Genomic DNA, 51,999 nt, shown 5'->3' with positions numbered 1-51,999 from the left:
GTTGTGCCCAGCAGAAAGCCCCCGGTGGCCGGGGGCTTTCCTGATCTCTATTTTAAGTATAGCGGATTGGGGAAACTCGACCGCCAATCCAGGAGAAAAAGCGGGTTCTCTGCCTGTGGCGAAGGATGACAACTGGAGTGGTGGCGTTTCTCGGGGGAAGAGGAAAAATGCAGGGATCTCTCCACTCCGGCGGCAAAAAACGCCGCCTCCGGTCGAGATGACGTGCTTTGGAGTGGGTGGAGGATAAGCGGAATCAGTGGCGGGGCGTGCCGCTTTTGTGCTCCCAGGGGCGGGGGTTGACGGGGTCGTCCTGCCATTTCTGACGGCGGCCGACGAGGAACATCGCCAGGCCAAAGACGAGCATGAGAATGCCCCAGACGAGGTTGATGTTCACGTCCATCGATTTGGCGTAGATGCCGCTGTGGCGCGTGACGATGCCCCAGAAGGTGATGAGGCCTCCGGTGATGAGGAAGATGAGGCCGAGCGGGATGCGGATGTCGAGACCCATGTTTGCTCCTTATTGAGACGGCGCGTTGGTTGCTACATACGCATAAGAAACCGCAGGTCCTTCGACTACGGCGGCAAAAGCGCCGCCTCCGCTCAGGATGACAATTTCTTTTCTTCAGGTGCTTACTACGTTCTTTGACTTCAGTGCTTACTACGGTTCTTTGACTTCAGGTGCTTACTACAGTTCTTTGACTTTGGTGCTTACTACGGTTCTTTGACTTTGGTGCTTACTACGGTTCTTTGACTTCAGTGCTTACTACGGTTCTTTGACTTTGGTACTTACTACAGCTCTTTGACTTCAGGTGCTTACTACAGCTCTTTGACGTTGCGTAGCAATTAACCTACGCGAAGACGAGGTTGAGGGCGATGAGGATGGCCAGCACGGCAATCGCCAGCGTCGCGGGTTTCTGATACCAGCGCAGGTGCGACTCGACTGGTTTGGGTGTGAGCGAGTAGACGAGGCCGACCAGCTCCGGCTCCGGGCGTGGCTTCGTGGCCACGCTGACGACGATGGTCACGACGAAGTTGACGGCGAAGGCGAAGATGGCGGTCCAGAAGTTCTGCGCCATGTCGCTGGGGTAGCGGTGGACGATGTGGATCCAGCCGCCGTGGATGCCGGCGGCGGCGGCAACGGGCAGGGTGAGTCCATGATGAACCAGCGCGGCCAGCGTGCCCGCAACCAGGCCGGTGAAGGCTCCGTGTCCGGTGGTGCGCTTCCAGAACATGCCCAGCAGGAAGGTGGCGAACAGCGGCGCGTTGACGATGGAGAAGATCAGTTGCAGCGCGTCCATGATGTTGTTGAAGTTGGTGACGGCGTAGGCCGCGCCGATGGATAAGACGATGCCTCCGATCGTGGACATGCGTCCCATCCAGAGGTAGTGCTCGTCGCTGGCTTTTTTGTTGATGTAGGCCTGGTAGATGTCGTAGGTCCAGACGGTGTTGAAGGCGGTGACGTTGCCCGCCATGCCGGACATGAAGCTGGCCAAGAGCGCGGTGAGCCCGAGGCCGAGCATTCCCGTGGGGAAGAAGGTGAGCAGCATCATCGGGATGGCGAGGTCGTAGTTATAGACCGGGATGCCGTTGGAATCGACGACGGGCTTGCCGTTGAGCGGGTCGACCTTCTGCGGGATGATGCCGTGCGGATGCGCTTCGTCGAGCGGGAGCGCGTGGCCGTTGGGCGCGGTGGTGGAGAAGGCCGCCGAGTGCGTGACGCCCATGTGCGAGGTGACGCTGACGGCGATGAGGCCGGGCAGGATCACAAGGAACGGGAAGAACATCTTCGGGATGGACGCGATGAGCGGGACGCGGCGGGCCGAAACCTCGGAGTCAGCCGCCATGGCGCGCTGGATGACGAGGAAGTCTGTACACCAGTAACCGAAGCTCAGGACGAAGCCGAGTCCCATGGCGAGGCCGACCCACTCGACGCCGAGCGTGTTGGTAGAGGCGTGGCCCATGCCCTGCCAGGAGTGCGTCATCGCCGCGGGCAGCGTGCGCTTGATTCCCTCCCATCCGCCGACGTTCTTCAAGCCGATCCAGACCAGCGGTGCAAAGCCGGCGACGATGAGGAAGAACTGGAGCACCTCGTTATAGATCGCGCTGGTGAGGCCGCCGAGAAAGATATAGCCGAGCACGATGAGCGCAGAGACCAGGATGGAAACATGGAAGATGTACTGGTCCGGGATGATGCCGTGGAAGAGGCCCAGCGTCTGGATGAGCAGCGCCATCGCGTACATGGAGATGCCGGAGCTGATGACGGTCATGATGGCGAAGGAGAAGGCGTTGAGGGCGCGGGTCTTCTCGTCGAAGCGCAGGCGCAGGAACTCGGGCACGGAGCGGGCCTTGGAGCCGTAGTAGAACGGCATCATGAAGATGCCGACGAAGACCATCGCGGGGATGGCGCCGATCCAATAGAACTGGCTGGTGACGATGCCGTACTTCGCGCCCGAGGCGCCCATGCCGATGACCTCCTGCGCGCCGAGGTTGGCCGAGATGAAGGCCAGGCCGCAGACCCAGGCCGGGATGGAGCGGCCGGCGAGGAAGAAGTCGTTGGAGGTGCGCATGTACCGCTTGAGGGCAAAGCCGATGCCCAGAACGAAGACGAAGTAGACCAGCATGATGAGCCAGTCGATGATGGACAGATTCACGGTAAGCCTTTAGCCAAAGCGCAAAATGGGTTTGCTTTACAAGGAATGTAAACGGTTTACAGGCCTTCGTCCAGTTTCGGGGTGAGCGTTAGACCTATCAAAAGTTCAATACGTAAATCGACATGCTTCGATTGGGATAGAGACGCCAGTTTAAGTGCGGATACAGTGAAAGATTTTGCATATCCACTGGGTACCCTGAGCCGGTAATGATGCATCGTAGGATACAACGTCCGTAGGCTTACGCTGGTGTGAGCCGGTTGGACGTCCGAGATGAGTCGCAGAGTTTAAACCCTTGTTTCACTTTTTCTCCCTTGGAGCGGTACTTGTATGCAGTCCACCATTCTTCTTATCGATGACAACGCAGTGCAGGCTGCCATCAGGCAGACGATTCTGAAGCGGGCAGGGTATGTTGTCATTGCTGTGCTGGATCCCAAACGGGCCCTGGAACAGATTCGCACTGAGGGCGCGGCAGTCATAGAGCTGGTCATTACCGACCACCTGATGCCGGGCATGAACGGCGCGGCCTTTGTGAAGGCCCTGCGGACCACGCATCCCGCCCTGCCGGTGCTGGTCATCAGCGGGCTCGACGAGGCTGAGGCCGAGTACGACGGGCTGGGCGTCACGTTCCGCCAGAAGCCGCTGCCGCCGGACCATCTGCTGGCCAGTGTGCATCGGTTGATGCGAACGCACTGATGCTGTGCGCGTGTCCGGTAAACGGATAGTTCTCTGCTCTGTTCGATTGCCCATTCTCTCTTCAGCCTGAGAGAATGGGTGACATGCCATCACATCCGATGCCGGAGTTCGGCTGGTTTTCGCTACTGCTTGCCCTGGGCCTGAGTTGCTACACGTTTGTGTTCGGGTCGGTGGCGTTGTGGCGGACGCGGCGACGGGTGGGCGTCGCGGTCGACGACGGCTCCGGGCGGCTGGGCGAGACGGCGCGGCGAGCGGGCATTGCGAGCTTCATCGTGCTGAGCTGCGCGGCGTTTGCGCTGGTGTGGGCCGCGTTCACGAATGATTATTCCGTCTCGTACATCCTGCACCATACGAATCGCGCACTGAATCCGGCGTACAAGTTTGCGGCGCTGTGGTCGGGGCAGGAAGGCTCGCTGCTGCTGTGGGCGTGGCTGCTTTCGATGTACGGCTTTGTGCTGCGCGTCAGGCACAAGGTGGACGTGCGGCTTTCGGCGTTCGCTTCGACAATTCTTGCGGGCATACAGATTTTCTTCCTGCTGCTGCTGAACTTTGCCGCGCCGCCGTTTTCGATCCAGCCGGGGCCGGTGGCGGCGGACGGCTTCGGGCTGAATCCGCTGTTGCAGTATCCCGAGATGGTGATGCATCCGCCGCTGCTGTATCTGGGATACGTCGGCTTCTCGGTGCCGTTTGCGTTTGCGCTGGGAGCGCTGATGATGCGGTATCCGGGCGAGAAGTGGATCCACATTACGCGCCGGTGGACGATGGTGACGTGGCTGTTTCTGACCTGCGGCATCTTCATGGGCGCGCACTGGGCCTATAGCGTGCTGGGCTGGGGCGGCTACTGGGGTTGGGACCCGGTCGAGAACGCGAGCCTGATGCCGTGGCTGACGGGCACGGCGTTTCTGCACTCTGTGATGATGCAGGAAAAACGCGGGATGATGAAGAACTGGAACGTCTGGCTCATCTTCTCGACGTTCATGCTGACGATTCTGGGGACGCTGTTGACACGCTCGGGCATCGTCAGCTCAGTGCATGCATTTGCACAGTCAGACATTGGCAACTGGTTTTATGGGTTCATCATTGTCATCTTTGCCGTCTGTCTGTTTACGTTCTTCAAGAACCGCGACCATCTGAAGTCGGAGAACAGGCTGGAGTCGCTGGTGAGCCGCGAGTCGAGCTTTCTGTTCAACAACCTGATCCTGCTGGTGGCCTGCTTTACGGTGCTGTGGGGCACGCTGTTTCCGATCCTGTCTGAATATGTGCAAGGTTCAAAGGTCACGATGGGCGCGCCGTTTTATAACCGCGTCAACATTCCCATCGGCGTGTTTCTGCTGTTCCTGACGGGGATTGGGCCAATGCTGGCGTGGCGTTCGACGTCGCTGCGGTCGATGCGGCGGAGCTTCGTGCTGCCTGTGGTTGCGATGGTGGTGGCGCTGGTGACGATGCTCTCCGTCGGGCTACGGCCGTGGAACGCGGGCGACGATGCGCGCGCGACGTGGTTCTCGCTGATTACCTTCACGCTCGCGGCAGGCGTGATTACGGCGATTGCAGCGGAGTTTCTGCGCGGGGCCGCAGTGGTCAGGACGCAGACTGGAAAAAATCTTGCGGCTTCAACCGTGTTGCTGGTGCGGCGAAACACGCGGCGCTATGGCGGGTATCTGGTCCACTTCGGGATTGTGGTGCTGTTTATCGGCATCGCGGGCGGTGCGTTCAATCAGTCGAGCGAGCAGGAGATGGGCTACCGCGACCAGATGACGCTGGGGCCGTTCCGGCTGGTCTGCCAGAGCTTCACGCAGGACAGCAATCCGAACTACGACACGGAGTATGCGCTGCTCGATGTCTACAAATACGGCAAGAAGATTACGCAGCTTGCGCCGGAGCGACGGTTTTACAAGGCGAGCCAGACCTCTTCGACCATCGTCGCGCTGCACTCGACGCTCGAGAGCGATCTGTATGTGATCTACGAAGGGCGCAACCCCGACACCGACAAGCCCATCATCAAGGTCTTCATCAATCCGCTGATGAACTGGATCTGGATTGGCGTTTTGATTGTGGTGCTCGGGACGCTGCTGGCACTGGTGCCGAACATGGCGCGTAGCGCGGCGAGGGCGCGCGCAGAGCTGGAGCCGCCGGTGGCCGAGGTGCATCATGTTTAGGCTACCCCAGGAATTGAAACCCCGTTCCGTTTCGGATGGAGAGAGTGCCAAGGCGGAAGCCCTGGCCTACCCAGAGGCAAAACGGCATTGGATAGCACGTTGGACTGCGGCGACGATGGTCTGTCTGCTTGCCGTGGTGATGCTGGGCGCGACGCCCGGCTCGCGCTTCGACAAGCTGGGACACGAGATGATGTGCGCCTGCGGCTGCGGGCAGATTCTGCTGGAGTGCAACCATGTCGGCTGCCCCGACTCTGACCGGATGATCGGCGAGCTGCGGCAGCAGATTTCCGGCGGAGGCACCGACGCCGCGGTGCTGAACTGGTTCGTCGCAAAGTATGGCCCTCCGATTCTGGCCGCGCCGATTCGCGGCGGCTTCGACAACGTGGCGTGGATTACGCCGATGGCTGTGTTTCTGTTTGCGATTGTCGGGACGGGATTTCTGGTCGTGATCTGGAAGCGGCGGACGCGCGGGGCGGCCGTTACTGTCGCGGGCGCTCTCGACGCTGCGACAGCGGATGCAATGCGCGAGCGGATTCGCCGCGAGACGGAGTATTGAGATGGGCATGATTGCCGGAGTTGCGCTGACGATTGCGATCTTCATCTATATGTTCTGGCCGGAGCGGAACCCGTTCGTACAGGCGGACAAGACGCGCGCCGACTACCTGCGCGAGCGCAAGGACGCCATCTACGAGAACCTGCGCGATTTGAACTTCGAGTATCGCGCCGGGAAGTTCACCGAGCAGGATTATCAGGAGCAGCGGACGGGGCTGGAAGATGAAGCGGCGCGGGTGATCGCCGAGTTGGAGTCGCTGGAGCGGCGGGGCGAGTTCGGGCGGCGATCGCGAGCCTGAATTTGAGTGCCTGATGTGAAGGCTCGTGCAACTTAGAGCAAAATGCGGGGGGGCTTCCCCTTCGACAAGCTCAGGGTCAGAATGACCGGCCTAAATAGGGCGTCGTTTGACGTAAACTTAAGGCGTGACCCTTTCCACTTTCAGACTTCGCAGTATTGTTGTGGCGGCCGCGCTGTGTGTGGCCCTCTCCGGTTTCGCGCTTGCCGATTCGATCACCGGCACCGTGACGAACAAGACGACCAATAAGCCCGCCGCGGGCGATGACGTGGTGCTGATCCGTCTCTCGCAGGGGATGCAGGAGACGACGCGCACCAAGACCGATGGGCATGGCCGCTTCACGCTCGACGTGCCCGACCCGCAGGGCGTACACCTGGTGCGCGTGACGCACGACAAGGCGACGTACTTTCGCCCTGCGCCTCCGGGCACGCAGTCGGTTGCGATTGATGTCTTCGACGCGGCGGCGAAGGTGGCAGGCGTGGCCAGTGAAGCCGACGTGATGCGCATCCAGACCGACGAGAGCGGCAAGTCGCTGAACATCGTCGAGAATTTTTTCGTGAAGAACGACTCGAACCCGCCGCGCACTCAGTTCAGCGACAAATCGTTTGAGTTTTACCTGCCGCAGGGAGCAGTGGTGGAGGGCTCGGCGGCGCTGGCTCCGGGAAGTATGCCGGTGAAGGCTTCGCCTGTGCCGGTAGCGGGCGAGCCGAACCACTATGCGTTCATCTTCCCGCTGCGTCCGGGCGAGACGCGCTTTCAGGTGACGTACCGGATTCCCTACACGGGCAGCTTCAAGTTTTCGCCGCGCGTGATGATGCCCACCGACACGCTCGCCGTGATGATGCCGAAGAGCATGTCGTTCACGGCGGGGCCTTCGGCTCCCTACGCAGCCGTGACCGAGGAGACGACGGCGCAGACTTACGTGGCGCGCAGCGTGGTGCCTTCGCAGACGCTCGACTTCACCGTCGGCGGCAGCGGACAGTTGCCACGCGACGAGCAGCAGGCAGCCCGTTCGGGCGGCGCGGCGCAGCCCGGCGAGAGCGCGGCGGCTGCCGACACGCGACCCGGCGGCGGGCTGGGCACACCGCTCGACCCCGAGGGCAAGGACGATCCGTGGGGCAAATATAAGTGGTGGATTCTGGGCTTCCTGGGCCTTGCAATGGCCGTGGGCGCGGGCGTGATGCTGAAGAATGGGCCTCAGCCTGCGGTTGCGGCTCCGGCGGTGGCTGTGCTGGCCGGACCCGACGCCCTGCTCGCCGCGATGAAGGAAGAGCTGTTCGCGCTCGAACGCGACCGACTACAGGGACGTTTGAGCGACGCAGAGTATGCCGAGCAGAAGGGCGCGCTCGAAACGGTGCTCCGGCGGGCGCTGGCGCGAAGCGAAGGAATCGTGGGGGCTTCGGCTGCGTCTAATGTTGGGAGCAATGATGTCTTAGGCGGCTGACCATGAATACGTTCAAATCGACACTGCTGCTGGTCATCCTGACGCTTTTCCTGATCTTCGTTGGAGATTGGGTCGGCGGCAGGAATGGAATGGTGCTGGCGTTTGCGCTGTCGGTGGTCTTCAACTTCGGAACGTATTTCTACTCCGACAAGCTGGCGCTGCGCATGTACAACGCGCAGCCGGCGACGCGCGAGCAGTTGCCGCGCGCCTACGCCGCCGTGGAGCGGCTGACAGCGAAGCAGGGCTTGCCGATGCCGAAGATCTACGTGCTGCCGACCGAGTCGCCGAATGCGTTTGCGACGGGGCGGAATCCGCAACACGCCTCCGTCGCCGTCACGCACGGAATTCTGGAGTTGTTGAACGATGAGGAGCTGGAGGGCGTGCTCGCGCACGAGCTTGGGCATGTGCGCAACCGCGACATCCTGACCAGCTCGATTGCGGCCACGCTGGCCGGTGCGATTACGCTGATTGCGCGCATGGGCTACTGGGCGGCGCTGTTCGGCGGCTATGGCGGAGGCGACAGCCGCGACCGCGACCGTGGCGGCGGCGGGCTGGGCGCGCTGTTCATGATCATCCTTGCGCCGCTGGCGGCGTCGCTGATTCAACTGGCCATCTCGCGGTCGCGTGAGTACGAGGCCGATGCAACGGGCGCGCATGTGACGGGCAATCCGTATGCGCTGGCCAGCGCACTACAGAAGCTCGACAACTACTCACGGCGAATTCCGATGCAGGCTTCGCCGACGACGGCGCACCTGTTCATCGTCGCACCGCTGCTGGGTAGCGGCGGCTTTGCGAATCTGTTCTCGACGCATCCTCCCATCAAGGAGAGAATCCGGCGGCTGATTGGAAGGGACTTCGCCTAGCGATGCCAACCTGGATGCAAACCTTCATACGGGCGGTGCGGCTGCTGGTGATGGTGGCGTGGGTCGGCGGCCTTCTCTTCTTTGCGTTTGTGGTCGCGCCTGTAGCTTTTTACAAACTTGCGAGCGCGCACGAGGCCGGCCTTGTCGTCGGCGGAACGCTGCGCGTGCTGCACTGGATTGGCCTGATCGGCGGCGGACTCTTCTGCATCGGAACCGTGTGGCTATGGTTCTGGGCCGAGGTTCCGGCAAGGGTCGGGTTCGTCATCGAGCTTGCCCTGGCGTGCGTCATGCTGGTCGTGACGGCTTATTCGCAGTTCAGCATCCTGCCGCGCATGGACCGTGACCAGACGCTGGCGGGCGGCGTGATCGAGACTGCGCCGCTCGACAACCCTGGGCGCAGGGACTTCGAGCGGCTGCATCCCGTGTCCGAGCGGCTGGAGGGGCTGGTGCTCTTGTGCGGTGTCGGCGTCATCCTGGTGCTGGCGCGCGAGTCGCAGTGGCCCGAGACGGGTAAAATCAAAACTATATGAAAACAGGAATCATCGGTCTGCCTCAGGTGGGCAAGACTTCCCTCTTTAAGATTTTGACGAAGGCGCATATTGAAGATCGCGGGTACTCGAACCCGCGCGAGGCGCATCTTGGCATCGCCAAAGTGCCGGATGACCGGCTGGACAAGCTCGCAGTGCAGGCGAAGACGCGCAAGACCGTCTACGCAAGCGTCGAGTACGCGGACCTGGCGGCGATTGGCGAAGAGGCGCTGAAGGAGACGGCCTTCCTCACAAGCCTGCGCAACGTGGACGCGATCATCCACGTGCTGCGCGCGTTTGAGAACGATACCATTCCGCATGTAGGGCCGATCGATCCGCTGCGCGACATCGGCAATGTCGAGATCGACATGATCGTCTCCGACCTGACGCAGATTGAGAAGCGCATCGAGCGTGTGCAGAAGGACATGAAGAAGGCAAAGACTCCGGAGACCGAGAAGGAGCTTGCGCTGCTGCTTCGCTGCAAGGCGCAGACCGAGGCAGAGAAGCCTCTGCGCGAGATGGAGCTGACCGCCGACGAGAAGAAGATGGTGCGCGGCTTCATGTTCCTCTCGCAGAAGCCGATTCTCTACGTCCTGAACATCTCGGAGAGCACGAGGCTCGGCGCAGACCTGGATGCTGCCGTTGCGAAGTACGGGCTGACGGAGATTGCTTCGCGGCCCAACTCTGCCGCGACCGCAATCTGCGGCAAAGTGGAAGCGGAGCTGGCCGAGATGGACGACGCCGACGCCGCCGAATTTCTGGAAGGCTACGGCCTGACCGAGAGCGGCTTGCGGCGGCTGATCCGCAAGAGCTTCGAGCTGCTGGGGCTGGCGACGTTCTTCACGGTCGGCGAAGTCGAGTGCCGCGCGTGGACGATTCCGGTGAACTGCCGCGCGCAAGAGGCGGCGGGCGCGATCCACTCGGACCTCGAAAAGCACTTCATCCGCGCAGAGACGATTCACTGGGACACGCTGCTGGCGGCAGGTTCTGAAGCAGCGGCGCGCGCGCAGGGCACGCTGCGGCTCGAAGGCAAAGACTATCTCGTCAAGGACGGCGATGTGCTGAACATTCGCCATAGCGGGTAGCCGCATGTCTTCGCTCTGGCTGAGCGTCGTGCTTGGACTCGTCGCGGGACTGGCGGATTACCTGGGCGGTTTTCTGCTGGTCCGGCGCTCGCCTTCGGCGCGTGCGCTGCGCTACTTCGTCGCACTGGGCGCGGGTTTCATGCTGTCGGCTGCCGTCGTCGAGATGGTGCCCGAGGGCATGCGCGTCAATCCGCACTGGGCGCCGCTGCTGATCCTCGTCGGCTACTGCGGCGTGCATCTGCTGGAGCACACGCTGGTGCCGCACTTCCACTTCGGCGAAGAGACGCACCGTCACGAGTTCATCTCGGCGAAGACGAGCTACTCGGTGCTGCTGGGTCTGGCCACGCATACGTTCTTCGACGGCGTGGCCATCGGCTCTGGCTTTGTGCTCTCGTCGTGGCTGGGATGGGTGCTCTTCTTCGCCGTGTTCCTGCACAAGTTTCCCGAGGGCTTCACCATGGCGAGCGTGATGCTCGCAGGCGGACGCAGTAAGGCCGCCGCGCTGAACTCCGCGCTGTTTCTGGGCGCGATGACGGTAATGGGTGTGCTCGCCATCAGCCTGAAACCAGGCTGGGTGCGGCTGGGACTGCCGCTTTCGGCGGGCGTCACCCTCTACGTTGCGGCAACGGACCTCGTGCCGGAGGTCAACCGCGAGCCGGGGATTCGCATGGCGCTGGTCTTCTTCATCGGCGTGGCCGTGTTCTTTTTGCTCAGGCTCGCCGCGCCGTTTTAGCTCTTCGCGCTCAACTCGTTTTCTGCACGACGAGCGTGACGGTAGCGGAGTGCGCAACTGTCGTACCCGATGGCGTAGTCGCGGTGCCGGTGACGGTGATGGTGTAGGGCGTTGCCGAAGATGTGCCGAGCCCGGCGGTGTTGATGCGGTCGCCGCAGCCAGTGCACGGCAAGAGCGCAGCCACAAGAAAGATTGCAGCGAAGATTGCCGTCAGCTTGCGACGTCCGCGAAGAGTGAAGCCAATCGGAAGCAGCAGCAGGGCCAGCGCGAACGGAGACGCGGTGCGTCGGCTTGCAGTCGTGCCTGCGGTGGAGACGGTGAGGGTGAAGACGCTGCTCGACGCTCCCGGCGGAAGATATGCGGGGCTGAACGAAGCCTTCGCCATCGGCGGCAGCCCCGCGGCCGAAAGCATGATGGGACCCGAAAGCGGAGTTCCCTGCCATTGAACCCCGAAGCTGAAGCTGGCCGAGTTGCCCTGAGCCACAGTCTGGCTTGCCGCCCCGTTGGCGGCAATGGCGAAGTCTCCGACAACGGGGCTGCCGATGCCGATGGTTGCGGGCGCGGACGCAGCCGAGGTGAAGTTGCCATCGCCGCTGTAAACAGCAGTGACGCTGTGCGAACCTGCGCCGAGCGCGGCGGTCGTGAAGGCGACCTGGCCCGTGGCGGGAACCTGAATCGTGTCGAGCTGCGTCGTACCGTCAAACAGGGTGATGGTTCCGCTGGGCTGGCCCGCGCCAGCCGCAAGCGTCGCCGTGATGGTGACAGGCTGGCCCGTCACAACATTCGCAGCAGAGATCGAGACTGCGACCGTGGCCGCGGCCTTGGAGATCAAGAGCGTGAATGTGGCCGTCTGCGGCGCGTGCGTCGCGTCTCCCGCATAGCTGGCCGTGATGCTGTGCGTGCCCGCGTCGAGCGCGGCAGCGGAGAGCGTCGCTGTGTTGGCTGCAAGTGGCGCTGTTCCCAGCGTCGAGGCCACGCCGTTGAACGTATCGACGAAGGTGACGCTGCCCGTGGCTGCGGTTCCGGAGTTGAGGCTGACCGCGATGTGGCCTGAGCCGTAGGTCGAGGCCGCCGGTGCGGAGAGCGTGAGCGCATCGACCGTCTGCACCGTGCCCAGACCGGCAATGGTGTGGATGATCGCCGGATTCGCGGAGCTGAGTTGTCGAACGCGCTGGTTGGCCGTGTCCGCCAGCGTGACGAAGCCCGCTGGCGAAGTAGCGACGGCGCGCGGCGAGTCGAGCGAGGCCGTAGTCGCTGGGGCATTGTCTCCGCTGAAGTCCTGCCTACCCGTGCCCGCGACGGCCGTGATCTGGCCGGTGGCCGCATCGATTCTGCGAATGCGCTGATTGCGCGTGTCCACGATGTAGACATTGCCTGCGGCGTCGAGCGTAATGCCGTGCGGCAGGGCCAGCTTCGCGCCGGTAGCTGCGGCGTTGTCTCCGCTGTAGCCGAACGCACCGCTTCCGGCAATGGTCGTGATGATCCCGGTGGCCGCGTCGATCCTGCGGATGCGATCGTTGTGCGTGTCGGCAAGATACACATTGCCCGCCGTGTCTACGGCGAGTCCGGCAGGCGAGTCGAGTGCGGCAGCGGTGGCTGCCGCGCCATCTCCGCTGTAGCCTTCGACTCCGTTGCCCGCGGCTGTGGTGATGATGCCGGTGGCGACGCTGATCTTGCGGATGCGATGATTCGCTGTGTCGGCAACGTAAAGATTGCCCGCGGTATCCAGCGCGATGGCCGTCGGCAGGTCGAGCCGTGCGCTGACTGCCGGGCCGCCGTCTCCGCTATAACCCGCGACGCCCGCGCCTGCGACGGTGGTGATGATGCCGGTTGTGGCAGCAATTTTGCGAATGCGCTGGTTGTGCGTGTCGGCAACATAGAGATCGCCTGCGGCGTCTACAGCGAGTCCCTGCGGCGAGTCGAGTTCAGCGGCGGTCGCGGAGCCGCCATCTCCGCCGAACCCCTGCGTGCCGGTCCCCGCAATGGTGGTGATGTCGCCTGCACTGTCTACTTTGCGAATGTCATGCTTGCCTGCCTCGGCAATGTACAGGTTGCCCTGCGCATCATACGCAATGGCCGAAGGCAGCACGAGCGGAACCGAGGTGGCGGGGGTCTGCGCGCGGGCGCAGAGTGCAAACAGCAGCGCGAACGCTATTCCCGAAAGATGGCGTGGGAGAAGGCGGGTGGGTGTATTACTCAGCAGACCCATGAGGTTGGTTGCAGTTTAACTCGCGGAGGGGAGACGTTCCAAGCAGGAAGGATTAAGAACATAAGCCCAGCACCGCTCAGTTGTGCCGTCTTCCCGCCTTACGTTGACAAGCTTGCGGAGGAAAATGCTGCTTTTCGGGTCATCGGCAAAATATTCTTCGTAATGATCGAGCCGTTCCAGCAACTTCGGATCGGACGGAATAGAAAAGATGTGCCCTGAAACCTCGCCGGCACCCCGCTCCAGCACCACACCGGGATACTCTCCGAAATCCAGCCTCTTGCCCCTGATCGTGCCCTTTCCTTCCAGGCGAAACCGGCGCACGTCATCGCGAACCTCGGGAGGGGCTGCGCTGGGATGGAGCGTGCCGTAAACAAAGAGCTTATGCACCATGCGGATTTTTCCTCCGTGACACAAACGTCCTTAACGTCTCAAAGCTCTTACTCTTGTCATTAATATAATCGCTGAGACTTGGGTGCTTTTGAAAGCAATCGAGATAGTAGCCCAGAAGCGCCTCCGCGTCTTTCTCTTCCAATTCCCTGGTCTTGACAAAATAAGCCACCAACTCAAAGGCATTCAGCAGTTGAAGTAATTTTGCATCTTCCTTCTGTACAAGGCCCTTGATGGTGTTGTCGGAGTCATCCAGATGATTGAGGGCAGACCTGTATGTCTCATCGACAAAGAAATCCTTGTGCAGGTCATAGAGAAACTTCGCTCTGCTCAGGCTCCGAGCCTTTTTCAGATTCCATAAGGTAGCCCCGGCCGTAAAAAGACTGCCCACGACTGCCCCACCGGCCGAAGCGAGGAGAGAACTCATTGCTGGCGTCATCTTCAAGAGAATACACGACGAGAGCGTCACCAAATGATCAGATGCATTGGCGGCAGTTCAGCCCCTACCCACTAAACCGTTGCCCGAGGCGCGCAGCGCTTCGATCATGGCGCGCACGTCGCCGGGCTCGACAATGAAGCGCGCGGCGGGGCCGTCTTCGTCCGACTCTTCGATGGCCCAGTTGCGGTACTGGCCGTTCGCTCCCGGCTGGACGCGGCGCAACGAGCCGTGAAAGTGGCTCGCTCCGGTCGAGTGCGCAAGCCGGGCCGCGTCCGCCAGACGCAGGCCGCCGCCGACGGCGATTTCGATGCGCCCCGCAGCCTGCGTGACCAGATGCGCGAGCGTCGCGGCCCCGGCAACGACATCCGGCTCGCCGCCCGAGGTCAGCACACGATGGCATCCGCTGGCGATGATGTCTTCCAGCGCCTGATCGAGCGAGGCGGTGTAGTCAAAGGCGCGATGGAAGGTCATCTCCAGCGGCGCGGCCAGAGCAACCATCTCGCGGGTACGCTCGATGTCGACGCGGCCGTCCGCCTGCAACATTCCGAGCACGAAGCCCTTCGCCCCAAGCCGCCGCGCATGGACGAGGTCATTGCGCATCAACTGAAACTCGTCGGCGGAGTACACGAAGTCGCCGCCGCGAGGGCGCAGCAGCACGTGCACAGGCAGGCCGCTGCGCTGGACCGCGACCTCAATCAGCGCGTGGCTCGGGGTCAGGCCGCCTTCGCTCAGCGCCGAGCAGAGTTCGATGCGATGCGCGCCGCCCTCGCGCGCCGCCAGACACGCCTGAATACTCTCTGCGCAAAGCTCGAAGACAATGCTGCCCATGAAGACCACCCGCCTGGGGCGCGGCACACTGCAAACCGCCCCCGGCACCCTTGCAATCTGAAAATCTGCGTCGAGACGCACTTCTGGTATACACGAAAACGCGCAGGAATTGAAGAAATAATCTTCAATTAATCATTAAATTGACGATATAGACGCAATTTCGCGCTCTCTCTTGCAGTTACAGATCAAGCGACGGCGGGTACGAAGCCGGATCGGCCCCCAGAGTAAGGTTCGGCTCTGGCCCCATCTCGAAGACCAGGCTGCCGCCCTGAGCCACCTCGCTGTGATCGAACCAGACGCGATCCTGCCGTTTGCCGTTCAGCGTGAACGACTGGATGTACTGGTGCTCAGGATGAGTACGGTGAACTTCGATCTTGAGTTCCCTGCCCTTGCCAAGATTCATCACCGCGCGGTCGAAGAGCGGCGAGCCGAGGCAGTAGTGTCCGCTGGCCGCGCCCACCGGATAGAAGCCGAGCGAGGAGAGGATGTACCAGGCCGACATCTGGCCCACGTCTTCGTTGCCCTGGATGCCGTCGGGCGTGGGCGCGTACATGGTTTCGAGCAGGCTGCGCACGCGGGCCTGCGTCTTATGCGGCGCGCCCGCATACACGTACATGTAGGCGATGTGGTGCGAGGGCTCGTTGCCGTGCGCATACTGGCCCACCAGTCCGGCGATGTCGGGCGGCGCATCGGGCGGCAGGTCAGAGGGCGCGTTGAAGAGGCCGTCGAGCTTGGCGACGAACGGCTCGTTGCCGCCGAAGAGCGCGATCAGCCCGGCGACATCGTGCTGCACGGCGAAGGTGGTCTGCCACGGGTTCGACTCCGTGTAGTCGCGCCATTCTTTCGAGTGGCCCATCTCGATGGGCGTGAAGGGTGTGGTCCACGTGCCGTCGGCAAGCTTGGGACGCATAAAGCCAACGGAAGGATCGAAGTAGTTGCGGTAGCCGGTCGAGCGCTTGACGAGCATCGCCGCGTCGTCGTTCTTGCCCAGCTTCTTCGAGACATGCGCGATGGCCCAGTCGTCGTAGCAGTACTCAAACGCCTTCGACACCGACTCGCCTTCCTTATCGGCGGGAATGTAGCCGAGCTTGCGATACCAACCCAGTCCGCGCCAGTCGTCCACCATGGCGCGCTTCATCATGGGCTTGTAGGCGCGCTCCCAGTCGATGCCGGGAAAGTTCTTCACGCACGCCTCGGCGATGACGGCGGCGGAGTGGTAGCCGGTCATGGTGCCGGTCTCGCGGCCGTACAGCGGCCAGATGGGCATTCCCTCGGGGCTTTCCTCTGCCATGCGGATGAGCGTGTTGACGAACTGCGGCACGCGCTCCTGCTCGATGAACGTGTAGGCCGGGTGCGCAGCGCGATAGGTATCCCACAGCGAGAAGGTGGTGTAGTTCTCTTCGCCCGGCTTGAGCGTGTGAATCTCGTTGTCCATGCCGCGATAGCGTCCGTCCACGTCGTCGAAGCGCGTGGGGCCGAGCGACATGTGGTACAGCGACGAATAGAACGTGCGCTTGTGTGTCTCGTTCGCGGTCTCGATCTGGATCTTCGAGATCTGCCTGCGCCACGCAATCTTCGCCGCGCGGCGCGCCTTGTCGAAGTCCCACGCAGGCACCTCGGCGGCGACGTTCTTCTGTGCATTCTCCGCACTCACGGCGGAGATGCCGGTCTTCACATGGATGACCTCGTTGGCGCGTGTCTTAAAGTAGAGCACCGCCTTCAGATTTTTTCCGGTCAGGTCCGTACCCGCTGCGGGCGCGGCAACCTCTGCGTCGTCTTTGTAGAAGACGATGCGCTCGGGCTTCTTCGACACCTTCATCGAGAAGTAAGCGTGACGATTCGGCCCCCACGCGGAGGTAATGTGTCCGCCCGCAAGCGTATCGGGCGCGGTCTGGCGCAGATCTGCTGAAGTGACCGGGCCGTCGCCGCCGCCGTAGCCATGCTTCAAGTCGAGGATGAGATATGCCTGATCGCTCGCCGGAAACGTGTAGCGATGAATGCCCGCGCGGTCGGTCGTCGTCATCTCGGCGCGAATCTTGTAGTCCTTCAGGATGACGGAGTAGTAGCCGGGCTCCATCTTCTCGTCGGCGTGGTCGAAGCGCGAGCGGTAGCCTTCGTCGGGGTTCTCGCGCGTGCCGGGCCTGGTGTGAGCCTTGCCGGTGCCCGCCATGACGAGAAAGTCGAGCAGGTCGCCACAGCCGGTGCCGCTCAGGTGCGTGTGGCTGAAGCCCATGATCGACGTGTCGGAGTAGTGATAACCCGAGCACCAGTCCCAGCCGTCGTTGAACGTGTCAGGGCTCAACTGCACCGCGCCGAAGGGCATCGACGCGCCGGGAAAGCAGTGTCCGTGGCCGCCGGTCGCTGTGCGCTGCTCGACCCACTGGAGCGGGTCTTCCTGTGCCGTGCTCTTCTTCGCGATGCCCGCCTTGGCGGACGTGGAAAGGCTGCTGACAAAACATGCGGCTGAGGCAGACTGCAAGAAATTCCTGCGCGAGATCACTAGGCGGACTCCGTGACGCTGAATATGATAGCGGTACCATACCGCAGTTTCAGTATTCTGCCAGAACCGCACGACAATCGGCAAACGGCCAGAGCCGAACGCGAAAATATATCTGATTTGAAGTGGTGCAAGTTCACAGACGCGAGACTACTCTCGCCTTGTTGAGGGACACGGCTTGAGCCGTGCCGCAACCGTTGCACCTTCAACTCGGCCCGAGCCGCTGAGGTATGCTTTTCTTCTCCGCCGCCGCTCGAATGCTGAACGTTCTGCGAAGCAATGAAGACAAGGACACCCAACCAACATGGATGAGACAACACTGAGCACAGCATGGCGAAGGCGCGAGTTTTTACAGGTCGCTGGTCTAACCGCACTCGGCACAGGATTATTCAACGCGACTCCATCTCTCTCCGCCGACGACCCCCCGCACATTCCATGGGACATGTCGAAAGGCCGCCCATCGCCTGCCGACCGCAAGTTCACCAGCCGCGCCGTCGAGCAATACATCACCGAAACGCAGAAGCGTATCGCCGATCCCGCGCTCGCCTCGCTGTTCAGCAACTGCTTTCCGAACACGCTCGACACCACGGTTGAGCCCGGCACCTACGACGGCAAGCCCGACACGGCGGTCGTCACCGGCGACATCGCCGCCATGTGGCTGCGCGACTCCTCCGCGCAGGTGTGGCCGTATCTTCCGCTGGCCACGAAAGACCCCGCGCTCCAACGACTGATCGAAGGCGTCATCCGCCGCCAGGCGCGCTGCATCCTCATCGACCCTTACGCGAACGCCTTCATGGTAGACCTCAACGCGACGCCGCTGCCATGGAGCCGCAGCGACAAGACCGAGATGAAGCGAGGCGTAGGCGAACGCAAGTGGGAGATCGATTCGCTCTGCTACCCCATTCGCCTGGCGCATGGATACTGGAAGCAGACCGGCGACACCGCACCCTTCGACGCCCAATGGCAGAGCGCGATGCATCTCGTGGTCGCAACCTTTCGCACCCAGCAGCGCAAACGCGGCGATGGGTCATATCACTTCCAGCGCGACTCGGATGTTTCGACCGAGACGCTGCCCGCCGCGGGCTATGGCAATCCCGTGCGCCCCGTGGGGCTCATCGCGTCGGGCTTTCGGCCATCGGACGATGCGTGCATCTTCCCTTTCCTCGTGCCGTCGAACCTGTTCGCGGTCACATCGCTCCGCCAGCTTGCGGCGATGGCCCACGCCATCCTCCACGACGATGCACTTGCAAACGAAGCCACCGCGCTTGCGAACGAGGTGGAACATGCGCTTGCCAAATACGCTGTTGCCGTTACTCCCGAAGGCACCATCTGGGCCTACGAAGTGGATGGCTACGGCAGCCGGCTTCTGATGGACGACGCCAACGTGCCCAGTCTGCTCAGCCTGCCGTATCTCGAAAGCTCTCCACTTGCGTCGCTCTATGCGCGCACACGCGCCTTCTGCTGGAGCGAGCGCAATCCGTGGTTCTTTCGCGGAACGGCGGGCGAAGGCATCGGCGGCCCGCACGTGGGCAAGGACATGATCTGGCCCATGTCGCAGATGATCTACGCACTGACCAGCACCAGCCCGGACGAGATTCGCCACTCACTTGCGATGCTGAAGACTTCAGCCGCGGGCTCCGGCTTCATGCACGAGAGCTACTCCAAAGACGATCCCAGGCAGTTCACGCGGCCGTGGTTTGCCTGGGCCAACACCCTCTTCGGCGAGCTGATCGGAAAGATTTCGCAAACGCATCCCGATCTGCTTTGAGACGCGGCGGCATCGCTGAAAACATCAAGCGCAAAAATGTTCCGGGCAAATACTGCTCCGGCGACAACTCCAGCGCTCCCCTCGCCATCAGAACAGAGAGCAACACACTTCGGGACACGGCCCCCGGATGGCCCTTTGAAATGAATGACTCGACCCGATTGAGGCACATTGCTGGCATTGGCTTTACGACTTTGAACGGCACAATATACTTTGCCATGGCCATCTCCTGAGTCCTTTCTCGAAGCAGGAAGGCTGTGCCCAATTCGAATTCATCTCATCAATCCGAGCGACAACTCGTTCGGCACTGCGGTCATTACTCCGAGATGGCTGTTCGTGATTGCAGCCGCAACGCCCCGTGACCTGGGCAACCCGATTGTGGTCGATGAATGCCTGGAGAAGGTCTTGCCCGCCAGCATTGCGCCGGGAGACATCGTCGGCATCGGCATCCACACCGGCAACGCATTTCGCGGATACGAAGTGGGCCGCATGGCTCGCCAGCGCGGCGCGTGGGTCGTCTATGGCGGCATCCACGCAACGCTCTATCCAGACGAGGTCTTCGAGCACGGACAGGCACACTCCGTCGTCACCGGCGACGGCGATCTCGCGTGGGGCAGGGCCGTCGCAGGCTGCATGGCGGGCGCGCCGGAAAAGATCTATGCGGGCGGACATCTGGAAGGCGCGGACTTTCTGCCCGCGCGTTGGGACCTGATGCCGCGCGATCGCTACATGTGGGCCTCGGTCCAAACCACGCGCGGCTGCCCGAAGCACTGTTCGTTTTGCAGCGTGTGGCGTACCGATGGGCAGCGTCCCAGGCAGCGCCCCTACCAAACCGTCATCGACGAGATCGTCGCGCTCAGGCGCATGGGCTTCCGCTTCATCGCGCTCGCCGACGACAACTTCTATCCCGTCTCGTTCACCGATTTACGACTTGCGCGCGAGCAGAACAATCAAGCCAGACTGGATGATCTTAACCGCATTCGCTCCGACCGTTTCCTGCTGATGGAAGAACTCGCCCGGCTCCCCGGCGATCTCGCATTCTTCACGCAGATCACGATGGAGGCAGCCGAAGACGGAGAGTATCTGGACGCGATGCAGAGGGCCCACATCAAGGGCGCGCTCGTCGGCGTCGAATCCGTGACGCCCGAAGGATTGAAGGCCGTCTTCAAGGATTTCAACTACTCCGGCGACGCGCTGGCGAAGCGGTTGCAAACCTTCAAGGAACATCACGTGCATGTGCTCGGCTCGTTTATCTTCGGCCTTCCGACCGACACGCCCGCGTCGTTTGATGCGACGGCGGAGCTGGCCCTCAAGGCAGGCATCAGCTTTGCGCAGTTCGTCATGCTCAATCCGCTGCCCGGCACCGTGGACTTCGCACGCTGGGAGAAGGAGCAGGCCGAGCATCCGACCATCATCGGCGGCGTGCCCATCACGCGCTACTGGCTCATTCCCAGTGCCATGCGCCCCAAGCTGTTCATCCCGCATCCCACGATGAGCTTCGAAGAAATTCGCGTGCTCACGCAGACGGTCTGGGACCGCTTCTACAGTTGGAGCGCCATCTGGCGCAGAGCCGACTGCACGCCGGACCTGCGCGCACGGCTCGCCTTCACCTTCATCTCGCGGCTCTATCGGCAGATGTACGCCAGCACCGGTCTCGCCACCGACAGCGCGCGAAAAAAGAAGTCAGAGAAATGGGCGCGGTGGACGGCGCGACTGTGCCGCCGCCTCTTTCATGCCAAGCCCATGCCGCAGCTACAGTCGCCGGTGTGGAACGTCGGATTTGTATCAGGCAATCCGCGACTCGCTTCCATCAAAACAAGCCGCGCGGACGACTCAGGTCCGTTGACCGTCCTCCGTTAGCCGAGGGAATCTGCGTCTCGCATCGGCCCGCACTTTTGTTGTCATTCGCGAAGGGAATCTGCGTCTCCATCGGGCCGCACCTTTTGTTGTCATTCCCGAAGGGAATCTGCGTTTCCATCGGGCCGGACCGGCCTACAGTTTCAGGGAATACCCTAAGGCGCGAGCGCGAGCGTCTGCGCCCCCGAATGCAGCGGCGTGATCTTCCCGTGCCAGTTGAGCGTGCCCGAGACGCCTGCAGGCAGCGTAATCTCCGCACTCCACTGGTTCCCTTCCTTGTTGTAACTTGCCTCGACGAGACCGTGCGGCGTCGGCATCGTAGACGAAACCTGGTGCAGTGGGCCAGGGTGCGGCGTGATGGCCACGCTGGCGAAGCCCGGCGAGCCCGGCTCGATGCCCGCGACGATTGTCATCAGATCGAGCGTCGGATGCGCGCTCCATGCGTGCGAGTCCGAGCGCGTCGGCTCCGGCGTCTCGGCCCACGTGGAAAGACCAAGCGCGAGCATGTCGCGCCACGGCTTCAGCTCCTGCACGTACAAATCTCCCAGCCCTGCATGGACCATCGCCCGCGCGACATAGAAGCGGAAGTAGTAGCTCGCCTTCGACATCGGCGTCGTCGATGGCGAGGCCGCGCCGTTCGCATCGACGCCCAGCACCTTCTCCATCACCGCCTGCTGCCGTTCGCGCGGAATCACATCGAGCCACACCGCCAGCGAGTTGGCCTGCTGGCTGAAGTGGTCCTTCGCTGGCGTGTCCGCAAGCAATCCCGCCTCGGGACTCCAGTTCAGCAGCATCAGCGCCTTTGCCGCGCGGCCGGCCTTTTCGCGGTACTCGTCCCCGCGAAACTTCTCGCCAAGCGCATCCTCCATCGCCGCCGCATCGTGGAGCGCCTCGATATATTGCAGCGTCAGCGCGGACGAACCGCCATCGGCCTGCTGCGGAGGCACGCCGCCCTTGAAGTCCGGCGGGCTCCAATCGACAAACGGCCACCACTCAATGTGTCCCAGCAGTCCATCCGGCCGCTGCCGCGCTGCAAACCAGTCGAGTACGCCGCGCGTCCCCGGCAACAGCGACGCGACAAACGCGGGATCGTCGCGGTACTGCCAATAGTCGCGCAGCATCCCCACCCACATCAGCGAGAACGGCGGAATCATCTGCGTCAGATGCGACGGATAGCGGCTCTGCGTCAGCCCCTCCGGCAGACGCGAATCATAAAAAGCCGCAAGCGCCTGCCGCGCCAGCCGGTCGTCACCCGTGACGCCATACGAGATCAGCGCCTGAATGCGCGTGTCGCCGACGTACTGCAACTGCTCCCAGTAAGGCGTATCCATATACGTCTCATGCGAGCAGAGCTGCGCCGTGCGCCAGCCTGTCTGCCATATCTTTTCGAGTTCAGGATCGTCGCTCGAAAACCGCGCCACCGCCTTGAACGGATACGCACTATAAAAACCGCGCAGCCGCTCGATGGTCAGCGGCTGGTCGCCCGTCGTCACCTCGACCTGCAGATACCGCCACGTGCGCCACCACAGTGTTCGATACGCACGCGCGTGCCCGTCGCTGAAGACAACATCGCGCACACCCGCAATGTGGCGTCCCGCAACCTCGTTGCGATTGCCCTTGTGCCCCTCCGCATCGTAGAGCGCCTCCGCGTAGGTCATCGACACCGTCGCGCCCGCCCCGCCGTCGAGCTCAATCTCCGGATACGCCGTCGTCAACACGTCGTGGTCCAGCAGAATGACCACGTCGGCGTGAGCGGGAATCGTCACCGCCGCATCCAGCGACTTCGCCAGCGACGCATCCGCCCCCGTCACGCGCACCACATGCCCCGCCGACTCGGGCGTGTACTGCATCGGCGGCAGTTCGTCCTTGACCAGCATCCACGGCGTCGGGCTGTCCTGCGCACCGCGCGGCGCCGCGTGTCCAATGGGGCGCGCAGGCTTCCATTGGCCGGGAGCGTTGGCCTCGTCCCATCCCCACAGCATCTTTGTGCCGTCCATCACCTCGGGCGGCCCGGCTGCGTAATATCCCAGCGCACGCAGCGAGCCAAGCGCGCGCCCGCCGTCGTGGCTCGTCTGCCATGTCCTGTCCGTATCGATGGCCGCATTCGCCGCGTCTTCAGCCGAAAGCAGAAACGCCGTCCGCGCACTCATCTGCGCGACCGCCGCGCCCGCGCCATAGTTCCACACAATCGCCGCAATGGTGTTCTCGCCCGGGTGCAGATACCCTGCGAGATCGTAGACCTCGTACCTCCAATGATGCACATCGGCCAGCGCAGGCCCCGCGCCCACGCGCCGCCCGTTCACATGCAGCTCGAAGCGCGTGTCGGCGCTGACATCGACGACGAACTCGCCCGGCACATGGTCCAGCGTCAGCGTCTTGCGGAAGTAGGCCACATCGAAGTCGCGCGCCGGGCCATCCGGCGTAGCGATCCACTCGGCCCTCCACTGCGCCGGGGTCGAGGCCCGCTGCCCGATCGACAGCGGCACAAAAAGCGTCAGCAGAAGCACAGGCAGTACAACACGGCGCAGGTCAAACACCATGGAGGGTACTCCTTCCGTTTGGCTGAATCTGGTCGAACCCATCTTATCGTCTGCGCGCAAATCGTTTCTCCCCGATGACACCGCTTGAAGCGCGGCTTGTCCGGCAGCCGCAACGGGATGCTATACTTAGCTTCGGATGGTTCCCGCATCGGCCTCGAGCGCCGACACTGCGGAGGTGGCGAAATTGGCAGACGCACTAGCTTGAGGTGCTAGCGCCGCAAGGCATAGGGGTTCAAGTCCCCTCCTCCGCACCACTCCACACATTTCTCCGGAAGCCCCGTCTCCGGGCCAAGAGGTCATACAGCCGCACCATGTTCTACTTCGTCCTCGTCATCCATATCATCGTCTCGCTCATGCTTGTGGGCATCATTCTTATGCAGCAGGGCAGCTCCGCCGATCTCGCCGGTGCCTTCGGCGGCCAGGGTTCGCAGACCGCCTTCGGCCCACGCAAATCGGCCAGCGTGCTCACCAAGCTCACCGCATGGGGCGCTGCCATCTTCATGGTCACGTCACTCACCCTGACCGTCATGCTCGCCCGCACCTCCGGCGAACACTCCGTCCTCTCCGGCGCATCCAGCCACCCCGTCACGCAGAGCCAGCCGAAGAAGTAGCAGAGCCAGCCGAAAAAGTAACGGGACGCTCCGATTTACCCAATGCGCAGGCCCTCCGGCTTGCGCATCTTTCGTTTTGAGGGTCCACCATGATCCACGAAATCCTCGCCGTCGGCCCGCTTCAGTGCAACTGCTCCATCCTCGGAGATGAAGCCACGCGCGAGGCCATCGTGGTCGATCCGGGCGGCGACATCGCCCGCATCATGGCCGCCGTCCAAAAGCACGGCCTCACGGTGAAGCAGATCCTCATTACCCACGCCCACATCGACCACATCGCCGGGGCTGCCCGCCTCAAACAGCTCACTGGAGCGCCCATCCTCTACAACCGGCACGACCTCGCCCTGGTCAGGATCATGGATCAGCAGGCCGGATGGCTCGGCATTCCAACGCCCGACGTGCCCGCCCCCGACGACACCCTCGACGAAGGCAAGGTCATCGACATCGGCGGCATCACCGGCTCCGTCCTCCACACCCCCGGCCACACCGAAGGCAGCGTCAGCCTCTACCTTCCGAGCCAGTCGCTGCTGCTCGCCGGGGATACGCTCTTTGCCGGCTCCATCGGCCGCACCGACCTCCCCGGCGGCGACCTGCGCACCCTCCTCACCTCCATCCGCGAACGCCTGCTGCCCCTGCCTGAAGACACCACTGTCCTCCCCGGACACGGCCCCGCCACGACCCTCGCCGCCGAGCGAGAATCCAACCCCTTCCTGCAAAATCTCTGAGGATGAGCGCGGGCTTGATAGCTAATTTCCCCCGAGGTGTAACCCCAGCGAACTCCTCGCCCCCAAGGAGCTCACCCCCAAGGAGTCTCCGCCTTTTTGTTGTCATTCCCGAAGGGAATCTGCATCACGCTTTTGCACTCCCTTTTCTTGTTGTCATTTCCGAAGGGAATCTGCATCTCGCCTTTGCACTCCCTTTTCTTGTTGTCATTCCCGAAGGGAATCTGCGTTCGTCTCTGCCTTCGCTTTTTTGTTGTCATTCCCGAAGAGAATCTGCGTTTCACATCGCCCCGCGCCGGGCTCCACCCAATATAGAAACCGCTTCAGCCCCGGGCCTTTCATCCTTCATCGCAGAAAACACTCTTCATGCCATAAACAGTATAAGCATTTAGTTTCATAAACATACAGCGGTTACTAAATGCCGCACATTAGAAGCATCGCATGAGGCAGTACCTAACTAGGTTCACCCCAGCCCGGCCGCAATCCGTCCCATTCCCTCTCGAAACTCAGCCTCAGGGCCAAGCAGGCTGACCACCACCCGGCCTGCCTCGGCAATGCCATAGAACGACCCCGGATGCACCACCACATCGGCCTGCCGGAGCAGCTCCCCCGCCGCGTCCGGCCCGGTCTGGGGCAGACGCAGGATGGCGCACCAACCCGCCTCGGCCCGCAGCACTTCGACCGCGCTCGCTTGGGCGGCGGTCAGGTTGCGCCGCACCCGTTGCAGGATCTGCGCCTGAACCGCCCGCCGTCCGGCGAGCCATGCGGGCAGCGCCAATTGCACCGGAGCGTTCATCGAAAGGAAGGTGTCGGCGATCACCTCCAGCCGGTCGAGCGCCTGCCTCCGCGCCCCCTCGGGGCCGAGCGCGGCAATCCAGGCAGCCTTCATCTGGGGCAGCCCGGCGATCTTGCTCATCCCGCTCAGTACGAACGTCAGCACCGGATGCGGGCCGCGGGCGAAGCTCTCCAGCGCGGCCTCCGCCTCCAGCGGGTAGTCCAGAAAAACCTCATCCACAATCAGGGCCAGCCCATGCTCAGCGCAAAGCCGCTCCAGCCGCGCGCGTTCGGCGGCCCCGGTCGCATGGCCGGTCGGGTTGTTGGGATGCACCACGACCACCGCCCGCGTGCGCGGCCCAATGCTCGCTTCGAGCGCGGCAAAATCGATGTGCCACCCATAATCGTAAAAAAGAGGGTAAGGCCGGAGCTTCACGTCTTCGAGATCGGCCAGAAAGTCGAAGAGCGGATAGCTCGGCTGCCCCACCAGCACGTCGTCGCCCGCATCGCACAGCAGCCGGAAGAGGAATCCGTAGCCCTCGCTGGTGCTGGTCGTCAGCACCAGCTCGCCGGCGTTGACCGCAGCATCGTGTCCCCGGTAGTACTGCGCCACTGCCTCACGCGCCGACCGCAGCCCGAGCGGGTCAGGGTCATAGGCGAGCGCGGCAGGATCGACCAGCGGCGGAAGCAGCTCCTCCGCGTCATAGCGGAAATCGCAAACGGTCGGGTTCGAGACGGTCAGGTCAATCAAAGGACGGCCAGCAGCCCGCGCCTCACGGACTGCCGCCGCAAATGCGCTCTCTCGAACATCCCATCCTGTCCTCGCGGAAAACCGATAGCTCACCCAACTATGCTAACGTGCCGCCTACAGCGCGCCACCCAACCCCCGTCATCTCGACCGACGGCATCGCGTTTTGCACGCCACTCCACCACGTCATCTCAACCGAAGACATCGCGTTTTGCACGCCACTCCACCACGTCATCTCGACCGACGGCATCGCGTTTTGCACGCCGCTCCACCACGTCATCTCGACCGAAGACGGCGCCTTTTGCCGCCGTAGCGGAGAGACCCCCGTATTTCTCCCCGCGCCAAGCAACATCTTCACCCCTCCGCAAACCCGACACATCCAACCACCCATTTCCACACCCGCCCCTTGACACCGCTGATAACCTTAAATCAGAGGAAAGACAAAAGCCCGGCGCAGCCCGGGCTTTCCCTTTTGGCACGAAACGTGCGCAGATAGTCCGAACCTAACTCCTTTGTTCAAAGGACTTTGAGTACTAATATAGGGAGGGGGTACCGGTCTAGAAGTTGAACGCGAGGCCGCCCCGGATGGTCCGCGGAGCCTGAGCGAGAAAGAGCATGTGACCGTCCTGCGTGATGACCGGACGGTAGCCCTGAGCGAGCAGGTTAGTGATGTCCACTGTCGCTTCCATGCCCGCCGGAAGCAGCCTGCCCAGCCGAATCGCCTGCCGCAGATAGCAACTGAAGTACGCCTGGTCGCCGAAGGCTCCGTAAGGATTAACCGCCGTCACCACCCGCGCGGGCTGCCAGCGGTAGGACGCTCGCACGTTCGTTCCCGAGTGAATCACCTTGCCCTTCACCGCCAGCGTCAGCGTCTGAGACATCTCAGGAGCCAGGTTCGTCTCGACCGTCTGGAGCGTCAACGCTCCTTCGTCCCGCGCCGAGAGCCCAGCGCCCGTGCTGTAAGCCAGCGCCAGCCACATTGCAGGAGTCAGCGGCTCGGAGACGGTGATGTTGACGCCGCGCGTATGGTAGCCCGGGCCAAGCACGCGGAAGTCGCCGGTCGTCGCATCCGCCAGGATGCCGCCCTGAGAGTTTCTCGTGAAGCCCTGCACATCGGCGGCCGTCAGCGCGCCTCCGCCCGCGACGATCATGCGATCCAGCGAATCGATGTAGTACGCAACCCGAACTTCGCCCCGTCCTGCCTTGTGACCGACGGCCAGCTCCTGATGCCGCCCCGCCGCCGTCCGCAGGCGTCCCCGGGAAGAGATCGCCACCGGCACAGCCGGTTCGACCGCATCCAGGCCCGCGTAGGATTGAACATCCTGCGAGGTGGCCATCCGGTAGCCCACCGTCCACGAGCCCGAAGGATGCGCCGTTATCTTCAGGAAGGGCCGCATCGCGGTCGTGTAGCCAGTCGTGCGGATGAGGTAGAGCGAGCTGCCCGCCTCGACGTCTGCCCCGGCAACCTTGATCTTCTCGGCGCTGGTCATCTGCACAGCGCCCAGTCCGTTCGCGTTGCCCGAGCCGACCAGCTCCGGATGCGACTGGAAGCTGACCAGCGTCCGCTGCGCCCCGGCAAATCCGAGGTCGCGCCCGTACCCGGCAGCGATGGTCGAGGACGGTCCGCCCGTATAAGGCCGCCCCATCGTTCCGTAGTCTACCCGCACCACGACGTTCGCGCCGTCGTCGAGCCCGCGGTTCACCATCAGAACATTGTGGATTCCATTTGCTCCGAAGCCGCCGTCGCCCGCCGTGATCGAGGCCCGGGCGCGCGCGGTGTGATGAGCAGGTTCGCGGAGGCTCGACGAAATCTCCATCGAATTGCGGTCATTGGCCAGCCGCAGAATCGGCCGGTTCGCAGCCGAACGGAGCGTCCACTTCCAGTCGTCGTCCGGCTCGTCGGCTTTGCGGCGCTCGACCGGCAGCCACGCAGCCGGCTCGAAGAGCGTATTGAGCGTGAGGTTGACGACTGCCTCGGCGCCTGTTCGCAGACGCAGGTTGCCCCGCATCGCAGGCATGAATAATGCGGCACTGGCCTTGACGTTGTATCTGCCCGGGACGAGATTGGCGATGAGGTAGCGACCGTGCAGGTCGGTGAACGCTGCCCCCGCCATGGATGAGTTTGGTGAGAGTACCTGCACCAGAGCGCCCATCTGTGCAACACCTTGCGCATCACGAACCACGCCGGAGACAGTGGCTCCCTGAGCGACGGCTTCGCTAGCAGATGCCGCGATCAGCATCAGTGCCAGAAGTACGATCTTCACCTGGGTTCGTTGCACAGTTCGTCTTCCTGCGCGCCGAGGCCGCTCCGAATATGACCGCGCCCGGAAAGCTGGGTGCGAAGCTTGCAGTTCACGCTGGCTACCGGCCGTCGCTGTTTTAATCTGCGCGACCGTCATGCCATTGGATGCGCTCCTGGCTAGTTCACCACAAACGGCGCAGATTCTGCGATCTGCTGCTTCGTAATGCCGTCGTCCACCTTGATCGTCACCTGATACTTGCCAGGTTCCAGGCTTGCCAGCGGCAAACTCTTCTCGATCGTGACCTGATCCGCGTTCGGGTTCATCTTCGAGGTCGAATCCTCTGCGGTCAGGACGGTCTTGTTGGTGCTCATGTCCTGAATCTGGTACTGAATCGTGGCCCCGTTATGTTTGGTTTTTTCGTCGATACCGAGGTTATACACCTGCATCCAGAAATTCAAGTTCTGAGCACGATGAAAAATGACGGGCTGGCCGCCGCCTGTGGAAACCCGGGGACGAATCCGGGTGTTTCCGATGACGAAGTTGCCTGCTCCGATGTCTTTAGAGGGCACCCGCTCCATCTGGTCGGCCAGAATCAAGGTAGATGCGGCCAGATGGTCATCGTCGTAACGGGGCACGTTGATGCTGCGCTCCCAGCGCCCGATGTGGTCAGGATTATTGACATCCTTGATGATGATGACGGCCTTGTACAGACCCGGACGCAGCGGCAGCGCCTTCCAGTAGACGCGCTGGCCGTTCTGCTCGCGACCCAGCAGCTCGCTGGGGACCTGAACGTTGACCGTGTCCTCGAAGGTCTGGATGGGGCGATGCGTCATATTGAAGATGCGGCCCAGAATATTGACCGTGCCCGTGGAGACGCCGTCCTTGGTGTTAAAGGTGATGTCGCCGACGCGAATCTGGAGCGTGAGCGGCACGAGGACGGTGTCGTTCGTGACCTTCACGTAGTCGGTGCGGACGTTGAACAGGAAAGGAGGCCCGCTGAGGATCTTGGACGTGGTCATGTACTCGTCCATGTCCTTGAACTTGATCTCGGGGGCGGCCATCAGCTTGGCGTAGCGGTCGAGCCGGTCGAACTGCTTGCTCTGGTTCTCGGCGCTCATCGGACCCTTGCCGAGCTGTTCGAGGCCGCCGCCGTTGAAGCGGTCCGCTTTGGAGGACTGGCCCTGCTCCTCGTAGAGCGTGAGGCCCGCGCCGGGGACGTGCTTGAGGGCGTCCTTCTCGGAGCGGTCGATGGTCATGTGATAGTCGCCGCACATGCAGGTATCGACAAACTCGATGTCGATGTTGTCGCCAATGCCCGCGATGTAGCGGTAGTGCCAGATCTCGAACGGGAAGGTGGAGGTCTCGCCGCCGCCCTCGTCCATGGGCCGCTCGTAGCTGCCACCGCTGGGGTGCGAGTCGATGCTGTCGGGCTTGCCGTAGGCAATATAGATGTGGCCGCGGTCGGTCATCCAGCCCGGCTTACCGGCAGCAAAGTGGTCGTTCGCGTAGGCGATGCGGGCGTAGTACTCATCCCGGTATTCGTTCTCAGGGGAGTCCGGGTTCGGGTTGCGGCGGAGCCAGAAGTTTTCGATGAACTGGTCGCGCTCCTCGTCGTTGCTCAGGCTCTTGAATGCCTGAAGCTCGGTGTCGGTGATGATCCAGCGGACGTCCTGATCGACCCACTTTTTATAGAAACCGTGCAGCTCGCCCTTGAGGGCCTTCTGCTGGGCGCGGCGCTCCTTGTCGGTGAGGGGCCGCTTGAGCGGGTCGGGCTTTTCGACCGTGGGTTGGCCCTGGGTCACGCCATCGGCGTTCGTGCCTGCGTCCTGGGCTGGCAGTAACTGCGCCCCCATGCAGAAAAGGGAGAGCAAAGCCATGCCTGACACCAAACGCCGTACCGTATTCATAATCGGGGTGGACTCCTGTCGCAACATTCATTGTAGAGCGGTTATATTCCCCGTACAAGGCCGTGAAACGAACTTGCCGCCCCGCCGTGAACCGTGCACAATAAAACGTGTTAGCCGGTATCTCTCGGCGGAAGCCCGCCATGCTCCCAGGCCGGTACGGCAATGTCTTGCCCCATAGCTAGATAGACGCGACCACGGATAAAATAGGTAGTCGCACATGGAACACAGGTCAGCTCTTTTCCGTACTTCCATCCGGTGAAGTCATTTCGAGAACGCGCGGCCCGGCATGGAGGCACGCGCAAGAAAGCAGCGATGAGCGCGAAGAAGATTATTCTGGTTGTAGTTGTGGTCCTGGTTCTGGCTGGCATCGTCATCGGCACGGTCGTTCACAACCGGGCCAACGTCACCAAGGTCGCCACCGGCAAGGCCGTCCATCAGGACCTGGTCTCCATTGTCAGCGGCACCGGTCAGATCAAACCCAAAACCTACGTTAATGTCGGCGCGACCGCCTTTGGCCGCATCACGCACCTCTACGTCAAAGAGGGCGATCACGTGAAGAAGGGCGAGGTTCTGGCTCAGGTTGAAAACGTCCAGCCCACGGCAACCGTGGCCGCACAGCAGGCAGCCATCGCCTCCTCGAAGACGGACGTTGCCAGCTTTCTGGCCGCCGAGAAGACCGCCGAGGCGAATGTCTCCCAGGCCAAGGCGGACCTGGAACAGAAGGACCTCGACTTCGTTCGCGCGCAGGCTCTCTACAAAGACCAGTTGATTGCCAAGCAGGACTTCGACTCGAAGAAGGCAGCCTACGACATGGCCGTGGCCACGCTGGCGCAGCGGCAGGCGGCGCTGACGCAGTCGATTGCCCAGACCCAGTCGCAGCGCGCACACGTGAACCAGGCCGAGGCCAGCCAGCGGTCCAACTACGACGCGCTGGACAAGACAATCAGCCGCGCGCCGTTCGACGCGCTCGTCACCAACGTGCCGGTGCGCGAGGGGGAGACGGTCGTCGTCGGCATTCAGAACGCAGAGGGCTCGACGCTGATGACGCTGGCCGATATGTCCGTCATCACGGCCGAGGTGAAGGTGGATGAGACGGACATTGTGAACGTTGCGCTGAACCAGCCGGTGGATGTGACGGTCGATGCCCTGCCGGGCAAGGTCTTCAAGGGCCACGTCACCGAGGTCGGCGACCAGGCGCTGCTGCGCACGACCGGCATTGCCACCAGCCAGAGCACGACCGGCACGGAAGAGGCCAAGGACTTCAAGGTCATCGTCACGCTTGATAACCCCTCGGATGAACTCCGCCCGGGCCTCTCCGCCACGGCGAAGATCACGACGGCGAACATCCCGAACGCCCTGACGATCCCGATTCAGGCGCTGGTGCAGCGCGACCCGGCTGCCGAGAAGCTGCTGGAGAAGAACAACGGCAAGATGCCGACCAGCGTCGTGAACGCCTCGACCAGCGATACCAGCAAGCCTCAGGTTGTGCAGGGCGTTTACGTGCTGCGCGAAGAACACAAGCGGCTGCGCGTGGTCTTTGTGCCGGTCACTACCGGCGTTTCGGGAGCGACCGACATCCAGGTGCTGAGCGGGCTGAAGGCTGGGGACGAGATTGTCACGGGCCGGTACAAAGTTTTGCGCACCCTGAAGAGCGGAACAACCGTCAAACGAGATAACACGCCCGAGGTAGCGGGCGCGACCGACAATTCGTAACGGCAGTCGCAGGCCAGCGGCCGCCAGTGCCTTGCGGGAGTCGGCCGCCGGAAACGGGAACCGCTGCCGCACTACGAACGTACTATGCTGAGACATGCAGGAACCGGAGAACCGGATGGCCATCGAAACCGCAGTTGACGCCCCAGTGCTGAGCACCAATGCCTCCGGTCCGCGCGACGGAGAAGTCATCGTCACCGACAACCTGTGGAAGACCTATGAGATGGGCGACCAGCAGGTCCATGCGCTGCGCGGCGTCAACCTGCGCATCCGGCATAACGAGTATGTCTCGATCATGGGACCGTCGGGCTCGGGCAAATCGACGCTGATGAACCTGATCGGCTGCCTCGACTCGCCTTCGCAGGGCAAGTACTGGCTGAATGGGCACGATGTCTCCGAGTTGGACGATGATGAACTGGCTCGCATCCGCAATAAAGAGATTGGCTTCGTTTTCCAGACGTTCAACCTGCTGGCACGCGCCACATCGCTGCACAACGTCGAACTGCCGCTGATCTACAACGGCACTCCGGCAGCCGAGCGCATCGAACGCGCCAAAGACGCCCTCACGTCAGTTGGCCTGGACACGCGCATGATGCACAAGCCGAACGAACTTTCCGGCGGTCAACGTCAGAGGGTCGCCATCGCGCGGGCGCTCATCAACCGGCCTTCGATCCTGCTGGCCGACGAGCCCACCGGCAACCTGGACTCGAAGACCGGCGACGAGATTATGGCGCTCTTCGACGAGCTTCATGCCAAAGGCAACACCATCATCCTTGTGACCCACGAGCCGGACATCGCCGAGTACGCCCATCGGATCATCACGATCCGCGACGGCGTGATTGCGGGCGACCATGTTTCGAGCCGGCAACGCGGCCAGTAACGACCCTGCTTCCGGGTGTGGCTGCCATCCGCTGACGGGCTGTGACCGTCTAAGATGGAATGATGGCAATGTCTCTGCGGCCCTGCATCGCCAGGATTTCACTTTTTCTTCTCCTGATGTCCGCCTGGATGTCTCCGTTGGCGTTTGCCGACTCAGGACGCTTCGATCTGGCGGGGCCAAAGCTGGATATTCACGTCACCCGCGCGGGCAGGACCCTGCCCATCGCCGAGGTCCCCAACCTTCAGCCAGGAGACCGGCTCTGGCTGCATCCGGACCTGCCTGCCACGCAGTCGGTGAACTATCTGCTGGTGGTGGTCTTTCTGCGCGGAACGACCAACCCGCCTCCCGACAAGTGGTTTTACCGGATCGAGACCTGGGACAAGAAGGTCCAGGAAGAGGGCGTGAACGTCACTGTCCCGAACGAAGCGCAACAGGCCCTGCTCTTCCTTGCGCCGGAGACGGGCGGCGACTTCAGCACGCTGCGCTCGACCGTGCGGGGCCGCCCCGGGACCTTTGTCCGGGCCTCGCAGGACCTGAACGAGGCCGGATTCGAGCAGGCGCGCATTGAAAAATATCTCGCCTCGATGCGGTATGTTCCGCCCGGCGACCCCAAGGCACTGCTCACGCACTCGAACCTGCTGGCCAGCACGCTGAGCCTGAAGCCCAACGAGGACTGCTTCAAACAGCCGGTCGATCTGCAATACACCTGCCTGACCCAGAGCGGCAACCAGACGCTGCTCGACGACGGTCATGGCCAGAGCATGGTGGCCGCGCTGACCACCGGCGGCAACTCCGACCTGATCCGCACCGCCAGCTACACCCAGATTGCGGGCGGCGGCGCGTACAGCGCCTACGTGGGCGCGGTGGTGGACCTGGTCCACATCATGGGAGGCCTGCACACGGCGCACTACCAGTACATTCCCGCTATCGCCTTCCCGGACGGCGACAGCCTGAACCTGCGGCTCAACACTCCCCCGTCGTTCACCAACCCGAAGTCGGTGATCGTCGTCGGCCTCCCGGCGGTGCAGGCATCCGCGCCGCCGCCACTGCGCGCACGCGATCCAAACCATATCAGTTGCCTGCTGAAGCCCTCGGTAGTGCTGCCCGTTGAAGGCGCGCCGCTGGTCTTCTCGACTTCGTTTGCGCACGACCTTGTGCTGCACATCAATGGCCCCGGAGCAGGCACGGACATCGACGTAACGCCCAATGCGTATCAGGGCGGGCTGATGCTTGCGCCGGTTCCCATGCGCCGCGCGCTGCCTATGCCCGACGAGGGCGACCCCGCTTCGGCAACCAAGGCAGCGGCCGCGGCGGAGGCGGCCTCCGGCGGCTCTGACGAAGTGACCGGCACCATCCGTGGATACTGGGGCTTCGATCAGTTCACCGGGCCCACGCTGAAGCTGCAGGACGTTCCCGGCAAGGGCTGGACGCTGGCGTCCGACAGCGTTCTGATTGCCGGACGCGAGAACCACCTGACGCTGTCTTCCACCGGGACGGCGTGCATCAACAACATCGCCCTCCAGACCTCCGCGGGCACGTATGCGGAGACGCAGTGGAAGCCTGCGAACAAGCCCAACACAGTCGATGTTTCGGTATCGCTGAAGTCGCTTGATCCCGGCGCGATGCACCTGGCCATCCGGCAGTATGGCGAGGCGCAGCCCGTCACAGTCTCGGCGCGGACGTTCTCCGAACCGGCGAAGCTCGACGGCCTGATGCTGCACGCAGGCGACACCACCGCGATGCTGACCGGGACGAGCCTCGACCAGGTGAAGCAGCTTGCCTTCGGCGGACTCATCTTCGCACCGGTGGCAGCGCCATATCCGAACACGTCAGGCTCGGGAAGCTCCAGCGAGCTGCGGCTGTCGCTGCCTCCCGACAGCCCCACACCCAAGTTCCACGAAGGTGAAAAGCTCACGGCCCGCTTCACGCTGAACGACGGGCGCACGCTCACGCTGCCGGTCACAGTCGCGGAGCCTCGCCCCTCGGTCGTCCTGTTGAGCAAAAAAATTCAGGCTGCGGACGACTCGCCCATTCACCTGGCTGACCCCGACGACCTGCCGATCAATCAGCAGTTGACCTTTTCGCTGAAGTCCTCCGATGTGTTTCCGCGCGATGGCGAGATTGAGATTGCCAACGCCGACCACTCGCTGCACACGATGCTCTCGGTTGCGGCAGGGACGCTGGTGTTGCAGAATCCGCATACACTGCTGGGCACGCTCGACCCGCTCAAGAGCTTCGGCACATCGGCCTTTGGGCCGCTACGCCTGAGGGCCGTCGCGCCGGACGGCACCTCGGGCGACTGGTTGCCGCTGGTCACGCTCGTCCGGCTGCCTGACCTCAAGGACGTACACTGCACGGCAGTCCCCACGGCTCCCTGCACGCTGGACGGCGACAAACTCTACCTGATCGATTCCATCGCCACGGACCCCGCCTTTACCGCGACCACCACGGTGCCCGATGGCTTCATTGGAACCACGCTGACGCTGCAGAAGCCCGCGAAGACCGGTTTCTACCTGCGCCTGCGCGATGACCCGGCCGCCGCGAATACGGTCACGCTACCTGTGATTGTGCCGCGCGAAAAGCCCGTCCAGCGGGCGAAGCGCGCCGAGACGAAGCAGGATGATACGGCCGGAGTCGGCAGTACGGAACAGGCTCCCGAGACAGGAGAGCCCGCACAAACGGCCCAGCCTGCGCCTGCTACGACGCATCCTGCGAAAGCGAGCACGGCTACTCCCGTAGCGACGCAGCCAGCCACTCATGCGACGCCCTGCGCGGGACCCGCTTGTTCGTCGGTGAAGTAGTACTGACGGCTGCGGGAAACGTGCTCTCAGTAGAAGCCGACGTGGGGCTAAGGCCCTTTGTATTTGCTGGACTAGCGTGGGGCTGAAGCACTGCGCCCCACCCAGGTTAATCTCCTGCTACTTCTTCCCCAAGCGCGAGTTGCACTTTGCTGTGACGTCTGCTGTAGGACACGTAAATCAGCAACCCGGCAATCAGCCAGACAATGAGCCGCGCCCAGGTCTCCCATGGAAGACCAACCATCATGGCCAGCGAGATCACGATGCCCAGAATCGGCGTAACCGGAGAAAACGGCGCACGGAACGGACGCGGCAGGTCCGGCCGGCGACGGCGCAGCACCCATACGCCCGCGCACACGATAATGAACGCCAGCAGCGTGCCGATCGATGTCATCTCGCCCAGCGCATCCAGCGGGATTGTGGACGCGAACACGGCAACCACCAGGCCTACCGTCAGCGACGAGATCCACGGCGTTTGAAACCGTGGATGCACGGTCGAGAAGAACTTCGGCAGCAGACCATCCTTCGACATGGAGAAGAACACCCGGCTCTGCCCCAGAAGCATTACGACCATGGTGCTGGTCAGTCCGCCCAGCGCGCCAAACTTCACCAGCAGGCTGCCCCAGCGCACGCCCGTCACGTCGATGCCCACAGCCAGTGAGTCCGGCACGTTCAGGTCGCGATAGTTCACCAGGCCCGTCAGCACCAGGGCCACCAGAATGTACAGAATCGTGCAGATGACAAGCGAGCCCAGAATCCCCATCGGCATGTCGCGCTTCGGGTTCTTCGCCTCCTGCGCTGCCGTCGAGACGGCATCGAATCCAATGTACGCAAAGAAGATCACTCCGGCACCGCGCAGCACGCCTGACCAGCCAAAGGAGCCGAACTTGCCTGTATTTGCGGGCAGAAACGGATGCCAGTTGATGCTCGGAAGCTCCGGATGGTGAAGCAGCATCAGGCCGCCGATGTAGAGAAAGATCAGCAGCACGATGACCTTCACGACGACAATAAAGCTGTTGAAGTTCGCCGACTCCTTGATGCCGACGATCAGGATCGCTGTCACGGCCATGATCCCGAGGAACGCAATCAGGTTGAAGACGCCGTGGCGCTGCGGCAGCGTGGCCGGGTCGATGTGCAGCTCCATCAATTTGCCGGAGACGCGCCCGAGAAACTCCCAGTGTCCCTGCCACAGTACAAACGTCGAACCCGGAGTTCCGGCCAGCTCCGGCGGCAGTCGCAGCCCGAAGTCCTGTCCCAGACTGAGCACATAGCCGCTCCACCCGGAGCAGACCGTGGCCGCGCCGAACGCATACTCCAGCACCAGGTCCCAGCCGATGATCCAGGCGAAGATCTCGCCCAGCGTGGCGTAGCCGTAGGTGTAGGCCGAGCCCGCAATGGGGATCATCGCCGCGAATTCCGCGTAGCAAAGCCCGGCAAATACACAGCCGACTGCCGCGAGAATGAAGCAGTACACCACTCCCGGACCGGCGTACCGCGCCGCAGCGGGGCCGGTCAGCACGAAGATTCCCGTGCCGATGATCGCGCCGATGCCAAGCGAGATCAGGTTGGTCGCACCGAGCGAGCGCCTCAGCGTTGAGCTGCCCGTCTCGGCAGCTTCGTTCATGATTGATTCGATTGGCTTCGTTGCCAGCAGCTTCGACATCCGGTAAAAACCTCTCACATCACAAATCTTCACGCGACACCGCGCGCTTCGGGCGTAGCAGACCAGAAAACTCGTCACTGCCACTGAATGCGTACCTCAGGGGCTGAAGCCCCGTAGCACGTTCAGCACTTGCGACACGGCTGAAGCCGTGTCCTTAAGCAAGACGGAGATTTTCCGCAGTCCGCAAGCCGCCGCGCGGCGCGAAATTGCGCCTCGTCTGTTCTACCGGAAAATTGCGAGAAAGTCTTCAGTCACCTTCCGGACGCTCTCCCCTGCGGCAAACAAGCCGCCGATGACCGCCACAGAATCCGCGCCTGCGTCGAGAACGCTCTGCGCATTGGCCCGCGTAATTCCGCCGATGGCCACGATGGGTTTCGACGTAAGCGCCCGGGCGCGGCGCACGCCCTCCAACCCAATCAGCGGCTCGGCATCGAGCTTGGTGCGCGTGGCAAAAACCGGCCCTACAGCCACATAGTCGGCGCAGGTGAGATTGGCCAGCCGCACCTGCTCGTCCGTGTGGGTCGAGATCCCCACCCACCGTGCGGGCCCGACCACGCGGCGCGCATCTTCGGGAGAGAGATCATCCTGTCCGACGTGTACGCCGTCCCACGCGGCGAGCACCGTCAGGTCAGCGCGGTCGTTCAGGATCAACCGGCAGTCTGCGTCGGCGAATGCTTCGCGTATGGCCGCCGCCGCGCGCAATATGTTTTGCGGCGAGCCAACCTTATCGCGGTACTGGAGCAGCGTCACCCCAGAGGCCCGCAGTTCGTGCGCGAAGTCGGCAACTGCGACTCTGCGCGAAGCGAGTACGCCTGCGTCCACAATCGGATAGAGTTTTGGAATCATGCACTGACCCGTGAAAGCGGTTCTCCTCCAGATGTGTCTGTGGCATTTGAAACAAAACGCAGATTCCCTTCGGGAATGACAAACGAAGTGCCCTACACCTAAGAGAGAACGGCTCTAGCTCGCTGGCTCGCTCTTCTGCCGCTCCAGAAACCGCTCCATAAACTTCGTGTCGAACTTTCCGGCGCGGAATTCCTCGTCGGCGAAGATGCGCTGGTGCAGCGGGATTGTCGTATGGATGCCCTGCACGACGAACTGCGAGAGCGCGCGCTGCATCTTGTCCATGGCCTCGGTACGGTCCGCGCCATGGCAGATGAGCTTGGCAATCATCGAGTCGTAGTACGGCGGCACGACGCCTTCGGAGTACTGCGCCGTGTCCACGCGCACGCCGTTGCCACCCGGAACATTGAACGCCGTAATTTTGCCTGCGCTGGGTGTGAATTTTTCCGGGTGCTCGGCGTTGATGCGGCACTCGATGGCGTGGCCGCGAATCTCGACCGGCCTGGTGATGATCGAGGTCAGCTTTTCTCCGGCAGCGATGCGCAACTGCGCCTTCACCAGGTCGATGCCCGTGACCATCTCGGTGACGCAGTGCTCCACCTGAATGCGCGTGTTCATTTCGATGAAGTAGATTTTGCCATCCTCGTCCATCAGGAACTCGATGGTTCCGGCGTTCCAGTAGCCGATGTTTTCGAGCGCCCGCTTGATGGTCTTGCCCAGCTCCTCGCGCAGCTTTGGAGTGATCTGAAGGCTCGGGGCCTCTTCGATCAGCTTCTGGTGGCGGCGCTGGATGGAGCACTCGCGCTCGCCGAGGCTCATCACGTTGCCGTGCTCATCGGCCAATACCTGAAACTCGATGTGGCGGGGCCGCTCGATAAATTTCTCCATGTACATGTCGCCGTTGCCGAAGGCGTTCGCGGCTTCGGTAGACGCCTGCTGGTACATGGCGGGCAGCTCCTCGGCGCTGCGAACGATGCGCATTCCGCGCCCGCCTCCGCCCGCGACGGCCTTCAGAATGACTGGATAGCCGACGCTCTTCGCCCAGTCGAGCGCCTCGTTTTCGTCGGCAATCACGCCGTCGGAGCCGGGCAGGATGGGTACTTTGGCCTTCTTCATCGTCTGGCGCGCTGTGGACTTTTCGCCCATCATGCGCGTGACCTCGGGGGGCGGCCCGATGAACTTGATGTTCGAGGCGCGGCAGACCTCGGCGAAGTTCGCGTTTTCGCTCAGCAGGCCGTAGCCGGGATGGATCGCGTCCACGTCCGCAATCTCGGCGGCCGAGATGACGGCGGGCACATTCAGGTAACTATCAGCAGATTTCGGCGGGCCGATGCAGATGGCCTCATCGGCAAAGCGCACGTGGAGCGAGTTCCGGTCGGCCTCGCTGTACACCGCAACCGTGCGGATGCCCATCTCCTTGCACGCCGAAATCACACGCAGCGCAATCTCCCCACGATTTGCAATCAATACCTTACGAAACATGTGGCTCCAAAATATCGAACTGTGAACGGATCACGGAGAACTGAGAACTTACCTCGGCCTGATGGCAAACAGAGGCTGACCGTACTCCACGGGCTGCCCGCTGGTGGCGATGCGCTTGACGACCTCGCCTGCGACGTCGACCTCGATCTCATTCATCAGCTTCATGGCCTCGACGATGCAGAGCACCTGACCTGCCTCCACCTGGTCGCCGATCTTGACGAAGGGCGGCGCGCCGGGCGAGGGCGACTCGTAGAACGTGCCCACAATCGGCGACTTCACCTCGTGCAGCGCCTCTTCGGCAGCCGCCGGGGTGGCCGAAGCCGCAACCGACGCGGCATGAGCGACAACGCCAGCAGCCGGGGCCTCCAGGCGGCTCAGTTGTCCCATGTCGATTCCGCTCGGCGCAGCCGCGCCCGCAAACTTGATCCTGACCTTCAGGTCGTCCTGATCCATGTCGAACTCGGCGATACCGTTCGCCTTCAGAAATTCGACCAGCTCGCGCAGCTCATCCAGTTTTTTCGCTTCCATCATCTCTCCCGTGCCTGTTGCGGCACTTTTGGCTACAACTCAATCCATGCCTTTACGCTTGGCGTCAAAACCTCGCCGCCCTTTGAAGTTACCAGAACCATGTCCTCAATCCGAACTCCGAACCTGCCCGGCATGTAGACCCCCGGCTCAATCGTGATGACCATTCCCTCTTCGAGCTTCTGCGTCTGCTTCGCCGCGAGGCGCGGCCCCTCGTGAATTTCAAGTCCAACGCCGTGCCCAGTCGAGTGGCTGAAGTACCTGGCCAGCTTCGCCCGCCGGAGTATGCTGCGCGCGGCTTCATCAATCTCCGCCGTAACGACGCCCGGGGCCACCCTGGCCACGGCCGCCTCCTGCGCTTCCAGAACCGCATCATACACTTCCCGCTCGCCCGCTCGCGCCTTGCCCAGGTGGACCGTGCGGGTCATGTCGCTCATGTAACCTGCGAGCACCACGCCGAAGTCCAGGGTAACGAACCCCTGCTTCGGCAGCTTCGTCATGGTCGCATGGCCGTGCGGCATGGAGGAGCGCATACCGCTGGCGACGATCGTCTCGAACGACATCGCTTCGGCCCCAGCCAGCCGAGCGCGATGCTCCAGTTCGGCAGCCACCGCCATCTCAGTCATGCCGGGCTCCAGAAATTCGAGCATTCCATCAAACAGCCTGCAACCCAACGCGGCAGCTTTCCTGATGCGCGCGATCTCGTCGGCGTCCTTCACCTCGCGCATCGCGGCGATCAGAGGCTTGGTCGGTTGAAACATGCCGCGCCGCAGCTTGCCGGAGACTGCCTTGCGCATCCCATCGAGCGCGGCGACCGTGGTGTGCTCGGCGTCGAAGCCGCAGCGCCGAACCTTAGCCGCCTCCAGCCACTCGCAGGCCGCCGTAAGGGCGGGCTTCTTCGCAATGACGACGCGAGTGCCCCGGGCCTCAGCCTTTGCCTGGGCGGTATAACGGCCATCGGTGAAGAGCACCGCCCGCCCCCCGGCCAGCACCAGCGCGGCGTTCGAGCCAGTAAATCCGCACAGATACCGCACATCCGGCAGGTGCGTCACCAGCAGAGCATTCACCCCGGCAGCCTTCGCAGCGGCTGCCGCTCTCTTCTTACGATCAAGAAAATTCATCACTTCCGATTCTACCGAAACCTGCGCAGGCTTCGTTCAGGAGATGGGCGTATCGGGCTGAGTAATGGACGAAGCAACGAACCGGCTATGGGAGCCGGTATCATGGTTTATGTCTGTTTCTTCACCTGGCCGGACGATGAGTGTCTCCCGGCGCCGCTTTCTTATTGGCTCAGGAGCCGCAGCAGCGGGGCTGGCCCTGTACTCCGGCGAAGTTGGCCGCCACGAGATCGACATTGTCCGCCGCACGGTCGCCATCGATAACCTGCCTGCGCCGTTTCACGGCTACACCGTCGCCCAGATCAGCGACATCCACCTGGACGAGTACACGGAGCCCTATTTTCTGGAGCGCATCGTAGGCCAGGTCAACGCGCTCAAGCCGGACCTCGCGCTGCTGACAGGAGATTTCGTGACTCGCGGCATCTATTCCATGTTCGCCGCGCGCAACGCTGCGTACCGCTGCGCCGAGATCGTCAGCACCCTCGACGCGCCCCTGCGCTATGCCTGCCTCGGCAATCACGACGTGACGGTCAGCGCGCCGCTGGTCATCGAGGCGCTGACCTCGCATGGCACGCCTGTCCTCGTCAACCAGCACATCGCCATCGAGCGCGGAGGCGAGCGCCTGTGGCTGGCCGGCGTGGACGACCCCGGCACCCGGCATCCGGACCTCAACCTCGCCGTGCCCGACAACCCCGGAGCACCCGTCATCCTGATGGCGCACGAGCCTGATTACGCCGACACGGTCGTCCGGCACCCGCGCTTTCCGTTGGTCGATCTGATGCTAGCCGGGCACTCCCACGGAGGCCAGATTCGCCTGCCCTTTCTGGGCGCGCTCGTGCTGCCGCCGATGGGCGAAAAATATGTCGAAGGTTACTTCCGCTTTGAACGGATGCAGCTCTATGTCAATCGCGGCATCGGCACGGTGGGCGTGCCGTTTCGCTTGAACTGCCCGCCGGAGATTACCCTGCTGACGCTCCAGCCTGCGAAGAGTTAAATCGATCACGGATTGGCGTGGATCGCACGGATAAAAGCAGGTTCCTTCCCCTTCGCTCAGGGTATGGAATGGAAATGAAGAAATATATCCGTGTTCATCCGCGCAAATCCGTGGTCGAATCGGTTTCCCAGTTACCGGGCCCGTGCGACGGGCTTCTTCTGCTTCGGCATCACTGCGACGGGAGAGGCAGGGCGCACGCCCGACTTCTCATCCATCCATGCATCGAGCAGCGACTTTTTGAACCGCCAGCGGTTGCCCAGCTTGAACGCAGGGACGAAGCCTTCGGAGGCATACCGGTAGAGCGTGTCCCCGCTAATGCCCAGGTATTCGGACGCCTGCCGGATGTCCATCACCTCGCGCACGATCATCTGCACCGCGACAGCCATCGTAAAGTCTCCCTGAGCCACAACTTTAAACCAAAAACGGTGCCGGAGGGAACTCTCCCCGGCACCATCTTTGTACCCCCTTCCGGGGGACGAGGCAACAAAAATCTCCTTTGTTAACTAGAAGCTAACGGGGAGGCTGCAAGCCCTTCATCACATTCAGCAGGTCTTCTCCCACCGTGCGGGTCTTGGCAATCGCGTCGGCCAGCGGGATGTCGGAGATCTGCGTGCCCTTGAGCACAACCAGACGGTTGAACTTCCCGGCATGAACCAGATCGATGGCGGCCGTCCCGTAGCGGGTGGCCAGCATCCGGTCATAGGCGGTCGGGGTGCCTCCGCGCTGGGTGTGTCCCAGGTTCACGCTGCGGGTCTCGTAGCCCGTACGCTTTTCGATGGCCTCGGCCACCGCCTGGCCAATGCCAGCCAGTCGGGCGTGCCCGAAGGAGTCCACGCTCGCGTCGTGTGTCGCCAGCTCGCCTTCGGGAAACTTTGCACCCTCGGCGACGACCACGATGGAGAACTTCTTGCCGTGCTCCCAGCGATACTTGATGAGGCGGCAGGCTTCTTCGATGTCGATCGGCACCTCAGGCACCAGAATCACGTCGGCTCCGCCGGCCAGGCCGGAAGAAATCGCAATCCATCCCGCGTCGCGGCCCATGACTTCGCAGACCAGGATGCGGTTGTGCGACTCGGCGGTCGAGTGCAACCGGTCCACTGCCTCGGTAGCAATACTCACCGCGGTGTCGAAGCCGAAGCAGACATCGGTGCCGCTCAGGTCGTTGTCGATGGTCTTGGGCACACCCACGCACTTGACGCCCTGCTCGCCGAGCGCCAGCGTAATCGACTGGGTATCGTCGCCGCCGAGGGCGATCAGTGCGTCCAGCTTGTTGGCCTTAATCGACGCCAGGCACTTTTCGAATCCGCCCGGGACCTTCTTCACGTTTGTCCGCGAAGACCTGAGGATGGTTCCACCCTTTTGCAGGATGCCGGAGGTCGTCTCCAGATTCAGCGGCATGGTGTTGTTCTCGATCACGCCCCGCCAGCCTTCCAGAAATCCGACAAACTCGTCTCCATAGTGAAGGATTCCCTTGCGGACCGCCGCGCGAATCACAGCGTTCAACCCGGGGCAGTCCCCGCCTCCAGTCAACATACCAATGCGCATTGCTTTCTCCTTAAGACTTCAGACAACCGATTTTTCCGAATTAACACACCGAAAAAATCATAACGCACCGGGTGCTCTCCTTAGAAATACCCTGTTCCGTCGAGAGGTGGCTCCACAAACCGTCAACTCGTCCTAAACTGAAACCACGATGACCTTCAAGCTCTGTTCGCTCGCGCTCCTGGCAGCTACTGCCGCAACCGCCCAGACCTCGAAACCGGCCGTGCATCACACGACGACGACCCACCACACCGCAACCACCAAGATTTCCGCCAAAGTCTCCGCCATCCCGCACGTCCCGGGCATTCCCAAGACGCTCTATGCGCTGAAATACATCGACATCCGCGTTGGCAAAGGCCCGCTGGCCGAGACGCATAAGTGGTACACCGTCCACTACACGGGCTGGTTCCCCGACGGCACGAAGTTTGATTCGTCGTTCGACCATCCCGGCGGCGAGCCGATCGTGTTTCCCTGCGGAGCGCGCCGCGTCATCACTGGATGGGACACGGGGTTTGAAGGAATGCACGTCGGCGGCAAGCGCCGTCTTTTCATCCCATACCAGCTCGCCTACGGAGAGATGGGCAACCCGCCGCGGATGCCCGCCAAGGCTAATTTGATCTTCGATGTCGAGCTTGTCGCCCAGTCCGACACACCGCCCGAACCCAAGCCCGAGGCCGCTCCCGCAAAGCCAGCCGAGCCTGCAGTGAAGCCTGCTGAGCCTGAGGCCAAGCCAGCCGAGCCTACGGCCGAGCCGAAGCCGGAAACGCCGGCAGCACCGCCTAAAACTCCTCCGAATCCTGAGACAAAGTAACGGCGTCTAACTTGAGGACAAAGAAGAGTTAACTATCGGATGTTTCAAAAGCTCAAACCGCTCGCTCCCTACCTCAGGCGTTACTGGAAGAGTCTCGCCTGGGGCGGGGTGTCGGTCACGCTGTACAACACCCTCAAGATTCTGATCCCCCTCGTCATCGGCCACGCCGTCGATGACATGAAGCACGGCCTGACGCGGGAGAAGATTCTGCACCACGCGCTGCTGCTCGTCGGTATTGCCGTGCTCTGCGCCGTCTTTCTCTATCTCACGCGGTGGATCATCATCGGGGCCTCGCGTGAGATCGAGTACGACATCCGCAACGACCTCTTCCAGAATCTCGAACGCCAGTCCGCCGACTATTACCACACGCACCGCACCGGCGACATCATGGCCCGCACCACCAACGACCTGAACGCCGTCCGCCAACTACTGGGCCCGGCTATCATGTACAGCGCCAACACGCTGATCTTCACCGCGGCCGCGCTGCCGTTTATGATGCGCATCAGCCCGCAGCTCACGCTGTGCGCCTTTGTGCCACTGCCCATCGCGTCGGTGCTGGTGCAGTACTTCGGCGCGCGGATTCATCGGCGCTTCGAGCGCATTCAGGCGATGTTTTCCGACATCTCCGCCATGGCACAGGAGAACTTCTCCGGTGCTCGGCTGATTCGCGCCTTCGCGCAGGAGGACGCTGAGATTGCGACCTTCGAAAAGGCCAATCAGGAGTACATCCGCCGCAGCCTGCTCCTGGTACGGTTGATGGCGATGCTGTGGCCCACGCTTGAGTTCGTCCTTGGCCTCTCGCTGATGATTACGCTCTTCGTCGGAGGTCGCGAGGTCATCGAAGGTCACATCACTGTCGGCCAGTTCACCGCGTACAACGTCTACATGGTGCAACTGACGTGGCCCATGATCGCCATCGGCTGGGTCGTCAACCTCTTCCAGCGCGGTACCGCATCACTGGTCCGCATCGACGAGTTGTTGAAGCAGAGGCCCGACATCGCGGACGCCCCCCACGCAACCGCGACGCCCGTCGTGGGCGAGATCGAGTTCCGTGCCCTCACCTTCGCGTACCCTGATGCTCCGGCGGTACTGAAGAATATCAACCTCAAGATTCCCGCCGGATCGAGCCTTGCCATCGTCGGCCCGACAGGCTCGGGAAAATCGACGCTGGTCAATCTCATTCCGCGCCTGCACGATGCGGCTCCCGGCCAGGTCCTTATCGACGGGCAGCCGGTTGGCAACTTCACGCTCGAATCGCTGCGCAAAAATATCGGTTTCGTCCCGCAGGAGACTTTTCTGTTCTCGGAAACAATCCGGCAGAACATCGCCTTCGGCACGCCGGATGCGACGCCTGAACAAGTGGAAGAGGCGGCTGCCACCGCACACATTGCTGCGGAGATCCTCGAGTTTCCGCGCGGCTTCGAGACGATGGTCGGCGAACGCGGCGTTACGCTCTCCGGTGGACAGAAGCAGCGCACGGCCATCGCCCGCGCCCTCCTCCGCGACCCGCGCATTTTGATCCTCGATGACGCGCTCGCCAGCGTGGACACCTATACCGAAGAACGGATTCTCGGCGGACTACGCCAGCAGATGCAGGGCCGCACGACAATCTTCATCTCGCACCGCATCTCGACCGCACGCAACGCAGACCGGATCGCCGTACTGGTGAACGGACGCATCGCGGAGCTGGGGACTCACGACGAGTTGCTCGCACGCAACGGCTACTACACCAGCCTGTTTGAAAAGCAGCGGCTCGAAGAAGAGATCTCCGTCACCGCATAGTGACGCATTCCAGCAGTGATTACGCAGTCCAACACGAGGCGCTGCCCGTTTCCACCACCTCGCGCGCGACCGCCGCAGGAACAAATTTTTCCTCCCGCGTCCTGAGTTCGCGCGGCAACACACGGCCCGCTTCGGGATCGCGCGCCACAACCAGCCAGGCATCGCGCACATTGCGCACGCACGCAATGACCTCCTGAAACTGTTCCACCGACTCGACGTGCGACGCTTCCAGGGTCATCGTAAACATGGCCGCGTAAAACTCCGAGAGCGCCGTGGCCGCGCTGCCACCCACGTCCGGTCGCAGCCGTGCTTGTAGATACATCAGAATATCCAGCACCTTCTTCACCGCGACGCGGCGGCCGTAAATATCGCTCTCCTCCACGCACTGCATGGCCCTATACAGAAACCGAATCGACGCATCGTAAAGCGCCACCACCATCTCCACGCCTGTTGCCCCGGCCAGTGCCTGCTGCTCATAACCCATGTCGCTCACCCTTATCCCTTCCCCGTGTTGTAGCCTGTGATGGCGCTGTACATCGCATCGACTTCGTTAAGCTGGCTCGGAATCGATTGCAGAATCTCATTTGCCGTATTCAACTCAGCAGTGAGCTGGTCTTTCTGCGTGGCGAGCAAGGCATCCTCGTTGCTGATGTCGGCCTTGAGCGAGGACTCCTGCGTGGCGTTCTGCTGTTGCGTCAGGTAGACCGCCCCGTTCGGAGCCTGCGTCCCCAGGTTGTTCAATGCGCTGGCCATCGTCTGGCCAAAGCTGCCCGCATTCTGCAAAAAGCCTGTAACGTCGGAGAAGCTGGAGTTCAGAGCTGAGTTCAGTGTGTCCGCATTCAGGGTCAGCGTTCCGTCGTTGTTCATGCTGATTCCCAATTGCGTGATGTTATTGATCGATCCGCTGGCGGCGCCCGAAAACAGCGACCCGGTGAGCTGCCCCTGGATCTGTGCCAGCGCCGGGCTGCCATACAGCGGCTGCGGATTGCCGCTCGCATCCTTCCCTTCCTGCGTGTTGATGTCCTTGACCACAGCATTGTAAGCAGTGATGAAGGAGTTGATGGCTGTGCCCACCGCAGTCGTGTCGTTCGTGATCTCCACCTGCACCGGCGTCGCAGGGGCTGAAGAGAGCAGTTGGAAGGTGACGCCGGGAATTGCGTTCGTCACTGTATTCGAGGAGCTTGCAATCGACACACCATCGACGGTCAGGCTTGCGTCCTGTCCATTCTCGCCGGTTTGGAATGTGATGGTGCCGGACGAAGCGCCGGAGAGCGAACTCGTAACTGTCAACTGGCCCGCCGCGCCGCTCGTGTTGCTGACGATGGAGAGACGCGAGCCCGAGCTATCAGTCAGCACGCTTGCGCTCACGCCAATCCCCGCCGCATTGATGGCGGAGGAGAGTGACGAGAGCGTGTTATCGTTGTCCGCGCTGTCCACGTTGAACGTGTGCCCCTGAATCGTCACCGTGCCCGAGAGCGTATCGCTTGCGTTCGAGATCGCCGTTGTTACAACGGAGGAGGTCTGCGCCAGTGAATTGATGACGATCGTATGGCTGCCCGCCGCCGCCGTCGCGCTGGCCGAAGTCAGGCTGAGCAAGTTCGTGTCTGAGCTGGAGCCTTGTTTGGCTGCGAATGCACCTTCAAAGTCCGTCAATGACTGGAGGCTTGTTGTCAGCGTCGAAAGGTCCGTGCCCAGCGACGTCAGGACCGTGTCCTGCGACTGCAACGCGGAGAGCTGATTCTTCCACGGCGTCTCGATTGCCTGTTCCGAAGCCTGTATCTGCGAGACCGTCGTGGCCACATCGAATCCCTGGCCGCTGGCCGCTGCACCGAAGTTAAGTCCTACTGTGCCCATTTCACCTTCCAGACCTTCGACCGATAGCAGGCAAGAACCGTGCCGTCGTGGTGCATGAAGCATGAGAGAGGCTTAATGCCTTCCGGTAAATGAACGATCGGCGGCCAGCCTCATGCAGCCAGGCCGCCGATCGTCGGTAAGCAAACTACTGGAGCAGCTTCAGAACCTCCTGCGCAACGCTGTTGGCCTGCGCAAGGGCGCTGATGCCGGTCTGGTTCAGTACCTGGTACTTCGCCAGATCGCTGGTCGCCTGACCGTAGTTGGTCGATTTGATTACGCTCTCAGCCGCCGACAGATTCACGGACTCAGAACTGGCTACATTGGCAGCTGCATTCAACTGGTTGATGTTCGCACCAATCGCACCGCGCTGCGCCGCAACGTCCGCGATGGCCGTGGTGATCTTGCCCAGCGCGGTCTGCGCGGCCGCCTGCGAGGTGAGCACCTGCGTCGACAGGTCCACGCCTGTGCCGTTGCCCACGTTCGCCGTGGTGAGAGCGCCGACGGTCGCCGCAATCGTCGTGGTTCCTGCCGTAGTGCCGTCGCTGACCACGAAGTCCGTTGCGGTCGCGGAGAACACGGCAGTGCTGTTGTAGTTGGTCGTCGAGCCGATGTTGCCGATCTCCGTCAGGATGCTCTGGAACTCGGTGTCGGCGGCGTTGGACTGAGCAGTAGTCAAGCCGCCGTTTGAAGCCTCGGTGGCCAGCGTGACGGCGCGATCCAGCAGGTTCGTCACCTGCGACAACGCTCCGTCGGCGGTCTGGAGCAGACCCACTCCGTTCTGCGCGTTCTGCGCGGACTGGTTCAGTGCTGCCTGGTTGGCGTGGAGACCGTCCGCGATGGAGAGACCGGCAGCATCGTCTGCGCCGCTGTTAATGCGCGAACCCGACGAGAGCTGCTGGAGGACGTTCTGCAGGCTGCTCTGTGTCTGGTTCAGGTTGTTTTCGGCATACGTTGCCGCAACGTTGGTGAGAATGCCCAAGGACATATGGAAACGCTCCTAATAGTGCTCGATTTGAGTTACCGCGCCGCCAGCCCCGAGTGTTGCTCCGTTCCTTCGACGCTCTTCGCTGACGCTCGAATGTCCGGTCCACCGTGCGGTAGGCTCCGCGTTCTTCCACCTCATCGGCGCACCGGCATTTGACTTTAGAAGCGTTTCTGACGGCCCGCCGCATCGCACCCATCTATTGACACCGCCGTCCGTGCCGATGAAGCACATGGGAGGAACCGCCTGCATGATTCAACTCACCCGCCTCAACGGCAGTCGTCTGGCCGTCAACTGCGACCTTATTAAATATGCGGAAGCCGCGCCTGACACGATGCTCACACTGATTACCGGCGAAAAGCTCGTTGTACTCGAGCCATGCCACGAAGTCTCCGAGCGCACGCTCGAGTATCGCGCCGCCGTTCTGCGCGCGGCGTGGCCCGAGGCCGCGTCGGCGCTGGTCGCTCGCGCGGCCGGGGACCTGGACAAACTCCTGCGTGATCCCAAGCGGTCTCCCCAAAAGTAACCTTACCCAGCGAAAGGCTCTCCCATGGACATCGCCAGCATCGGCGGCATCGCACTCGCAATCATCGGCATCCTCTCCGGCATGATGATGGAGGGCGGCAGCATCTCGCAGATTACGCAGCCAACCGCCGCGCTCATCGTCATCGGCGGAACCGTCGGCGCTGTCTTGTTGCAGTTTCCCATCAACATCTTTCTTGCCGCACTGAAGCAGCTTGCCCGCATCTTCTTCTCCGGCAAATCCAACGGCGAAGACGTTCTCAAGCAGATCGTCGCCTTCGCCAACAAAGCCCGCAAGAGCGGCATCGTCTCGCTCGACCAGGATCTACCTACCGTCGAAGAGCCGTTCCTCCGCCAGGCCCTGATGCTCGCCATCGACGGCACCGAGCCCAACGAGGTCCGCAAGATCATGCAGATGGAACTCGACAACAAATCTGAGATGGAAGAAAAAATTCCGCAGGTCTTCGAAGCCGCGGGGGGCTACTCGCCCACGGTCGGCATCATCGGCGCAGTGCTCGGGCTCATCCAGGTCATGCAGCATCTGGACAACATCACCGAAGTCGGCCGCGGCATCGCCGTCGCCTTCGTCGCGACCATCTACGGCGTGGCCTTTGCCAATCTCGTCTTTCTTCCGGCGGCGGGCAAGCTCAAAATCCGCGCGCACCAGCAGCACCTGATCAAAGAGATGATGCTCGAAGGCGTCATCTCCATTCTTGAAGGCATGAATCCGCGCATGATTGAAACCAAGCTGCGCACGTTCCTCTTCGAGAGCAAGGAGACCAGGGCCGAGGAGGCCACCGCATGAGCCGCAAAAAGAAGCAGCCAGAACACGTCAACCATGAACGCTGGCTCGTCTCCTATGCCGACTTCATCACGCTGCTCTTCGCCTTCTTCGTCGTGCTGTTTGCCTCCAGCCAGGCCGACAAAAAGAAGCAGTCGCAACTGTCTTCGGCCATGCAGTCGGCCTTCAGTCCGCTTGGCGTCTTCGAGGCCCACTCCAGGACGCCGCCGCTGGTGCCCGGTGGGGCCGCGACCAACGTTGCGCCCGTCTCGCTTCCCGTGCCCACGGAGCACGGCGAAGCTATGAAGGACATCGAGAAGCGTCTTAGCGAATTGCTTGCCCGGCAAGTCGCCTCCGGGGGCATCCCGCCCGGCAGCGTCACCATGCAGATGACCGCCGAGGGACTCGTGATCTCACTCCATGAGGCGGGATTCTTCGCGTCAGGCTCCGCCGAGGTCCGCGCCGCATCCATCCCCGCGCTCGCCAGCCTTGCCGCGACACTGCCCAACGCTCCGCTGCGCATTGAAGGCCACACCGACAACGTGCCCATCCACACCCTGCAATACGCCACGAACTGGGAGCTTTCCACCGCGCGCGCCACAGCCATCGCACGACTGCTGCTCTCCAGCGGTCACATCGACCCGGCCAACGTTGCCGCCGCAGGCTACGCTGAATATCATCCCATTGCGTCGAATGCCACCGAAGCAGGCCGTGCTCAGAATCGCCGCGTGGACATCATCCTTTTGCAGCACCCGACACCTTCACGGTGACGCGCTTCTCCAGCACTTCCTTCACTCTCAATGTTGCACTTCGTCCCGCAGCGAAATTTGCATCTCCATTTCTCACCCTGAGCAGAACCGAAGGGGAAGGAATCGCTGTTCGCCAGCGCGCCGCAAATGCCAGCGGAGCCTCGCACGATTTATAGTGACTACATGAGGCCCTTCGCCAATGCGAAGCATTTCAAGCCGCTGCAATCGCTGGCGCGAAGCATCACCGCCACCTGCCTCATCGCATTCCTCGCAGCTTCGGCGTCGTGTCTTCACCTGTCCGCACAGCCGCAGGCGATGTGCAAGCATTGCACGCACAACCAACCGATGAGTCAACAGGTCCCACCCTGCTGTAGCGTCAGCCATCATCCGCCGGCAGTCTTCGCCTCGACCGACTTCCATCAGCCTGCGCAGGCGTTCT

General features: G+C 62.3%; 45 protein-coding genes and 1 tRNA gene. 24 read left to right on the top strand and 22 right to left on the bottom strand.

Going from position 1 to position 51,999, the window contains the following annotated elements; translation table 11 throughout:
• Positions 1–253: 253 nt before the first annotated feature.
• Together VFU66_RS10865 and VFU66_RS10860 are read right to left on the bottom strand one after the other, a co-directional pair.
• The gene (locus VFU66_RS10865) at positions 254–508 is read right to left on the bottom strand and encodes a hypothetical protein (RefSeq protein ID WP_326446273.1); all 255 of its coding nucleotides are present in this window, start codon (positions 506–508) and stop codon (positions 254–256) included.
• A gap of 340 nt (positions 509–848) precedes the next feature.
• Positions 849–2,651, bottom strand: a complete 1,803-nt coding sequence (locus tag VFU66_RS10860) for a sodium:solute symporter family protein (protein ID WP_326446272.1) — start codon at positions 2,649–2,651, stop codon at positions 849–851.
• Positions 2,652–2,978: 327 nt separating this feature from the next.
• Here VFU66_RS10860 and VFU66_RS10855 point away from each other — a divergent pair, with 327 nt between their 5' ends.
• From VFU66_RS10855 to VFU66_RS10815, 9 genes are all read left to right on the top strand, one after another.
• On the top strand, positions 2,979–3,344 hold the full coding sequence (locus tag VFU66_RS10855; RefSeq protein WP_326446271.1) for a response regulator: 366 nt from the start codon (positions 2,979–2,981) through the stop codon (positions 3,342–3,344).
• 83 nt (positions 3,345–3,427) lie between these two features.
• Positions 3,428–5,500, top strand: a complete 2,073-nt coding sequence (locus VFU66_RS10850; RefSeq protein WP_326446270.1) for a heme lyase CcmF/NrfE family subunit — start codon at positions 3,428–3,430, stop codon at positions 5,498–5,500.
• A gap of 115 nt (positions 5,501–5,615) precedes the next feature.
• On the top strand, positions 5,616–6,056 hold the full coding sequence (locus VFU66_RS10845; RefSeq protein WP_326446269.1) for a cytochrome c-type biogenesis protein: 441 nt from the start codon (positions 5,616–5,618) through the stop codon (positions 6,054–6,056).
• Between the two features lies 1 nt (position 6,057).
• A complete protein-coding gene (locus VFU66_RS10840; protein ID WP_326446268.1) occupies positions 6,058–6,351 on the top strand; it encodes a hypothetical protein in 294 nt (97 codons plus the stop codon).
• Between the two features lie 124 nt (positions 6,352–6,475).
• Positions 6,476–7,792 (top strand): peptidase associated/transthyretin-like domain-containing protein, encoded by a 1,317-nt coding sequence (locus VFU66_RS10835; protein WP_326446267.1) that lies wholly within the window; start codon positions 6,476–6,478, stop codon positions 7,790–7,792.
• 2 nt (positions 7,793–7,794) lie between these two features.
• The gene (locus VFU66_RS10830) at positions 7,795–8,655 is read left to right on the top strand and encodes a zinc metalloprotease HtpX (protein WP_326446266.1); all 861 of its coding nucleotides are present in this window, start codon (positions 7,795–7,797) and stop codon (positions 8,653–8,655) included.
• Between the two features lie 2 nt (positions 8,656–8,657).
• The gene (locus VFU66_RS10825; RefSeq protein ID WP_326446265.1) at positions 8,658–9,185 is read left to right on the top strand and encodes a DUF4149 domain-containing protein; all 528 of its coding nucleotides are present in this window, start codon (positions 8,658–8,660) and stop codon (positions 9,183–9,185) included.
• Entirely contained in the window at positions 9,182–10,267 is a 1,086-nt protein-coding gene (ychF, locus tag VFU66_RS10820) for a redox-regulated ATPase YchF (protein WP_326446264.1), read from the top strand. The genes VFU66_RS10825 and ychF overlap by 4 nt, the downstream gene beginning before the upstream one ends.
• 4 nt (positions 10,268–10,271) lie before the next feature.
• Positions 10,272–11,000, top strand: coding sequence for a ZIP family metal transporter (locus VFU66_RS10815; protein ID WP_326446263.1), 729 nt, complete (start codon positions 10,272–10,274; stop codon positions 10,998–11,000).
• 10 nt (positions 11,001–11,010) lie between these two features.
• Here the strand turns inward: VFU66_RS10815 and VFU66_RS10810 are convergent, their stop codons facing one another.
• From VFU66_RS10810 to VFU66_RS10790, 5 genes are all read right to left on the bottom strand, one after another.
• Positions 11,011–13,209, bottom strand: a complete 2,199-nt coding sequence (locus VFU66_RS10810; RefSeq protein ID WP_326446262.1) for an NHL domain-containing protein — start codon at positions 13,207–13,209, stop codon at positions 11,011–11,013.
• Between the two features lie 15 nt (positions 13,210–13,224).
• Positions 13,225–13,599, bottom strand: a complete 375-nt coding sequence (locus VFU66_RS10805; RefSeq protein WP_326446261.1) for a gamma-glutamylcyclotransferase family protein — start codon at positions 13,597–13,599, stop codon at positions 13,225–13,227.
• The gene (locus VFU66_RS10800) at positions 13,589–14,023 is read right to left on the bottom strand and encodes a hypothetical protein (protein WP_326446260.1); all 435 of its coding nucleotides are present in this window, start codon (positions 14,021–14,023) and stop codon (positions 13,589–13,591) included. Before VFU66_RS10800 ends, VFU66_RS10805 begins: the two co-directional genes overlap by 11 nt.
• 69 nt (positions 14,024–14,092) lie before the next feature.
• Complete coding sequence (locus VFU66_RS10795; protein ID WP_326446259.1) at positions 14,093–14,863, bottom strand: copper homeostasis protein CutC; 771 nt, start codon at positions 14,861–14,863, stop codon at positions 14,093–14,095.
• A gap of 178 nt (positions 14,864–15,041) precedes the next feature.
• Entirely contained in the window at positions 15,042–17,342 is a 2,301-nt protein-coding gene (locus VFU66_RS10790) for a GH92 family glycosyl hydrolase (RefSeq protein WP_326446258.1), read from the bottom strand.
• Positions 17,343–17,664: 322 nt separating this feature from the next.
• Between VFU66_RS10790 and VFU66_RS10785 the strand changes: the two genes are divergently transcribed.
• Positions 17,665–19,128, top strand: coding sequence for a glycoside hydrolase family 125 protein (locus VFU66_RS10785; RefSeq protein WP_326446257.1), 1,464 nt, complete (start codon positions 17,665–17,667; stop codon positions 19,126–19,128).
• Positions 19,129–19,461: 333 nt separating this feature from the next.
• On the top strand, positions 19,462–20,985 hold the full coding sequence (locus tag VFU66_RS10780; RefSeq protein ID WP_326446256.1) for a B12-binding domain-containing radical SAM protein: 1,524 nt from the start codon (positions 19,462–19,464) through the stop codon (positions 20,983–20,985).
• A 152-nt stretch (positions 20,986–21,137) separates the two neighbouring features.
• Here the strand turns inward: VFU66_RS10780 and VFU66_RS10775 are convergent, their stop codons facing one another.
• Positions 21,138–23,522, bottom strand: coding sequence for an alpha-L-rhamnosidase-related protein (locus VFU66_RS10775; protein WP_326446255.1), 2,385 nt, complete (start codon positions 23,520–23,522; stop codon positions 21,138–21,140).
• Between the two features lie 169 nt (positions 23,523–23,691).
• Between VFU66_RS10775 and VFU66_RS10770 the strand changes: the two genes are divergently transcribed.
• The 3 genes from VFU66_RS10770 to VFU66_RS10760 all read left to right on the top strand — a co-directional run bounded on the left by VFU66_RS10770 (position 23,692) and on the right by VFU66_RS10760 (position 24,855).
• Positions 23,692–23,776: transfer RNA gene (locus VFU66_RS10770), tRNA-Leu, on the top strand.
• 57 nt (positions 23,777–23,833) lie between these two features.
• Positions 23,834–24,133, top strand: a complete 300-nt coding sequence (secG, locus tag VFU66_RS10765; protein ID WP_326446254.1) for a preprotein translocase subunit SecG — start codon at positions 23,834–23,836, stop codon at positions 24,131–24,133.
• Between the two features lie 89 nt (positions 24,134–24,222).
• Positions 24,223–24,855, top strand: a complete 633-nt coding sequence (locus VFU66_RS10760) for an MBL fold metallo-hydrolase (protein ID WP_326446253.1) — start codon at positions 24,223–24,225, stop codon at positions 24,853–24,855.
• A gap of 460 nt (positions 24,856–25,315) precedes the next feature.
• Here the strand turns inward: VFU66_RS10760 and VFU66_RS10755 are convergent, their stop codons facing one another.
• The 4 genes from VFU66_RS10755 to VFU66_RS10740 all read right to left on the bottom strand — a co-directional run bounded on the left by VFU66_RS10755 (position 25,316) and on the right by VFU66_RS10740 (position 30,494).
• A complete protein-coding gene (locus VFU66_RS10755; protein WP_326446252.1) occupies positions 25,316–26,470 on the bottom strand; it encodes a pyridoxal phosphate-dependent aminotransferase in 1,155 nt (384 codons plus the stop codon).
• A gap of 4 nt (positions 26,471–26,474) precedes the next feature.
• Positions 26,475–26,732, bottom strand: coding sequence for a hypothetical protein (locus VFU66_RS10750; RefSeq protein ID WP_326446251.1), 258 nt, complete (start codon positions 26,730–26,732; stop codon positions 26,475–26,477).
• 199 nt (positions 26,733–26,931) lie between these two features.
• Positions 26,932–28,638, bottom strand: coding sequence for a carboxypeptidase-like regulatory domain-containing protein (locus tag VFU66_RS10745; RefSeq protein ID WP_326446250.1), 1,707 nt, complete (start codon positions 28,636–28,638; stop codon positions 26,932–26,934).
• A 155-nt stretch (positions 28,639–28,793) separates the two neighbouring features.
• Entirely contained in the window at positions 28,794–30,494 is a 1,701-nt protein-coding gene (locus VFU66_RS10740) for a GWxTD domain-containing protein (RefSeq protein WP_326446249.1), read from the bottom strand.
• A 342-nt stretch (positions 30,495–30,836) separates the two neighbouring features.
• On the opposite strand from VFU66_RS10740, the gene VFU66_RS10735 reads away from it, so the two are divergent.
• The 3 genes from VFU66_RS10735 to VFU66_RS10725 all read left to right on the top strand — a co-directional run bounded on the left by VFU66_RS10735 (position 30,837) and on the right by VFU66_RS10725 (position 35,915).
• Positions 30,837–32,237, top strand: a complete 1,401-nt coding sequence (locus tag VFU66_RS10735) for an efflux RND transporter periplasmic adaptor subunit (protein WP_326446248.1) — start codon at positions 30,837–30,839, stop codon at positions 32,235–32,237.
• 115 nt (positions 32,238–32,352) lie between these two features.
• Positions 32,353–33,114, top strand: coding sequence for an ABC transporter ATP-binding protein (locus tag VFU66_RS10730; protein ID WP_326446247.1), 762 nt, complete (start codon positions 32,353–32,355; stop codon positions 33,112–33,114).
• Between the two features lie 68 nt (positions 33,115–33,182).
• Positions 33,183–35,915: a hypothetical protein gene (locus tag VFU66_RS10725; protein WP_326446246.1), complete on the top strand. Its 2,733-nt coding sequence runs from the start codon at positions 33,183–33,185 to the stop codon at positions 35,913–35,915.
• Between the two features lie 106 nt (positions 35,916–36,021).
• Here the strand turns inward: VFU66_RS10725 and VFU66_RS10720 are convergent, their stop codons facing one another.
• The 5 genes from VFU66_RS10720 to VFU66_RS10700 form a co-directional block, all read right to left on the bottom strand.
• Positions 36,022–37,536, bottom strand: coding sequence for an amino acid permease (locus VFU66_RS10720; RefSeq protein ID WP_326446245.1), 1,515 nt, complete (start codon positions 37,534–37,536; stop codon positions 36,022–36,024).
• Positions 37,537–37,797: 261 nt separating this feature from the next.
• Entirely contained in the window at positions 37,798–38,421 is a 624-nt protein-coding gene (gene thiE / locus VFU66_RS10715) for a thiamine phosphate synthase (protein WP_326446244.1), read from the bottom strand.
• A 114-nt stretch (positions 38,422–38,535) separates the two neighbouring features.
• A complete protein-coding gene (gene accC, locus VFU66_RS10710) occupies positions 38,536–39,900 on the bottom strand; it encodes an acetyl-CoA carboxylase biotin carboxylase subunit (protein ID WP_326446243.1) in 1,365 nt (454 codons plus the stop codon).
• A gap of 48 nt (positions 39,901–39,948) precedes the next feature.
• Positions 39,949–40,428 (bottom strand): acetyl-CoA carboxylase biotin carboxyl carrier protein, encoded by a 480-nt coding sequence (gene accB, locus VFU66_RS10705; RefSeq protein ID WP_414649420.1) that lies wholly within the window; start codon positions 40,426–40,428, stop codon positions 39,949–39,951.
• Positions 40,429–40,460: 32 nt separating this feature from the next.
• Positions 40,461–41,546 carry a M24 family metallopeptidase gene (locus tag VFU66_RS10700; protein WP_326446241.1) on the bottom strand — a complete coding sequence of 362 codons (1,086 nt, stop codon included), beginning with the start codon at positions 41,544–41,546 and terminating at the stop codon, positions 40,461–40,463.
• 136 nt (positions 41,547–41,682) lie between these two features.
• Here VFU66_RS10700 and VFU66_RS10695 point away from each other — a divergent pair, with 136 nt between their 5' ends.
• Positions 41,683–42,537 (top strand): metallophosphoesterase, encoded by an 855-nt coding sequence (locus VFU66_RS10695; RefSeq protein WP_326446240.1) that lies wholly within the window; start codon positions 41,683–41,685, stop codon positions 42,535–42,537.
• 131 nt (positions 42,538–42,668) lie between these two features.
• On the opposite strand, the gene VFU66_RS10690 is transcribed toward VFU66_RS10695, so the two are convergent.
• Both VFU66_RS10690 and VFU66_RS10685 read right to left on the bottom strand, forming a co-directional pair.
• Positions 42,669–42,923, bottom strand: a complete 255-nt coding sequence (locus VFU66_RS10690; RefSeq protein ID WP_326446239.1) for a helix-turn-helix domain-containing protein — start codon at positions 42,921–42,923, stop codon at positions 42,669–42,671.
• 124 nt (positions 42,924–43,047) lie between these two features.
• A complete protein-coding gene (locus tag VFU66_RS10685; RefSeq protein WP_326446238.1) occupies positions 43,048–44,082 on the bottom strand; it encodes a 6-phosphofructokinase in 1,035 nt (344 codons plus the stop codon).
• 148 nt (positions 44,083–44,230) lie between these two features.
• Here VFU66_RS10685 and VFU66_RS10680 point away from each other — a divergent pair, with 148 nt between their 5' ends.
• Complete coding sequence (locus tag VFU66_RS10680) at positions 44,231–44,890, top strand: FKBP-type peptidyl-prolyl cis-trans isomerase (RefSeq protein WP_326446237.1); 660 nt, start codon at positions 44,231–44,233, stop codon at positions 44,888–44,890.
• Between the two features lie 39 nt (positions 44,891–44,929).
• Positions 44,930–46,672, top strand: a complete 1,743-nt coding sequence (locus tag VFU66_RS10675) for an ABC transporter ATP-binding protein (protein ID WP_326446236.1) — start codon at positions 44,930–44,932, stop codon at positions 46,670–46,672.
• A gap of 19 nt (positions 46,673–46,691) precedes the next feature.
• Here the strand turns inward: VFU66_RS10675 and fliS are convergent, their stop codons facing one another.
• The 3 genes from fliS to VFU66_RS10660 form a co-directional block, all read right to left on the bottom strand.
• A complete protein-coding gene (fliS, locus tag VFU66_RS10670) occupies positions 46,692–47,156 on the bottom strand; it encodes a flagellar export chaperone FliS (protein ID WP_326446274.1) in 465 nt (154 codons plus the stop codon).
• Positions 47,157–47,167: 11 nt separating this feature from the next.
• Positions 47,168–48,526, bottom strand: coding sequence for a flagellar filament capping protein FliD (gene fliD, locus VFU66_RS10665; RefSeq protein ID WP_326446235.1), 1,359 nt, complete (start codon positions 48,524–48,526; stop codon positions 47,168–47,170).
• 145 nt (positions 48,527–48,671) lie between these two features.
• Entirely contained in the window at positions 48,672–49,511 is an 840-nt protein-coding gene (locus VFU66_RS10660; protein WP_326446234.1) for a flagellin, read from the bottom strand.
• A gap of 247 nt (positions 49,512–49,758) precedes the next feature.
• Between VFU66_RS10660 and VFU66_RS10655 the strand changes: the two genes are divergently transcribed.
• The 4 genes from VFU66_RS10655 to VFU66_RS10640 form a co-directional block, all read left to right on the top strand.
• Positions 49,759–50,034, top strand: a complete 276-nt coding sequence (locus VFU66_RS10655; protein ID WP_326446233.1) for a flagellar FlbD family protein — start codon at positions 49,759–49,761, stop codon at positions 50,032–50,034.
• A gap of 24 nt (positions 50,035–50,058) precedes the next feature.
• Positions 50,059–50,835 (top strand): flagellar motor protein, encoded by a 777-nt coding sequence (locus VFU66_RS10650; protein ID WP_326446232.1) that lies wholly within the window; start codon positions 50,059–50,061, stop codon positions 50,833–50,835.
• Positions 50,832–51,581 (top strand): flagellar motor protein MotB, encoded by a 750-nt coding sequence (locus VFU66_RS10645; protein WP_326446231.1) that lies wholly within the window; start codon positions 50,832–50,834, stop codon positions 51,579–51,581. The genes VFU66_RS10650 and VFU66_RS10645 overlap by 4 nt, the downstream gene beginning before the upstream one ends.
• Positions 51,582–51,743: 162 nt before the next feature.
• Positions 51,744–51,999 (top strand): hypothetical protein (locus VFU66_RS10640; protein ID WP_326446230.1); only part of this gene is annotated, 256 nt, incomplete at its 3' end.

The organism is Edaphobacter sp., assembly GCF_035763405.1.
In the GTDB taxonomy this organism is placed as follows: Bacteria; Acidobacteriota; Terriglobia; order Terriglobales; family Acidobacteriaceae; genus Edaphobacter.
Note: the sequence above shows the minus strand (reverse complement) of the source record. Positions and strands in the feature narration are given on the sequence as shown.

Excerpts from the sequence above, each read along its gene's own strand:
- VFU66_RS10815 (WP_326446263.1), top strand. The coding sequence starts at position 10,272 with ATGTCTTCGCTCTGGCTGAGCGTCGTGCTTGGACTCGTCGCGGGACTG.
- VFU66_RS10800 (WP_326446260.1), bottom strand. The coding sequence starts at position 14,023 with ATGAGTTCTCTCCTCGCTTCGGCCGGTGGGGCAGTCGTGGGCAGTCTT.
- VFU66_RS10650 (WP_326446232.1), top strand. The coding sequence starts at position 50,059 with ATGGACATCGCCAGCATCGGCGGCATCGCACTCGCAATCATCGGCATC.
- VFU66_RS10825 (WP_326446265.1), top strand. The coding sequence starts at position 8,658 with ATGCCAACCTGGATGCAAACCTTCATACGGGCGGTGCGGCTGCTGGTG.
- accC (WP_326446243.1), bottom strand. The coding sequence starts at position 39,900 with ATGTTTCGTAAGGTATTGATTGCAAATCGTGGGGAGATTGCGCTGCGT.
- VFU66_RS10655 (WP_326446233.1), top strand. The coding sequence starts at position 49,759 with ATGATTCAACTCACCCGCCTCAACGGCAGTCGTCTGGCCGTCAACTGC.
- ychF (WP_326446264.1), top strand. The coding sequence starts at position 9,182 with ATGAAAACAGGAATCATCGGTCTGCCTCAGGTGGGCAAGACTTCCCTC.
- fliS (WP_326446274.1), bottom strand. The coding sequence starts at position 47,156 with ATGGGTTATGAGCAGCAGGCACTGGCCGGGGCAACAGGCGTGGAGATG.
- VFU66_RS10830 (WP_326446266.1), top strand. The coding sequence starts at position 7,795 with ATGAATACGTTCAAATCGACACTGCTGCTGGTCATCCTGACGCTTTTC.
- fliD (WP_326446235.1), bottom strand. The coding sequence starts at position 48,526 with ATGGGCACAGTAGGACTTAACTTCGGTGCAGCGGCCAGCGGCCAGGGA.
- VFU66_RS10735 (WP_326446248.1), top strand. The coding sequence starts at position 30,837 with ATGAGCGCGAAGAAGATTATTCTGGTTGTAGTTGTGGTCCTGGTTCTG.
- VFU66_RS10760 (WP_326446253.1), top strand. The coding sequence starts at position 24,223 with ATGATCCACGAAATCCTCGCCGTCGGCCCGCTTCAGTGCAACTGCTCC.
- VFU66_RS10645 (WP_326446231.1), top strand. The coding sequence starts at position 50,832 with ATGAGCCGCAAAAAGAAGCAGCCAGAACACGTCAACCATGAACGCTGG.
- VFU66_RS10845 (WP_326446269.1), top strand. The coding sequence starts at position 5,616 with ATGGTCTGTCTGCTTGCCGTGGTGATGCTGGGCGCGACGCCCGGCTCG.
- VFU66_RS10720 (WP_326446245.1), bottom strand. The coding sequence starts at position 37,536 with ATGAACGAAGCTGCCGAGACGGGCAGCTCAACGCTGAGGCGCTCGCTC.
- VFU66_RS10775 (WP_326446255.1), bottom strand. The coding sequence starts at position 23,522 with ATGGTGTTTGACCTGCGCCGTGTTGTACTGCCTGTGCTTCTGCTGACG.
- VFU66_RS10850 (WP_326446270.1), top strand. The coding sequence starts at position 3,428 with ATGCCATCACATCCGATGCCGGAGTTCGGCTGGTTTTCGCTACTGCTT.
- VFU66_RS10730 (WP_326446247.1), top strand. The coding sequence starts at position 32,353 with ATGGCCATCGAAACCGCAGTTGACGCCCCAGTGCTGAGCACCAATGCC.
- VFU66_RS10690 (WP_326446239.1), bottom strand. The coding sequence starts at position 42,923 with ATGGCTGTCGCGGTGCAGATGATCGTGCGCGAGGTGATGGACATCCGG.
- VFU66_RS10660 (WP_326446234.1), bottom strand. The coding sequence starts at position 49,511 with ATGTCCTTGGGCATTCTCACCAACGTTGCGGCAACGTATGCCGAAAAC.
- VFU66_RS10865 (WP_326446273.1), bottom strand. The coding sequence starts at position 508 with ATGGGTCTCGACATCCGCATCCCGCTCGGCCTCATCTTCCTCATCACC.
- VFU66_RS10805 (WP_326446261.1), bottom strand. The coding sequence starts at position 13,599 with ATGGTGCATAAGCTCTTTGTTTACGGCACGCTCCATCCCAGCGCAGCC.
- secG (WP_326446254.1), top strand. The coding sequence starts at position 23,834 with ATGTTCTACTTCGTCCTCGTCATCCATATCATCGTCTCGCTCATGCTT.
- VFU66_RS10700 (WP_326446241.1), bottom strand. The coding sequence starts at position 41,546 with ATGAATTTTCTTGATCGTAAGAAGAGAGCGGCAGCCGCTGCGAAGGCT.
- VFU66_RS10785 (WP_326446257.1), top strand. The coding sequence starts at position 17,665 with ATGGATGAGACAACACTGAGCACAGCATGGCGAAGGCGCGAGTTTTTA.
- VFU66_RS10685 (WP_326446238.1), bottom strand. The coding sequence starts at position 44,082 with ATGCGCATTGGTATGTTGACTGGAGGCGGGGACTGCCCCGGGTTGAAC.
- VFU66_RS10680 (WP_326446237.1), top strand. The coding sequence starts at position 44,231 with ATGACCTTCAAGCTCTGTTCGCTCGCGCTCCTGGCAGCTACTGCCGCA.
- VFU66_RS10795 (WP_326446259.1), bottom strand. The coding sequence starts at position 14,863 with ATGGGCAGCATTGTCTTCGAGCTTTGCGCAGAGAGTATTCAGGCGTGT.
- VFU66_RS10855 (WP_326446271.1), top strand. The coding sequence starts at position 2,979 with ATGCAGTCCACCATTCTTCTTATCGATGACAACGCAGTGCAGGCTGCC.
- VFU66_RS10840 (WP_326446268.1), top strand. The coding sequence starts at position 6,058 with ATGGGCATGATTGCCGGAGTTGCGCTGACGATTGCGATCTTCATCTAT.
- accB (WP_414649420.1), bottom strand. The coding sequence starts at position 40,428 with ATGGAAGCGAAAAAACTGGATGAGCTGCGCGAGCTGGTCGAATTTCTG.
- VFU66_RS10695 (WP_326446240.1), top strand. The coding sequence starts at position 41,683 with ATGAGTGTCTCCCGGCGCCGCTTTCTTATTGGCTCAGGAGCCGCAGCA.
- VFU66_RS10740 (WP_326446249.1), bottom strand. The coding sequence starts at position 30,494 with ATGGCTTTGCTCTCCCTTTTCTGCATGGGGGCGCAGTTACTGCCAGCC.
- VFU66_RS10810 (WP_326446262.1), bottom strand. The coding sequence starts at position 13,209 with ATGGGTCTGCTGAGTAATACACCCACCCGCCTTCTCCCACGCCATCTT.
- VFU66_RS10725 (WP_326446246.1), top strand. The coding sequence starts at position 33,183 with ATGTCTCTGCGGCCCTGCATCGCCAGGATTTCACTTTTTCTTCTCCTG.
- VFU66_RS10675 (WP_326446236.1), top strand. The coding sequence starts at position 44,930 with ATGTTTCAAAAGCTCAAACCGCTCGCTCCCTACCTCAGGCGTTACTGG.
- thiE (WP_326446244.1), bottom strand. The coding sequence starts at position 38,421 with ATGATTCCAAAACTCTATCCGATTGTGGACGCAGGCGTACTCGCTTCG.